Origin of the sequence: Paracoccus sp. P2, assembly GCF_046335115.1 — a bacterium.
Taxonomy (GTDB): domain Bacteria; phylum Pseudomonadota; class Alphaproteobacteria; order Rhodobacterales; family Rhodobacteraceae; genus Paracoccus; species Paracoccus pantotrophus.
The window spans coordinates 1-54,174 of record NZ_JBGOSN010000013.1; the positions used below are offsets into that span (position 1 = coordinate 1).

The window sequence follows — 54,174 nt, forward strand, 5'->3', positions numbered from 1 at the left end:
TCGGTGGACGAGCTGCTGGGCAAGCTGAAAGAAGCGGGGGTGATCTGATGGCTGTTCTGCTGCTTGGGGAAGTGACGAACGGGGTGCTGAACCGCGATGCGACCGCCAAGGCGGTGCAGGCGGTCAAGGCGCTTGGCGATGTGACGGTGCTCTGCGCCGGCGCCTCGGCCAAAGCGGCCGCCGAGGAGGCCGCGAAGATCGCCGGGGTCGCCAGGGTGCTGGTCGCGGAAGCCCCGCTTTACGGCCACCGCCTGGCCGAGCCGACCGCGGCGCTGATCCTGGGCCTGGCCGGCGATTACGACCACATCGCCGCGCCGGCGACCACGGACGCCAAGAACGTCATGCCGCGGGTTGCGGCGCTNGCCTGGCCGAGCCGACCGCGGCGCTGATCCTGGGCCTGGCCGGCGATTACGACCACATCGCCGCGCCGGCGACCACGGACGCCAAGAACGTCATGCCGCGGGTTGCGGCGCTCTTGGACGTGATGGTGCTGTCGGATGTCTCGGCCGTGATCGACGCCGAGACCTTCGAGCGGCCGATCTATGCCGGCAACGCCATCCAGGTGGTGAAGTCGCGGGACGCGAAGAAGGTCTTCACCATCCGCACGGCGAGCTTCGACGCGGCGGGGATCGGCGGCAACGCCCCGGTCACCGAGACCGCCGCTGCCGCCGATCCGGGCCTGTCGAGNGCCGCCGCCGCCGCCGATCCCGGCCTGTCCTCCTGGGTGGCCGACGAGGTGGCCGAGAGCGACCGCCCCGAGCTGACCTCGGCCAGGCGCGTGGTCTCGGGCGGACGCGGCCTCGGCTCGAAGGAGAGCTTCGCGATCATCGAAGAGCTGGCCGACAAGCTCGGCGCCGCGGTGGGCGCCTCCCGCGCGGCGGTGGACTCGGGCTATGCCCCGAACGACTGGCAGGTCGGGCAGACCGGCAAGGTGGTCGCCCCCGAGCTCTATGTCGCGGTGGGCATCTCGGGCGCGATCCAGCACCTGGCGGGGATGAAGGACAGCAAGGTGATCGTGGCGATNCCCCGAGCTGACCTCGGCGAAACGCGTGGTCTCGGGCGGCCGCGGCCTCGGCTCGAAGGAGAGCTTCGCGATCATCGAAGAGCTGGCCGACAAGCTCGGCGCCGCGGTGGGCGCCTCGCGCGCGGCGGTGGACAGCGGCTATGCCCCGAACGACTGGCAGGTCGGCCAGACCGGCAAGGTGGTCGCCCCCGAGCTCTATGTCGCGGTGGGCATCTCGGGCGCGATCCAGCACCTGGCGGGGATGAAGGACAGCAAGGTGATCGTGGCGATCAACAAGGACGAGGAGGCGCCGATCTTCCAGATCGCCGATTACGGCCTGGTGGGCGACCTGTTCACCGTGGTCCCGGAACTGACCGGCAAGCTCTGAGGGTTTTCACCGTTTCCGCAAATACCCCGGGGGGAGCGACCCCGCGGCCCCATCGAGGGGCCACGGGGCCGCGGGGGGCAGAGCCCCTCACCGCCCGGAACATATCCCGAAAACCGCCCGGCCGGCCGCCGGGCGGTTTTTGCATTGAACGTCCGGCCCGCTTGCGCCTATCGTCCCGCCTGACCGACGAAAGGATGAGGTTCATGGCGATTCAATCGGTGGGCGTGATCGGCGCCGGGCAGATGGGCAACGGCATCGCGCATGTCTTTGCGCTGGCGGGTTATGACGTGCTGATGACCGACATCTCGCGCGAGGCGCTGGACAGGGCGCTGGCGCAGATCGACCACAACCTGGACCGCCAGGTCAGCCGCGGCAAGATCACCCCCGAGGACAAGGATGCGGCGATGAAGCGCATCGCCACCACGATGACCCTGGCGGACCTGGGCAGGACCGACCTGATCATCGAGGCCGCGACCGAGCGCGAAACCGTCAAGCAGGCAATCTTCGAGGATCTCCTGCCGCATCTGAAGCCCGAGACCATCCTGACCTCGAACACCTCGTCGATCTCGATTACCCGGCTGGCCAGCCGCACCGACCGTCCCGAGCGCTTCATGGGCTTCCATTTCATGAACCCGGTTCCGGTCATGCAGCTGGTCGAGTTGATCCGCGGCATCGCCACCAACGAGGAGACCTACAAGGCCCTGGTCGAGGTGGTCGAGAAGATCGGCAAGACCTCGGCCAGCGCCGAGGATTTCCCGGCCTTCATCGTCAACCGCATCCTGATGCCGATGATCAACGAAGCGGTCTATACGCTTTACGAGGGTGTCGGCTCGGTCAAGTCCATCGACCAGTCGATGAAGCTGGGCGCCAACCATCCGATGGGGCCGCTGGAACTGGCGGATTTCATCGGCCTGGACACCTGCCTTGCGATCATGAACGTGCTGCACGAGGGGCTGGCGGATACGAAATACCGCCCCTGCCCGCTCTTGGTGAAATATGTCGAGGCGGGCTGGCTGGGCCGCAAGACCGGGCGCGGCTTCTACGACTATTCCGGCGAGGAGCCGGTACCGACGCGGTAGAAGAGGGCTCTGCCTCCATGTTTGACCGCCCCCTGGACGCATGATGGGGGACAAAGGATTTGGGACCGCGTGGCTATTTTTCTACGTGGACTCAATACATTACAATGGAGAGCGCCAGAAGCCTTGATGCTTTTGGCACAATGAGAGGGGTTGCGCGGGGAAACCGGAACAATACGGTCAATAAAAATCAAAGGTTGCGGCGCTACGGATCATTGCAATGGGGTCGGGAGTGTCCTGAACTCTGTGTATCTGTCCCGTTCCATGGGGTTTCAGACACTCAGGCGGCGAAGCGCCCGTTGCACATTTTGGCGAACTGATTGCGGGCCGCAAACCATTCCCGAACGTTGCGGCCATCTTTCTCGAAATTGCGGATCGCGAGATGGATCAGCTTGGCCGCAGCCTCATCCGTCGGAAACGAGCCGCGTGTCTTGATGGATTTCCGGATCATGAGCTACTCCCCTGAAATCGGACAGTGACGGAAGCTACGATCTGACGTTTGCTGGTCTCCACGGACAAGGAGATTAGGAATGCGGAAGCGCAGGAACCATGACGCGGGCTTCAAGGCGCGCGTGGCGCTTGAGGCCGTGAAGGGCGAGCGCACTGTGTCTGAGCTGGCCGCCGAATACGGCGTGCATCCGACGATGATCCACCAGTGGAAGAAGGCGCTGCTCGACGGGGCTGCGGATATCTTCGAGCGCGGCGGCAGAAAGCCCGTTGCGGAAGTGGATGAGGAGACGGTCCGGTCGCTGCACGCCAAGATCGGGGAGCTGGCCGTCGCCAACGATTTTTTGTCACGAAAGCTCAAGCCGTGGACCGGCAAGTGAGGCGTGGGATGATTGAGCGGGACCATCCCGCGCTGTCGATCGTGGCGCAGTGCCGCCTGCTGTCGATCTCGCGCTCGTCGTTCTATCATGAACCGGCCGGAGAGACGGAGCGGAACCTCGGGCTGATGCGGCTGATCGACCAGCAGTTCCTCGATACGCCCTTCTACGGCGTCCGGCAGATGACCTGGCATCTGCAGAATGAAGGCCATGGCGTGAACCAGAAGCGCATCCGGCGGCTGATGCGGCTCATGCGCCTGATGCCGATCTACCAGAAGCCCAACACCAGCAAGCCGAGGAAGGGTCGCAAGACCTGGCCCTATCTGCTGGGCGGGCTGCGGGTGGATCGTCCCGGCCAGGTCTGGTGCGCCGATATCACCTACCTGCCGATGCGGCGCGGCTTCCTGTATCTGGTGGCCATCATGGACTGGTTCACCCGCAAGGTTCTGGCCTGGCGCATCTCGAACATGCAAGGCGCAAGTTGAAGGAGATCTTCGAGCGCGACGGCTCCGAGATCGCGGCCGAGGGCCTGCGCCGGATCGCCGAGCTTTACCGGATCGAGGCTGAGACCCGTAGCATGGGCCACGGCCAACGACTGTCGGCTCGCCAGGCGCACAGTGCGCCGCTGGTCGCCGCCTTTGGCGACTGGCTGCAGCTGCAGTGCCGGCGCATATCGATAAAGTCCCGCCTCGGGGAGAAACTGGCCTATATCCATCGTCACTGGGACGGGCTGCAGACCTTCCTGCGCGATGGCCGGGTCGAGATCGACTCCAACAGCATCGAGAACCTGATCCGCCCGATCGCCCTGACCCGCAAGAACGCACTCTTCGCCGGCCATGACGAGGGCGGTCGATCATGGGCTCGCATCGCATCCCTAATCGCTACCGCTAAGGTCAACGGCGTCGAGCCCTTCGCCTACCTCAAGACAACCTTGGAAGCCGTGGCCGCCAGTCACCCGCAAGCGAGGATCGACGATCTGCTGCCCTGGAACTTCAAGCCGTCAAGCTGAAAGCAGGTGCGGTGCCGCTTACACTTGTCAATTATTCCACCGAAATAAGCAGTCGCGTCCGAATGGCGGCTTTGGCGGTCCGCAACGTGGTATTTTGACAGATTGGCAAGGACAGCTTCGGGCAGTTCGGAACCAGACTGCTCGAGCGCATGCTTCAGGCGTGCCAAATGCGCCGGTCCCTGCGGGGCAATCAGGCCGTATTCCGCCAGATGACCCCGCAGCACCGAGATCGCCTGCGTTCGCTGCCGCACGAGCAGATCGCGCGTCTTGAACGTCAGGCCCGCAACTTGCTTCGTCACGCGCTTCACCTCCACGAACCGCATGGTCGGGCGCGATGCCGCCTCCGCGATGGCCTCGGCATCGGCAGCGTCGTTCTTCTGCCGCTTTACGAACGGCTTCACATAGGCCGGCGCAATCAGTCTGACCGCGTGGCCCAACTCACCGACCTTTCGGCCCCAGCGATGCGCCGACGCACAGGCCTCCATCGCCACTATGCAGCGCGGCTGCTCCGCCAGGAAACGCAAAAGCTGCACACGCGAAAGTTTACGCCGGAAAATGACAGACCCATCGGCCCCCGCGCCGTGCAGCTGGAACACGTTCTTGGCCAAATCCAGCCCGATGATGCTAACCTCTCCCATGGACGCTCTCCTCTATAGCGGTGTTTCAACACCCGCTACCTTGGCACATCGATGCCGTCGGGGGGGCGTCCACCCCATCGGTTACGAAAGCACGAGGTTCGACCCATAGGTGTCGCGACCGCTGCGGCTACGCCAGGATCGCCACAATAACCCTCCCTGACTGCCAGTCGTCAGAAGCCGGTCGGAATCCACGCTGGGTCTTCGGTCCCAGGATCCACGACCAGCCGGTACGGCAGGTCATGCTGCATCTGCTCCACAACTGACGCTCAGAGCAAACCAAGAACCGTATCTGGATCAGGTAGACCCGAATCGGCCACTCCGGCGTGATCGAAGGGTGTCCGAACTTGATGTAGAGCGCCTCGCACTCGGCGTCCAGGCCGGCCTGGGCCTTGCTCATCACCCACCGGATCTTGCAAAGTGGCTGCCGCGCAGGGATACGCGCCTCGAGGTCGAAACAGCTGAACAACGCCCCGCGCGTCTTGTCCGCCCCGCCGGTCATGTCCCGCCCGCCGCCATCCGCAGGATGAATCATGCATCAAGGCCGGACCGAGGGCCGACTATTCTAGTGGCCGGCCAGGCTTCTGCCAGATCGCGCAGTGCGGCGGGTCGAAAAAGACATGACCCATCTAGAAAACCCTTGATTTCTATCCAGTATCATGCTGCAAATAAATTGCCCGTTATCGAATCGTGATGGCGTGGGCTGGTTATGGTATTTTTCATTAATGTTTTGTGACTTTGGCGCCGGTTCGATGGCGGACGAAAGTTAACTCCGCATGAAATAAACATTCGCTTAGTGAGGAATTACATGCCCTATTTCACAGAGCTTCCGGAAGGTCTGATCCAGATTGAAGGCGATACTATCATCATTGACACCAATGACCTGAACCTTCTTAATATCACCAATCAGCCTGATAATGAATTTTCCCTCTATGATGTCGAATCGCCCACGGGCACAACGCTTTCGAACGGGGACGAGCTGTCGCTTGTCGACTCCGACGAAAATACCCTCATTTCAGGGACATATGTCGGGGATATCACGGTTTCCACTGCTTCGGTGGAGGTCGGGCTGGGCGCGCTGTTCAGTCTCGGCGCCACATTGAACCCTCTCGAGGGCGAACTCTTCCAGGACGAGAGTGGAAATTTCTATGTCATCAGTGAAGACGGGCTGGATCCCAGCCATCTGGGCGTCGAGCTGACCATCACGCTGGCCGGAAACGAATATACGGCGGTCGGCGCGGACGTGAGCGAAGCATTGGAAAACCTGGCCAGTGCTGTGGAGGACGTTCCCTTGGTCGGCGGCACCGCTGCAGCACTTATCCGCGGGGCCGGTGATGCTGTCCAAGACGCCCTGGATACGGCCGCGATTACCGTGGAGGTCGACGAAACTGGAACCATGGACCTGACTGATGAAGAAGTACTGCCTTGCTTCCTTCATGGAACCCTGATCGCGACTCCGGATGGCGAAAAGCCGGTGGAAACCCTGGTTGCCGGCGATGAAATCCTGGCCCATACAGGAAAGGCGATCACCATAAAATGGGTGGGCCGCAGGACCGTTCGCAATAACCGGCTTGACAGCCGCCATCTTCCGGTTTGCATCAAAGCCGGATCGCTAGGTGACGGGCTTCCGCATAGCGATCTGTATGTCACTGCCGACCATGGCATGATTATCGACGATATGGTGATCAATGCGGGCGCGCTGGTTAATGGTAGTTCGATCTGCTTCGTCGACAGTACTGCGATGCCCAGCGAGTTCACCTATTATCATATCGAGACTGAGAACCACGACGAGATCTTGGCGAATGGTGCGCCGACCGAAACGTTTGTCGACTACATCGGCCGAAAGTCGTTCGACAACCATGACGAGTATCTGGCCCTCTATGGCGCAGAGCGGATCATCCCGGAGATGAAGCGCATTCGCATTTCCGCGCGCCGGCAGTTGCCCGCATATCTTTGCGAACGTCTCGGCGCCGGCTCGTTCTCTGATCAGGTGGACCGGGAATTCGACGTCTTGATGGCGAAACTGAAAGCCGCCTGACGATCAGTCCCAAACTCCCATGCCCGGACTTTGGCTATGTCGGCACGGATAATCGTTGCAGGCACGGCACAAGGCCGGGCATTTTTACCAGAAGCATCATAAGCAATAAAAATCATAGCGCCCGAGCCTATCCCAAAAGTGTATTAGAATAATGCTTAATGACCTGGATTTGATCGAGAACGAAACTCGAATAAAACCTCGTGAGGTTAGTTCATATGTAGAAAAAGCTGCCTTGCTGCGGCAGCAGAAAGGACCAGAAGAATCACTCAAGGTACTAATCCCCTTACTACCACGTCATCCAGACCAGATACCTCTGCGCTACGAGCTTTCCATTGCCTCTCGGGAGGCAGGCAATCTCCAGGCCAGCCTTGAGCATCTTGATGCGATTCTGGTCAAGCAGCCTCGCCACAAATGGGCTTTGCTCGGAAGGGTCAAAACCCTCATGCAAGCGGGTCGACAGGTGGAAGCGTTCGCGGCCATCGACAACGCCTTGAATATCCTGCCCGAGAACATCGACCTCTTGGTGCGTAAAGGTGCAATGCTGCGCCAGTTTAGGGGCGCCAGAGAAGCGCTTGATTTCTTGCTTCCCCTTCTGTCCCATTTTCCAGACAATATTTCTCTCCGTCGCGAAGTTTCTGTTGCTTTCCAAGAGACAGGAAATCTGCAGGCCAGCTTGGAGCATATTGACGCGATCCTGGCCAGGCAACCTCAGCACAAATGGGCCCTGCTCGGAAGGGCCAAAACCCTCATGCAAGTGGGTCGACAGGTAGAAGCAATCGAGGCCATCGACAATGCTTTGAATATCCTACCGGAAAACGCCAATCTTCTGGTGCGCAAGGGCGCCTTGCTGCGCCAGTTGAGAGACGCGGGCGAGGCGCTTGAGTTTTTGACCCCCCTTGTATCGCGTTATCCGGACATGATCCCTCTGCACCACGAAATTTCTGTTGCCTTAAGAGAGACAGGGGATTTCCAGGCCAGCCAGAAGCATCTGGATGCGATCCTTGCCAAGCAACCTGACCACAAATGGGCATTGCTTGGAAAGGTTAGAAATCTCATACAGGATGGCCGAGAAGACGAACTGATGTTGGTGGCTGAGGATCTCGCATCGCGCATCCGAAATTCCCTCCCAGATCAGGCGGGAAACATCACCGAGGCGGCTCTCGGCCCAATAAAGGAAATGCCGGACAAAATCGCTGAATACCTGCTGAAGGAATTTTCATCTGCCTCAGAGCGGTGCGCTAGGGCACTGCCGGTCATGCTGTTATGGAACGCATATGAAAAGGCAGAAACCCTGGGATTGGGATATCTTTATCGCGGCGCGATCGAAGGCATTCTTTCACGGAATGATTTGCGAGCTTTCAATCTTGTTCATATAATAAAATCGGTAACGAAAGGCGGTATTCGTGAGGCGGAACGCCTTGTTCAACGCCTCTCCGGCTTGCTTGGCGATTCAGAGCGCCCTCTGTTCGACATGGAAATGGGAGGAATGACCGGAAAGGCAAAGGACGCTCTGCATGGCCGGCCTAGAGATCCGCATGATAGATCCGTAGCGGAGGTGTTGAGCATTTCGCGACTTTTGCAGCAGTCGGGAAGATTGCATGTTGCGGCACGTTACCTTGGGATGGCCCGTCGAAAGCATCCATCGGATTTGACCTTGTTCCGGGAGCATATCGTGTCTCTCACCAAGAGCGGCCAGATGGATATTGCCAGAAGGGAGTTGGAGAAAGTCGACCAACCTTCTTTTTCCAGAAGTCGGGCGTGGACCATAGCCATGGCCGTATGTTGGTATGAGATGGGTTGTCCTGCTCGAACCATGGAGCTGCTGGAAACCCTTCAAGAGTCGGGAAAATTGAAAAGCCACTTCGAGATGCGACTGCGATCGCTGATCCGTCTTGGACGCCTGGACGCAGCAGTCGATCTGGTGAAGGATAACCAGTCGGGGCAAAGCGCAAACAGCAACCCGCATTTCTTTTCAACTTTGGCCGGCCTGGTTGCAGCAGATTGCCTGCTTTCGAGAAAGCACGAAAAGAATGTTTCATTAACCACGCCCCCCGCGATACTGACCATCGAAAGGTGGTTGTCTTCGACAAGCTCAAGGGTGATCCCTGCCGATAGCGGATCGGTGCGGCATGAGGGCGTCATGCAATATTGGAACAAGGGCACCCCACCGGCATATCTGCGGGAGATCATGCAAACTTGGCAGAAAGCCTTTTGTCAACATTATCAATTGTTCGACCAGAAGGCCGCCTTGAAGTTCCTGACACGGCATTTGGGGAAAGACTGGGCCGATGCATTGAGAAACGCCGCATCACCCGCGGAGGAAAGTGACTATTTTCGCCTTTGCTACCTCATGATCCAAGGTGGAATTTATGCAGATTGCGACGACTGGCTCGTGGGAGATCCATATCCGCTGACTCGCTTGGGGTCAAACCTTGTGGTGTATCAGGAGCCCGGCGGCGTCATGGGGAATAACGTCATTGCGGCACCGCCAGGGCACCCCGCCATTGTTTGGGCAGCAGTTGCAGCAAAAAAATCCCTGGAAGAGCGCCATAATGATAGCACATGGTCAAAAACCGGACCAGGGCTTCTGACGCGGGCCGTGGCCCAGCATATACGCCGCCGACGCCCCGGAACGAACTTGAACCTTGTCGTTGAGCCTCGCTGGAAGCTTGGCACATTCGTTCAATTTCATACTCCTCTGCCTTACAAGAGATCAAAGAGCTACTGGAATAGTGGCGGAGCCCGTCGGAATTTTCCGGTGTTTATGGAACTGGTTGGAAGGTAGCGTTATCAGGCCTATTACTCGCTGGTCGGACGCGATTACGAATGGGATTTTCCGAGCCACTTCGCGATCATTGGACGGGCTCTGGGGTGATTTAAGCCGCTCTCTGGCTCTGCCGGTCGGTTTCGCTCTGCTGTTGACGCAGACCGCGGTGGGCGGCTGTCCGCCATGGGCGGCGCGAGGCCGCTCTGGTGGTTGCAGAAGGCGATCCATCTGCCGGCGCCGGTCTTGGCCTGCGAGCCGGTCTCCCAGGCGTGCGGGCATTCCTTCGGACCGGTGGCAGTCATGCCCTCACTCCCCAACGACGACGCTATTGTCCGGCTGGTCGGTGCGCTGATGCTCGAGACCAACGACGAGTGGGCGGTTGCGCGGCGCTACATGAGCCTTGAAACGCTCGCCCGCGTCACCGACAATCCCAACATCAGGCTGCCAGCCGTGGCATCCTGATCAGCCCCTGACCTTTCCGAGGGTCGGCGCTCTTACACCATCCCGTGGGACACTATCGCACCAGCGGCAGGCATATTTGGGGCGCCGCGTGACCAGCAACCGGAACTGTGCCGGCATTATTATCCAGCCACTCCGACACATCCGCGCCGATCTTCGTCATCTCGCCGGAACCACAGGGGCAAAGCGTGCCGGCAGGCTCGATGACGCGCTCGACCCGGGGCAGATGCCCACGGTTACGCTTGGGCCTGCGCGGCTCCTCACCACGTGCCCTTTGCATCGCCGCTTCGGCCTTTTCCTGGGCCTCCTCGAGCACACCTTGCACAAATTCGGCATCTTCCAGAGGAAGGTTGAACTGCTCGGGCGACAATTTTCCGGAGCGGGGGCCAAACTTTTTGCGCCGCGCCGCGCGCAGGATATCCTGCAGCCGCCGATTGGCCTCTTGCGTTGCTGCCAGCATCGCCTCGACCTCGGCGAGGCGGGCTTTCAGCAGGCATTTTCATGTGCAAGATCCGCGGCATCCATGACAGGAAGTGAAGCACGGAACGCGCCTTTCCCGCAGTAAAAAAGGGGGTTCCGCTCGCTTTTCGACTATCCTGCCGCCAGCGGACACGGCACCCCCTCCGAGTGGACCAGCCGCCCACCGCTCGGGCCCTCGATCACCTCAAGCCGAAAGTTTCAACGCCTGTCGAGCCGTCCAAATGGACGCCCATTTTGCCGTCTCTCTTCAAATCCAGCATCTCCGCTGCGACCATGCGCGCATAATGCAGGCATCAGGCCAGAAATGGCACGACGCGATTGCCGCCGCGCTTACGCTGGTCGATGCAAATCAGGCAGACGACAGATGTCGTCCTGTAGGCCCTGCTCATGGCCGTCTGGCGGCGCAAGCCCAAGAACAAGGTGCTGATCCACTCGGACCAAGGAAGCCAGTTCACCAGCATGGATTGGGCTGCGTTCCTGCGTGCCCACAACCTGGAGCATTCGATGAGCCGCCGTGGCAACTGTCACGACAACGCCGTTGCCGAGAGCTTCTTCAACCTGCTCAAACGGGAACGGATCAGGCGCAAGACCTACCGGACCCGCGAAGAAGCCAGGCCGGACGTGTTCGATTACATCGAGATGTCCTACAACCCGAAGCGCAAGCATGCGCGGAACGGGATGCTGTCGCCCGCCCAGTTCGAACGGCGGCAGATGATGAAACGTGACGGCGTCTGAGAAACTCGGGGCTGTTCAGGTCGGCTCGGCATGTTCCCGACACTGCGGGAATGGATCGGCCAACGGCAGGGGAACAGCCTCAAGGCGCATGACGTGCGCGGCAGGCGCGGTCGCGCAACTGGCCGAACTGGACAGCATCGCGCGCGACCTCGCGCAGCGCAACCGGAACGCGCACTATGCGGAAGGCGGGCCCGACCCGGCCCGCTTCGTGCCGGCCGAGGCCCTGCAGGCAGCCCTGACCGAGCGGAACGCGAAGGCGCAGGCCGATGACGGGTTCGTGCGCGCCTCTTTGCGTGCAAGGCCGAGAACCCCGCAAGGCTGCGGGTCGACCCGGAACGCCGCGCCAAAAAAGAGGCCGTGAATCATGATTGAAGTCGAATTCAACGATTCCCAGATCGCCCCGCGCCTTCAGAATGCTTGAAATGCCCCTCGTTGATGCAGCGCCGGCCATGGGTGAAATCGGCAAGACCCTGCTGCACTCGACGCAGGATCACTTTCAGGCAGGCATGACGTCGGAAGGCCCGTTTGCACCACGCGCTCCTGTCACCCCGGCACGCTACAGGAAGCCGAAGCAGAAACACGGGGCCACCCCCGTTATGGCAGGGTGGCAACATGAACCGGACGATCCACATGTCCGATGATGATGATGGATCGGTTATTATCGGGCTCGGCCGCAATCCGGTCAGCCGTCACGCAGTTCACCGCCAAGAGGTCCGAACGGCCGAAGCTTTGCGGCGATCTCCCGGCCTGGACGCACATCGGCCTTTCCGATGAGGGTCGAGGAAACGTGGTCGAGATCGTCCAAGAGCGGTTGCCCCCCCTCTGATCCCCCGAAAAGCAGGCTCAAACCTTTTGACACCGCAGATCAGAGGCTTTGACACATGACAACGGGGCCGGCCAAACATTCCCTCGGGGCTATTTGCACATGGAAGAAATTCACGGCTTGCTGCCGATCCGGGGCTCGGTCCCGGAAAGGATGCGCGCTATATTGGCGTGGTGGCGGATGAAGATCAGCACCGCCATGAACGCCGCTACCGCCGCCATGCTCGGGCCGTCAAGCCAGAGGGCGAGAAAAGGCGTCAGCGCCGCCGCCACCAGCGCCGAGAGCGAGGAGATCCGGCCCACCGCCGCCGTCAGCAGCCAGATCCCGCAGGCGCTGAGGCCCAGCCGCCAGTCCAGCGCCAGCAGCGTGCCGAGGAAGGTGGCGACACCCTTGCCGCCGCGAAAGCCCAGCCAGACCGGGAACAGGTGGCCCAGGAAGGCCGCCGCCCCCGCGACCAGCGCAGCATCGGGACCGGCGAGCCAGCGCGCCAGCAGCACGGCGATGGCGCCCTTGCCGCTGTCCAGAAGCAGCGTGGCCAGCGCCGCTGGCTTGTTGCCGGTGCGCAGCACATTGGTCGCGCCGATATTGCCCGAGCCGATCCGGCGCAGGTCGCCCAGCCCCAGCGCCCGGGTGATGACGATGCCGAAGGGGATCGAGCCCAGAAGATAGCCGATGACGGCCCAGAGGATCAGGCTCATGCGTCCGCTCCGAAGACGCGGCGGCCGGCGACCCAAGTGCCCAGCACCCGGCCCTCCATCCGCGCGCCGTCGAAGGGAGTGTTCTTCGACTTCGACAGCAGGGTGAAGCGGTCCAGCACGAAGGGCGCGTCCGGGTCGAACAGCAGCAGGTCGGCCGGCGCCCCCGCCGCAAGCCGCCCGCCCGGCAGACCCAGCCGCCGCGCCGGATTGAGCGACATCGCCCGCCACAGCTGCGGCAGGCTCAGCCCGCCCTGGTGGTAAAGCCGCATCGCCGCCGGCAGCAGGGTCTGCAGCCCCACCGCGCCCGGCGCCGCCTCGGCAAAGGGCAGGCGCTTGCTTTCCTCGTCCTGCGGGGTGTGGAAGCTGGCGATCACGTCGATCAGCCCCTCGGCCACCGCCTCGACCATGGCCAGCCGGTCCTCCTCGGAGCGGAGCGGCGGGGTGAAGCGGAAGAAGGTGCGATAGCCGCCCACGTCATATTCGTTGAGCGTCAGGTGGTGGATCGAGATACCGGCACTCACGTCCAGCCCGGCATCGCGCGCCCGCTTCAAGGCCGGCAGGCTGGCCGCGACGGTGATCTGGTCGGCATGGTAGCGGGCGCCGGTCATCGCCACCAGCGCCAGGTCGCGGTCGAGCCCCATCACCTCGGCCATGGGCGAGACCGCGGGCAGGCCGTAGAGCGAGGCGAACTTGCCGCCGGTCGCCGCGGCACCCCTGGACAGGCCCGGCTCCTGCGGATGGCCGACGATCAGCGCGCCCAGGCCGCGGGCATAGGTCATGCAGCGCGACAGGAGCCGGGTGTCCGAAACCACCCGCACCCCGTCGGTGAAGGCCACGGCGCCGGCATCCTGCAGAAAGCCCATCTCGACCATCTCGCGCCCTTCGCGGGCGCGGGTCAGCGCCGCCATGTGGCGGATGTTCACCGGCGCGTCGGCCGCCCGGCGGGTGGCGAATTCCAGCGATTCCGGCGCATCGATCGGCGGCATCGTGTCGGGCCGCGCAATCACCGTGGTCACGCCCCCCGCCGCCGCCGCCAGCCCGGCGCTGCGGAAGCTTTCCTTGTGCCGCTCGCCCGGCTCGCCGATCTTGACGCCCCAGTCGATCAGCCCGGGCGCGAGGCATTTGCCGCCGCAGTCGATCAGCTCGGCGCCTTGCGGGGCGTCGGCACCCATGGCTTCGATCCGGCCGTCGCGGACGGTCAGCGAGCCTTCCTCGACCGATTGCGCCTCGGGGTCGACCAGCCGGGCATTGTGGAAGTGCAGGATCATGCCATCATCTCCGCCGCCTTGGCGCCGCGCTCGGCGCGCAGGTTGCGCGCCAGAAGGTCCATCGCCGCCATGCGCACCGCGACCCCCATTTCCACCTGGTCCTGGATCACCGAACGGTTGATGTCGTCGGCGATGGTGCCGTCGATCTCGACCCCGCGATTCATCGGCCCCGGATGCATGACGATGGCATCGGGCGCCGCCAGCGCCAGCTTCTCGGCGTCCAGCCCCCAGCGGTGGTAATATTCCCGCTCGGACGGGATGAAGCCGCCGTCCATGCGTTCCTTCTGCAGGCGCAGCATCATCACCACATCGGCGCCCTTCAGCCCCTCGCGCATGTCCTCGTAGACCTCGCAGCCCCAGTCGCGGGCGCCCGAGGGCATCAGCGTCGCCGGGCCGACCAGGCGCAGCCGGTTCTCCATCTTGCCCAGCAGGATCAGGTTCGAGCGCGCCACCCGGCTATGGGCGATATCGCCGCAGATCGCCACGGTCAGCCGGTGCAGCCGCCCCTTGGCGCGGCGGATGGTCAAGGCGTCCAGAAGCGCCTGGGTCGGATGCTCGTGCCGGCCGTCGCCCGCGTTCAACACCGCGCAATTCACCTTCTGCGCCAAGAGATCCACGGCGCCCGACTGCGGATGGCGCACCACCAGCAGGTCGGGATGCATGGCGTTCAACGTCAGCGCGGTGTCGATCAGCGTCTCGCCCTTCTTCACCGAACTGGTCTGCATCGCCATGTTCATCACATCGGCGCCCAGCCGCTTGCCGGCCAGCTCAAAGCTCGACTGCGTGCGGGTCGAGGCCTCGAAGAACATGTTGATCTGCGTCATCCCCGCCAAGGCATCGGAATGCTTCACCGTGCGGCGGTTCAGATCAACATAGGTCTCGGCCAGATCGAGAAGCGTGGTGATTTCGGGGGGGGCGAGCGGCTCGATCCCCAGAAGATGGCGGGCACGGAACATGGCTTGATCCCCAAGGTCGCGGTCGCGCCTTCTATGGCAAATGGCGGGGCGGGCGGCAAGCAGCCCCTTGCCTTGGCGCGGATTTTGCCGCATCGCGGAATCATGCGTGAACAGATCGGCCTTGTCAGTTTCGTCTCCTCGGGTCCGGGCGACCCCGAACTCCTGACCCTGCGCGCCGCACGGCTGTTGGCCCAGGCGGATGTGGTGCTTTACGACGACCTCGCCTCGGGCCCGGTGCTGGACCAGGCCGGCCCGCAGGCCGTGCGCATTTCGGTCGGCAAACGCGCCGGCCGGCCCTCGGCCAAACAGGAACATGTCAACGCCCTGCTGATCGAACATGCGCAGGCGGGCAAGCATGTGGTGCGGCTGAAATCCGGCGATTCGGGCATATTCGGCCGGCTGGAAGAGGAACTGGCGGCGCTGCGCAGCCACGGCATCCCGTTCCAGATCGTGCCGGGCGTGCCCTCGGCCATGGCCGCGGCCGCCGTCGCCGGCCTGCCGCTGACCCGACGCCAGACCGCGCGCCGGCTGCAATTCGTCACCGGCGCCGACGTGACCGGCGGCCTGCCCGAGGACCAGAACTGGGCCGCCCTGGCCGATCCGCGCGCCACCACCGTGGTCTTCATGGGCCAGCGCACCTTCCCGCGCATGGCGGCGCTGCTGGTCGAAAACGGCCTGCCCCCCGACACCCCCGCCCTGCTGGCCGAGGCGGTGGGCCATCCGCATCAGCGCCTGATCCGCACCACCGTCGCCGCCCTGGCCAGGCAGCTGGCCAGCGAAGGCCCCAGCCCGCATCCGGCGCTGATCCTCTACGGCCCGCTGGCCGAGGGGAACTGAACCCGGCCGCTTCTTCGTTCTTCAAATACCCAATATTGCACCCGCGCCGCCAAAAGCTATTCTGGCCGCCGAAAGAGGGATCGTCATGCTGGGTTTCGTCACCATCCAGGACCAGACGCCGGGCGCCGGCGACCGGCTGCTGACCGCCACGGCCGAGCGGCTGGCCGCCGCCGGGCTGCGGCTGGCCGGCGCGGTGCAGATCAATACCGAGATCAGCCCCGGCTGCGAATGCGACATGGACCTGCGCATCCTGGGCGACGCCGGCCCGCTGGTGCGCATCACCCAGTCGCTGGGCGCGGGCTCGCAGGCCTGCCGGCTGGATACCGGCGCGCTGGCCCAGGCCGTCGCCCGCACGGAAACGGTGCTGGACCGCGGCGCCGAATTGCTGATCGTCAACAAGTTCGGCAAGCAGGAATGCTTCGGCCGCGGCTTTCGCGACACCATCGCCCGCGCGCTGGCTGCCGGCATCCCGGTGCTGGTGCATGTGCCCGACGAACAACTGCCGGGCTTTCGCGACTTTGCCGGCGACCTGGCCGAAGAGTTGCGGCCGGAACAGATCGACGACTGGTGCCGCGCCCGCCTGGCGGATTCCGCCGCATGACCGTGCAGATCGACGCGCGCGGCCTGTTGTGCCCCCTGCCGGTGCTGCGGCTGCGCAAGCGGCTGATGGCGCTGCCCCGGGGCGCGCGGGTCACGCTGCTGGCCACCGACCCCGCCGCCGTGATCGACGTGCCGCATTTCTGCGCCGAATCCGGCCACCGGCTGATCGGCAGCCGCGAGGTGGCGCCGGGCGAGACCGAATATACCGTCGAGCGCGGCCCCGCCTGCGCGATCGCCGCGGACTGATGCTGGCGATCTTCCTGAAGACCCTGCCGTTCTTTCTCGTTATCGGCACGGGCTGGCTGGCCGGGCGCACGCGCTTCTTCCCGCCCGAGGCGACCGGCTGGCTGACGAAATTCGTCTTCTACTTCGCGCTTTCGGCCATGCTGTTCCGCTTTGCCGCGACGCTGGACGTGGCCAGCCTTTTCGACCCGGCCTTCGTCCTGGCCTATCTGTCGGGGTCTGCCGCGCTTTGGGCGCTGGGATTTGCGGTGGCGCGCTGGCGCCGCCAGCCGCTCGCCGCCGCGGCGATGGAGGCGCATACCGCGATGACCGGCAATACCGGCTTTCTGGGCGTGCCGATGCTGGTCGTGCTGCTGGGCGAGCGTGCCATCGGCCCGGTGCTGATGGTGCTGACCATCGACATGGTGGTGTTCTCGACCCTCATCACCCTGATCGTCACCGCGGCAAGGCAGGGGCGGGTGCGGCTTTCGACGCTGGTGCCCTTGCTGCGCGGCATCGTCTCGAACCCGATGATCGTCTCGATGCTGGCCGGCTTGGCTTGGGCCGGGCTGCAGCTGCCGATGCCGGGACCGCTGGACGAGTTCCTGGCGCTCTTGGGCGCCTCGGCCACGCCGGGGGCACTCTTCGCCATCGGTGCCAGCCTCGCCGGCCGCGCGGCCGAGCGCATGGGCCCGGCACTCTGGCTCAGCTTCGCCAAGCTGGTGCTGCATCCGCTGGCCGTGGGCATCGCCGCGCTGGCGGTCTTCGGGGTCGAGCCCTATGCGGCGGGGGTGATGATCGCCGCCGCCAGCCTGCCGGTCGCCGGCAATGTCTATATCCTTGCGCAATATTTCGGCACCGCCGTGCAGCGCGTCTCGGCGGCCATCCTGATCTCGACCGCGGCCAGCATCGCCACGGTTCCCGTCGTCATTCACTGGATCACGAAAGGCTAGACCATGCGCGACATCTCGGCCCTGACGCTCGACAACCTGCTGTTCCGGATGGACGAAGACGGCATCGCCACCGTCACCCTGAACCGCGCCGCCAAGCGCAACGCGCTGAACGCCGAGACCATCGAGGAACTGGTCGAGGTCTTTTCCGCCCTGCCCGCCTCGGGCGCCCGCGCCGTGGTGCTGCGCGCCGAGGGGCCGCATTTCTGCGCCGGGCTGGACCTGGTCGAGCACGGGCGCGAAGAGCGCAGCCCGGCCGAGTTCATGCGCATCTGCCTGCGCTGGCACGAAGCCTTCAACAAGATCGAATACGGCGGCGTGCCGGTCATCGCGGCGCTGAAGGGCGCGGTCGTGGGCGGCGGGCTGGAGTTGGCCTCCTCGGTCCATATCCGGGTCATGGACGAGACCACCTATTTCGGCCTGCCCGAGGGCCAGCGCGGGCTGTTCACCGGCGGCGGTGCCACCATCCGCGTGCCGCGGCTGATCGGCCAGGCGCGCATGGTGGACATGATGCTGACCGGCCGGCTCTATTCCGGGGACGAGGCAGTGCAGGTCGGGCTGGCGCAATACCGCGTGGCAGACAGCGAGGCCATGGCCTATGATCTTGCCCGTCGCGTGGCGCAGAACACGCCCTTGTCGAATTTCGCCGCCTGCTCGGCGATCTCGCATATGCAGAACATGTCGGGGCTGGACGCCGCCTATGCCGAATCCATGGTCGCCGGCATCGTCAACACCCAGGACGCCGCCAAGGGCCGGCTGGACAGCTTTGCCCAGGGCACGGCGCAAAAGATCAAGCCGGGCGAGGCAGGCTGATCCTGCCGGGTTTCGGCCGCAAGAAACGGATCGCGGCCGCGTGCCAAGGCGGCAACATGCCCTGCGCAACCGGCCCCGGGGGTCGAAGGAGGGAAGATCATGCCGGTACCGACCGCCACCAACCGCCCCATGACGCCGCTGGAATGGGCGATGCTGCTGGCCCTGTCGGCGGTCTGGGGCGGGTCGTTCTTTTTCAACGCCGTGGCGGTGCGGGAACTGCCGGTGTTCACCGTGGTCGTGTCGCGCGTGGCGCTGGCCGCGCTGATCCTTTTGGCCGTCCTGCGGCTGCGGGGCGAGCGGATGCCGCGCGGCCGCGCGGTCTGGGCGGCCTTCCTGGGCATGGGCATGCTGAACAATGCCGTCCCGTTTTCGCTGATCGTCTGGGGACAGCAGCATATCGCCTCGGGCGCGGCTTCGATCCTGAATGCCGCGACGCCGCTTTTCACCGTGATCCTCGCCCATGTCCTGACCAGCGACGAGCGCATGACCGGCGGCAAGCTGGCCGGGGTGCTGATCGGCTTTGCCGGCGTGGCCGTGATGATCGGCGCGGATGCGCTGCGCGACCTGGGCGCGCATGTCGTGGCGCAGCTTGCCTGCCTGGCCGGGGCGCTGTCCTATGGTTTCGCGGGCATCTACGGGCGCCGCTTCCGCGCGATGGGGGTCAGCCCGATGAGCACGGCGACCGGACAGGTGATCGCATCGAGCCTGATCCTGCTGCCGCTTGTCGCGGTCGTCGACCGGCCATGGACGCTGGCGGCGCCAAGCCCGGCGGCCATCTTTGCGCTGATCGGCCTGGCGGCGATTTCGACTGCGCTGGCCTATGTGCTGTATTTCCGCATCCTGGCCACGGCGGGCGCAACCAATCTCGTGCTGGTGACATTCCTGATCCCGGTCAGCGCCATCCTTCTGGGCCTCCTGTTCCTGGGCGAAACCCTTCAACCGCGCCATGGCGCCGGCATGGCGCTGATCGGCCTGGGGCTGGCGGCGATCGACGGGCGGCCCTGGCGGGCCGCGGGGCGGCGCAGCCGGGCCGGCTGAACGATGCCCCGATCACAGCCAGCCCAGGAGGCGCCACCACAACCAATCGAGCGGCATCAGCACCAGGAAGGTCAGCAGCGCCAGCGGCAGGGTGATGCGCAGCACATGGCCCAGCTTTTCGCCCGAAAGCTGCATGGCCAGCACGAAGGGTCCGACCTGATAGGGAAAGATCACCGTGGCAAAGCCGACCACCTGGGTCATCAGCACCGCCTTGAGCGACAGGCCCGTGGCGGCGGCCAGGTCCGGCGCCATGGGCGTCAGCACGGTGGGCACGCCGGGATTGGTCGTGACCAGCCCCATCAGCCCCGACATCGAGGTCAGCGACAGGAAATTGGCGAAGCGCGCGCCCTGCCGCAGCGGCAGCCAGTCCTGCAAGACCCCGCCCAGCACGCTGCCCAGCCCCGAGGCATTGACCACCGCCCCCAGCGCCAGCGCGCCGGCGACGAACAGCACCATGCCGAAATCCACCGAGGCGTTGAACTGCTTGGGCGGCACCGCGCCCAGCCCCGGCATCAGCAGCAGAACCGCCGTGGCGATCCCGATCCAGGCCGGGCCGATGCCGTGCAGGCGGTCGGTCATCCACAGGGCCAGCGTGGCGGCAAGGATCAGCGCCACCCGCCGCTCCTGCGGCGATAGCGGAGTCCGGGCGGCGGTTTCGGTGCAGCCGGGCTCGATCCGGTCGGGGAACAGCGCGACGACCAGCGCCACGGTCAGCGCCGATTTCAGGATCCCCAGCACCGGGTAATGCAGCAGCAGATAGGACATGTAGCCGAAGGTGACGCCGTGCTGACCCTCGGCCGCACCGGCCAGGATCATGTTGGGGATGTTCGAGGGCAGGATGGCAAAGCTCGGCATGTTGCAGGCCATGGTCAGCGCCACCGCCAGGCCGATGCGCCCGTTCGAACCCTTGTGCAGCCCCAGCCGCTCGGCCAGCGCCATGCCGACCGGCACCAGCACCACCGCCCGGCCGACCGACGAGGGCATGACGAAACCCAGCGCCATCGCCGCCAGCGTCATCACCAGGACCAGCCGCAGGTAGCTGCCGCCCGCCAGCGGCGCCAGCACCCCGGCGATCCGCCCGCCCAGCCCCGAGCCGGTGATCGCCGCCCCGATGACGAAGCCCGACACGATCAGCCAGACCGCGGCCGAGCCGAAGCCGGCAAAGACCAGCTCGGGCGGCGCAAGGCCGGGGATCAGCACCGCGGCGAAGAAGATCAGCGAGGTCAGGAAGGGCGGGACCAGCCCGGTGCTCCACAAGGCCAGCGTGACCAGCACAACCGCGGCATTGCGGCCCAGCGGCTGCGGCACCGGCCCGACGGCCAGCAGGACGGCCAGGACCAGGCCGGCAAGAAAGACGAGGGGACGGACGGAAAGCTTCATGGCGGCGCCTGCACAGGAGAACGGCGCAAGCTAGACAGAAGCCGGCCCCCTGCGTAAGTTCGCCATCATGACAAAAGATGTCGATGATCCGCCAAGCCTGCGCTTCGATCCCAGCGGCACCGCCTTTGTCCTCGATCCGGCGCGGCCGGTGCTGGCGCATGGGCGCGACCTGGCGGCGGGCGCGCATGTCGCCCCCCATGCCCATCCGCGCGGCCAGCTTCTGTGGGCGGCCGAGGGGCTGTTGCGGCTGGGCGCCGAGGACGGGGTCTGGCTGGTGCCGCCCGGCTTCGGCATCTGGATCCCCGGCGGCACGCGGCACGAGATGCGGGTGGTCTCGCGTCCCGGCACCGGGGCGCGGACGCGCAATCTTTACGTCGATCCCTCCTGCCCGGTGCGGCCCGCGGGGCGGGGATGCGAGGTGCTGCCGATCTCGGCCCTGCTGCGCGAGGTGGTCCTGCGCATGGCGGCCGAACGGGACGCCGGCCGCCTGGCCCGGCTAGGCGCGGTGGCGCTGGACGAGATCGCGGCGGCGCAGCCCGCGCCCCTCGACCTGCCCGGCGGGCAGGATCCGCGGCTGCGGCGGCTGACGGCGCATCTGGGCCGCCATCCCTCGGACCCGCGGCCGCTGCCGCTGCTGGCGGCCGAGGCCGGGGCCAGCCCCCGCACGCTCGAGCGGCTATTCCGGGCTGAGACGGGCCTGTCCTTTCGCGACTGGCGCAGCCGGGTGCGGCTGCTGGCCGCCATCGCGCGCCTTGAGCGGGGCGAAAGCAGCACCACCATCGCGCATTCGCTGGGCTATCGCAGCGCCAGCGCCTTCGTCGCGGCCTTTCGCAGCCATTTCGGCGCGCCGCCGCAAAGCTATCTGCGCAACCGCGCCAGCCGTCCGCCGGAGAGCCGGCAGCCCTGACGGGCCGCCGCCTAGTCCACCGGGCGGATCAGTTTTCTTTCCAGCACGCGCAACACGGTGGGCAGGTCGTGGCCGCGCTTGAGAATGCGCCCGTCCATGCCGATCACCGCGTATTGGCCCTGCGCATTGCGCAGCCTGGGACGCTTTTCGATGCGATAAAGCGGATGTTCGGCCGCGCGGCGAAAGATCGAGAAGACCGCCATGTCGCGCAGGAAGGACATGGCATAGTCGCGCCACTCGCCCGCCGCGACCATGCGGCCATAGAGGGACAGGATGACACCCAGTTCGGCCCGGTCGAAGGCCACGCGATCATGTTCGGACGGGAAACCGAAGGGCGCATTCATCATGAAGGAATGGTGACACCGCCCCGGCGCGCAGGCAACGAAAAAGGGCGGCCCCGCGCCGGGCCCCGCGCGATTCTGGCCTAAAGACCCGCCCGCCGGCGCCCGGCCATGCGCGCCAGCGTGCCGTCGCGCCACATGCCCTCGTGCACGCCGACCATGACGACATGGCCCGCGATCAGCGCCAGAAGCAGCCAGGCCAGTTCGCCATGCAGCGCCTCGCCCGCGCTGACCATCCAGACGATCGGCGGCTGCTGGGCCGGGAAGATCTCGAATCCGAAGGGGGCAAAGGCACGCTCGCCGCCATAGGCGCGCAGCAGGGCCGCGACCGGCATCACGACCATGACCAGGTACAGCGCCAGATGGCCCAGCCGCGCCGCCAGCCCCTGGAAGCCGGGCCCGTGATCCGGCCGACGGCCGTGGTTCGCCAGCGCCCAGCCCACCCGCAGGACGATCAACAGGAACAGCACCGTCCCCACCGGCTGATGCGAGCCGACGAAAAAGGACACCAGCGGCGTGCGCCCCAGCACCGCCCGCAGCCCCATGCCCAAGAACTGCCACAGCATCAGCGCGGCGATGCTCCAATGCAGCAGGCGCGTCACCTGCCCGTAAACCCGTTCGGTATCGCGCCAGGGCAGGGATCTGGAGGGCATGGTTCCGCGCACAAAGTTGACTAAATTCCTTAGCGACATTATGGCCATGGCCGCAGACGGGCAAGGCCCGCAATCCGGTGCCTGGGGTAACATGGTTGTCAGCGCGATCCTTTCCTTACGATTTCTCCCTTCCCGGCCGCGGCGGACCTGACATGGATACGCGTCACGACATCCCGGCCGAGACCGGCTGTCCCCTGACCGAGGCGCAGGAGGGGCTGTGGTATGTCCAGGCGCTTGACCCGCAGAACCCGATCCTGAACACCGGGCAATATCTGGAACTGACCGGCCCGCTGGACCCCGACGCGCTGGCCCAGGCCGTGCAGCGCACCATCGCCGAGACCCCGGCCCTGGCGCTGCGCTTCGCAGCCGGGCCCCAGGGGCCGCGGCAATGGGTCGGCCTGCCGCCGATGCTGGGCTTTGCCGATCTCTCGGCCCAGCCCGATGCCGAGGCGCAGGCCCTGGCACAGATGCGTGCCGACAGCCGGCGCCCGCTGGACCTTGGCTGCGAGCCGGCAGGGGCGCTGACCCTGTTCGCCCTGGGCCCCGAACGGCACCTGCTATACGAACGCATACACCACCTGGCCATCGACGGCTATGGCATGGTGCTGGTGACGAACCGCATCGCCGCGCATTACGCCGCGCTGGTGGCCGGGGCGCCCGTGCCCGAGCCCTTTGGCCCGCTGTCGCTGGCGGCCGAGGAGGACGCGGCCTGGCGCGCCTCGCCCCGCCGGCAGGCCGACCGCGACTGGTGGCATGCCGAACTGGCCGGCTTGCCCGAGGTCGCCGGACTGGCGCCGGGCCGCGCGGTCAGCGGGCCCGATTTCCTGCGCGACACCCGCATGCTGCCCCAGGCCCTGCTGGATCGGCTGGCGGGCTATGCCGCCCGGCACCGGCTGGGCTGGCCCGATGTGCTGAATGCGCTGACCGGCGCCTATCTGGCGCGCTGGACCGGGGGCGAGGCGGTGATCGGCCTGCCCTTCATGGCGCGGATGGGCCGCAAGATCGCGCAGGTGCCCTGCATGGCGATGAACGTGCTGCCGCACCGGCTGCGGCTGGACGAGGACGCGCCCCTGCCCGAATGGCTGGCCGCGCAGTCGAAACGCATGGCGCAGGGCCGCCGCCGCGGCCTTTACCGCAGCGAGCTTCTGCGCCGCGAGCTGGGACTGGTCGGCGGCACCAGGCGGCTTTATGGGCCGCTGGTGAACGTGCAGCCCTTTGACAAGCCGCCGGAATTTCCGGGGCTCGACTGCCGGCTGCATATCCTCGGCGCCGGCGCGGTCGACGACCTGACGCTGACCTTCCGCGGCGATCCGGCCGCGGGCATGATCTTCGAGGTGGACGCGAATCCCGCTCTCTATACGCCCGAGGAGGTGCGCGGCCATGGCGACCGGCTGGTCGCGTTTCTGGAGGCCGCGCTGGCCGCCGAAACCCTGGCCGAGGTGCCGACCGCAAGCCCGGCCGAGATCGCCGCGGCAAAGGCGCGGGCCGAGGCGACCCGCCATCCCCTGCCCGACACCACGCTCACCGCGCTGATCGCGGCGCAGCTTGCCGCCACGCCCGCGGCGCCGGCCGTCAGCTTTGGCGCCGAGAGCCTGAGCTTTGCCGATCTCGACCGCCGCAGCGCCGCCCTGGCCGCGCGGCTGCAAGACCTTGGCGCCGGCCCCGACCGCATCGTCGCCGTGGCGCTGGAGCGATCACTGGAACTGCCCCTCGCGCTGCTGGCGATCCTGCGCGCCGGCGCGGCCTATCTGCCCCTGGACCCTGCCCATCCGCCCGAGCGCATCGCCCGCATCCTGGCGCAGGCCCGGCCGGTGGCGGTGCTGGCCACGGCCGACCTTGCCGGGCTGTTCCCGGCCGGCACCGAGCTGCTGCTGCCCACCGACTGGCCCGCCGAGGGTCGGCCCACGGGGACGCCGCAGCCGGGCGACCTGGCCTATGTGATTTTCACCTCGGGCTCGACCGGCGAGCCCAAGGGCGTGGCCGTCGAGCATCGCGCCATCGTCAACCGGCTTTTGTGGATGCAGGCACATTACGGCATCGCTTCGGACGACCGCATCCTGCAAAAGACCCCGGCGACCTTCGATGTCTCGGTCTGGGAGTTCTTCCTGCCGATGATGGCCGGGGCCGAACTGGTCATGGCGCCGCCCGGCGCGCATCGCGATCCCGCCGCCATCGCCCGGCTGATCCGGGACCGCGCCATCACCACCTGTCATTTCGTGCCGTCGATGCTATCGGCCTTCCTGGCCTCGCCCGCCTCGCAGGGGCTGGCGATGCGCCGGGTGTTCTGCTCGGGCGAGGAGCTGACGGCGGATCAGCGCGACCGCTTCCACGCCCGCATCCGGGCCGAGCTGCACAACCTCTATGGCCCGACCGAGGCGGCGGTGGACGTGAGCTATTGGCCCGCCGGGCCCGAGGATCGCGCCAACCCCATCCCCATCGGCTGGCCGGTCTGGAACACGGCGCTGGAGGTGCTGGACGACCGCATGCGCCCGGTGCCGCCGGGCCTGGCCGGGCACCTGTATCTGGGCGGCGTGCAGCTGGCGCGCGGTTATCTGGGCCGGGCGGACCTGACGGCGGAACGCTTCATCGACGCGCCCCAGGGCCGGCTTTACGCGACCGGCGACCTGGCGCGGCTGCGGCTGGACGGGGCGGTGGTCTATCTTGGCCGCTCGGACCATCAGGTCAAGATCCGCGGGCTGCGGGTCGAGCTGGGCGAGATCGAGGCGGCGATCATGGCCACCGGCCTTGCCCGCGAATGCGTGGTGATCGCGCGCGAGGACCATGCCGGAGAAAAGCGCCTCGTCGCCTATCTGGTGCCGGCGGCGGACTGGCGACCGGGGCTGCTGGCCGAGCGGCTGGCGGCTGGCCTGCCCGCCTATATGCTGCCCGCGGCCGAAGTGGCGCTAGAGTCGCTGCCGGTCACGTCGAACGGCAAGCTGGACCGCAAGGCGCTGCCGGCGCCGGCATTCGCCGCCTCGGGCCGGGCGGCCGAAAGCGCGACCGAGCGCCTGCTGGCGCGGCTTTACGCCGAGATCCTGCACCTGGACGCCCCCGCCCCGGCCGAGGCGGATTTCTTCGCGCTGGGGGGAGATTCGCTGTCCGCCGTACGGCTGGCGCAGGCGCTGGAGGCCGAGACGGGCCGCGATCCCGGCCTGGGCACCATCTTCGAGCAGCCGGTGCTTGCCGCGCTGGCCGCGGCGCTGGACGCGCAGGCACCCCGCGACGACGGGCTGGGCCCCTTGATCCTGCTGGCCGAGGGCGATGCCCAGGCCGCGCCGCTGTTCCTGATTCACCCGGCCGGCGGGCTTGCCTGGGGTTATCGCGGCCTGGCACGGCGCATCGCGCCCAGCCGGCGGGTCTGGGGGCTGCAACATCCCGGCCTGGACCCGGCGGTGCCGATGCCGGAAAGCCTGGCCGCGCTGGCGCAGGACTATGCGCAGCGCATCGCCGCGCTGGCGCCGCGGGGCCAGGTGCATCTGGCCGGCTGGTCGGTCGGCGGCATCCTGGCGCAGGAAATCGCCGCGATCCTGGCGGAAGCCGGCCGCGAGTCCGGCCTGGTCGCCATGCTGGACAGCTATCCCTGCGACGCCTGGCGCGACGAGCCCGAGCCGGACCCGGTCGCCGCCCTGCGCGCGCTGCTGGCCATTGCCGGCTACGACCCCGAGGCGCATCGCGAGCTGGACACACGCGAGGCGGTGGTGGCCTTCCTGCGCCGCGGCGACAGCGCGCTGGGGGCGCTGCCGGCGCAGGTACTGGACGGGGTGGTGCGCACGGTGACCGGCACCAACCGGCTGATCCGCGGCCATCACCATCGCCGCCTTGCCGGCACGATCACGCATTTCCGCGCCGCCCGCGACCACAAGGACCGCACGCTGACGCCCGAAATGTGGGCGCTCTATGCCGAGGGGCTGGAGGTCATCGACTTGCCCTTCCTGCATGCCGAGATGACCTCGGCCGAGGCCACGGCCCTGATCGCGCCGGAGCTGGTCAAAAGGCTGGCCGAGGGCTGACCGGCCGGCGCCGTCCCGGCCCTGCCCCCGACCGGCGCGCGGGCCGGCGGCGGCTGCGGGCGGGCCAAGGCCAATGCGACGAGGCCGCAGACTAGCCCGCCGATCAGCCCGCCCAGGCCCAGCAGGACGTCATCCGCATCCGGTCCCGGCACGGCCATGGCCGGAGGCGAAGGCGGGACGAGGCCCGGCACCCCCGGCTGCACCTGCGCGACGCCCAGCCCGCACAGCACCAGGCCCAGCAGGACAAGCGCATATCTGGCGAACACCATCCCCGTCTCCGTTCTTGCCTGCGGCCACAGCAGCACAAGAAGATTGAGATCCGGTTAATCCGCCGTTGCAAAGGGCAGGACCAGCGGGAACGAGCCCGCCAGGGTCTGGATATGGATCAGCCCCGGCAGCACATGCAGCTGCGCGCGATGGCCCGGATGGCGGGCCAGATCGGCGACGAATTGCATCGTGGCGGGCGCCGGTCCGTCCGGCGGCGGGCCGTCGCTGCCCGAGCGCTTCTCGCGGTCGCCCAAGGCCACCAGCAGCGGCAGCGAGGCGGGCGCGGCCTCTTGCGCCACGCGGCGGATCAGCGCCTCGTCCCACCAGATCGAGGGGCTGATCGCGGCATGGCGGGCAAAGCCCTGCGGCCGCGCCAGCAGCGCGTAAAGCGTGAACAGCCCGCCGAAACTGTGCCCCCAGAGCGTGCGGCGGGCCGGATCGACGGGCAGGCCGGCCTCGGCCGCCTGCCGCAGCGGGCCGGTCAGCCGGTCGTGAAAGATCGCCGCGCCGCCGGCCATGCGGCCTTCGTGGACATGGTCGGGGCGCAACCCGTCGCCCGGCCCGTCCGGCGCGGTGAAGTCCAGCGTCCGCAATTCGCGGGCGAATTGGCGGTCGGTGTCATAGCCGATGCCGACAATCATCAGGCCGGGGGCCAGCGCCAGATGCTCGGGCGTCAGGAAGTCGAAGGCGGCATTGCCGTCCAGCATGTAAAGCACCGGCCAGCCCCTGGCCGGCGCCGGCGCCCTGGGCACCGCCAGGAACAGCCGGTAGCTGGACCCGACCGCCACCACCTTCTGCGACAGCGCATGGGTCGGCGCCCCGGTCTGAAAGATGCGCAGTTCGGCCTGTTTCCTGGCGTGATCCGGCCCGACCTGTCCAAGCTGCGACATGATGCGACAATTCCCCCTGTTCACAAAGCCCTGCATCCTTGCCGGCGTTAGTTGACAAGGACGGTCAGGAATATAGGTTGCCCGCTGACCGAAGCCAGCCCTGATCGGGGTCAGCCAAAGCGAGTCCTGGTCTGTTTTCAAGGAGTTTCTCATGGCATATCCATCGCGCCCCGCACTTCGCGCCCTGCTGGGGGCCTCGGCGCTTGCGCTTTCGGTGATCGCGGGCCCCGTCCTGGCCGAAACCGTCTTTACCAAGCCGCTGGTCGAGTTCGCCGGCCGGGTCAGCGCCGGCGGCGTCGATCGCGCCCCGGTCCACAAGGGCGGCAAGGCGGTGATCGAGGGCCAGAACCTGATCCCCGGCCAGACCGTCACGCTGATGCGCGGCACCACCACGCTGAACGCCGAGCCGATCACCGTCGATGCCGAGGGCGGGTTCAGCTTTGCGCTGGATGTCGACGCCGAGGCCGAGACCGGCTTGCAGCCCATCGTGGTCGTCACCGAGAACCCGGCCTCGGCCGAGGTGGTCGAGCTGAAGGTCTCGCCCGAGGTGGCGGTCGCGGGGACCGAGAAACTCGCCGTCGCCAGCGAGCCGGTGGTGCGCGGTCTTTACCAGGTGAAGTTCAGCGAGGCTGCGAATGCCGCATTCGTGACCAGCGCGGTCGGCCGGCCGCCAGTCAAGGAATCGAAGCTGGTCAAGATCAATGCCGAGACGCTGAAGATCGAGGCCGAGGCGACCCCCGGCGCCGCGCCCGCCCGTCCCGATGGCAGCGACGGCGGCGTCTTCGCGGTCTATGGCATCGATGTCGACGAGGCGAACGGCCATGTCTGGGTGACCAATACCCGCCAGGACACGGCGGCGGTCTACAAGCAGTCCGACCTGTCTCTGGTCAAGCAGTTCGAGCCGGGCGCCGTGCCCCATGCCCGCGACGTGGTGGTGGACGAGGCCAACGGCCGCGCCTATGCCAGCGCCACCGGCACGCCCGAGATCAAGGTCTTCGACACCAAGACGCTGGAACCGCTGGAGCCGATCACCATCCAGTCGCAGATCCGCGGCGAGGAGTTCTCGACCATGGCGCTGGACATCGACGAGGCGGGCGGCAAGCTGGTGACCGTCAGCCTGTCCACGCCGGAGGCGGCGGTGGTCGACCTGGCCTCGGGCGAGGTCAAGGTGATCCCGCTGCCCGGCACCAAGGCCGCCTCGGGCGTGGCCTACGACCCGCAGGAAGGGCTGATCTTCGTCGCCTCGCAGGCCACCGACAACCTGCTGATCGTCAAGGCCGAGACCGGCGAAGTCCTGCATGACGTGGCCGTGGGCGCCGGTCCGCTGAACGTGGCCTTCGAGCCGGTCGGCCGCCTGGCCTATGTCGCCAATCGCGGCGCCGGCACCATCGCCGTGGTCAGCCCCGAGGGCGAGATCGTCGCCAATCTCGACGCCGGCAGCTATCCGAACCAGCTGCGCGCCGACGGCAAGGGCAATGTCTGGGCGGTCAACAAGTCGCGGGGCGAGGACGACGAGGCGGGCGACCGCATCTGGCGCATCACCCCCGCCACGGAGTAAGAGGGCCTCGACCCTGCCGGGGCGTTCGCGCCCCGGCGCATGAGCCAACGGACCCGCCATGACCCTGACCCGCCCGCTGCTTGCCGCCTTTACCCTGATCGCCTCGCTTGGCGTTGCCGCAGCGGATGTGGTGGCCACCGACATCCTGGGGCGCGAGGTGCATCTGCCCGAGCCCGCCCGCCATATCGTGCTGGGCGAGGGGCGGCACCTGTCGGTGCTGGGCCTGATGCACGACGATCCGGTGGCGCTGGTTTCCGGCTGGCGGCTGGACAAGGCGCTGGACGAGCCGACCATGCAGGCTTACCGCGAGAAATTCCCCGACATCGACCAGATCCGCCCGGTCGGCTCGGGCAATCGCGACATCTCGGCCGAGGCGATCATCGCGCTGCATCCCGACCTGGTGGTGCTGACGCTGATCGACCAGAACGATCCCGGCATGGAGGTCGCCCGCCAGCAGATCGAGGCGGCGGGCATTCCGGTCGCCTATGTCGATTTCTTCTCGCACCCGCAGGAGAACTCGATCCCCAGCCTGCGCATCCTGGGCAAGCTGACCGGCGCCGAGGATCGAGCCGAGGAATTCGCCAGCTTCTACGACAGCCGGCTGGCCCGCATCCGCGACCGGCTGGCCGAGCCCGGCATCGCCCGGCCGCGCGTGTTCTTTCACGTCCATGCGGCGCCGCAGAACTGCTGCTCGACCGTCGGCAGCGGGGTGTTTCACGACTTCATCACCACGGCCGGCGGGCAGAATATCGGCCATGACACCGTCAAGGGCGTGCTGGGCAATGTCAGCCTGGAATACCTGATCGGCGCCGACCCGGATGTCTATATCGCCACCGGCGGTACGCATATGGCGGCGCGGGGCGGGCTGGTTCTGGGCTCGGGCGTGGATGCCGAAACCGCGCAGGCCAGCTTTCAGCGGCTGATCGCGGCATCAGGCTTTGCCTCGCTGCGCGCGGTGGAGCAGGGGCGCACGGCCGGCGTCTGGCACCTGTTCAACGATTCGCCCGTGCATATCGCGCTGATCGAATACCTGGCCAAGACCTTTCATCCCGAGCTGTTCCAGGACGTCGATCCCGCCGCCACGCTGGCCGAGATCAACGCCCGCTTCTCACCCGTCATCGTGCCGGGGACTTGGTGGGTGACGCCGGAACAATGAGCGACGCGACGCTGCAACGCTATCACCGGCAAGGCCGGCGCAACACCCTTCTGGTGGCGGCGCTGGGCCTTGCTGCGCTGGCGGCGCTGCTGCTGGACCTTGTAACCGGCCCCGCCGGCCTGCCGCTGGCCGAGACGCTGCGGGCGCTGGCCGGCGGCGAGGTGGCCCGCGGCACCCAGGTCATCGTCTGGGACGTGCGCCTGCCCGTGGCCTGCATGGCGCTGCTGGTCGGCGCGGCGCTGGCGCTGGCCGGGGCCGAGATGCAGACCGTGCTGGAGAACCCCTTGGCCGAGCCCTTCACGCTGGGCGTGTCGTCCTCGGCCGCGCTTGGCGCCGCGGTGGCGATCGTGCTGGGCCTGACCCTGCCCGGCCTGCCGGCGGTCTGGAGCGTCTCGGGCAACGCCTTCCTGTTCGCGCTGGGTGCGCTGGGGCTCTTGCAACTTCTGGGCCGCATCCGCGGCGGCGGCCCCGAGGTGCTGATCCTGTTCGGCGTGGCGCTGAACTTCACCGCCGCCGCGCTGCTGTCCTTGCTGCAATTCGTCGCCTCGGCCGATGCGCTGCAACAGCTGGTGTTCTGGACCATGGGCAGCCTGGCCTCGGCGCAATGGCCCGGCGTAGTGATGATCGGCCTGGTGCTGCTGGTCTCGGTGCCGTTTTCGTTCCGCGCGGCCTGGAAGCTGACCGCGCTGCGGCTGGGCGAGGACCAGGCGAAAAGCTTCGGCGTCGACGTGGCCGGGCTCAGGCGCTGGACGCTTTTGCGGGTCAGCCTGCTGGCCGCCGCGGCCGTGTCCATGGTCGGCGTGATCGGCTTTGTCGGCCTGGCCGGGCCGCATATCGCCCGCATGCTGGTCGGAGAGAACCACCGCGTCTTCCTGCCCGCCAGCATCCTGACCGGGGCGCTGGTCATGTCGCTGGCCTCGACACTTTCCAAAACATTGGTGCCGGGGGTGCTGCTGCCGGTCGGCCTCGTCACCTCGCTGATCGGGCTGCCGATCTTTTTCGCGCTGATCCTGCGCGGCAGGCGGCGCTGATGCAGGGGCTGCTGGCACAGGGCATCTCGGTGCGCTACGGCGCGCGCAGCGTGCTGACAGGCCTGGACCTGCCCTTGCTGCGGCCGGGCGAGGTCACGGTGCTGGCCGGGCCGAACGCCGCCGGGAAATCCACGCTGCTGCGCGCCATCGCCCAGTTGCAGCCGCATGGCGGGCAGGTGCTGCTGGATGGGCACGACCTGGCCCATGTGCCGATGCGCGACCGCGCCCGGCTGATCGGCTTCATGCCGCAAAGCCTGCCGTCAGGCTCGTCCCTGGTGGCGCTGGAAAGCGTGATCGCGGCGCTGCGCGCGGGCGAGACCCTGGGCGCGCGCCAGGCCGATGCCGCCGCCATGGCGGTGCTGGACAAGCTGGGGATCGGTTCGCTGGCGCTGGAACCGCTGTCGGCCTTGTCGGGCGGACAGCGGCAAATGGTCAGCCTGGCGCAGGCCATCGTGCGCGACCCGCGCCTGTTGCTGCTGGACGAGCCGACCAGCGCGCTGGATCTGGCGCGGCAGGTGCGGCTGCTTTCCGAACTGCGGCGCCTGGCGGGCGAGGGGCGCATCGTCGTCGCCGTGCTGCACGACCTGGCGCTGGCGGCGCAATGGGCCGACCGCATCGTGCTGATCCACGGCGGCCACACCCATGCCGAAGGCAGACCGGAACAGGTGCTGACCCCGCAGCTTCTGGCCCAGGTCTATGGCGTCGAGGCGCGGGTCGAGCGTTGCTCGCGCGGGCGCATCATGGTGCTGATCGACGGCGAACACGCGCCGGGCTGACCATCTCCCGGTGCAAGGCGCTTGCCGCAGAAAGCGCCGCGGCCTTCAATTCGCCCGTTGCCGCGAGCGAAAGGGCAAGGGCGCGACGGGAATGCCGTCCTCCAGCAGCTTGCGGGCCTCTTCCAGCCTCGCCTCGCCATGGATCGCGCGCTCGGGCGCCAGGCCCTCGTGCATGGCGCGCGCCTCGGCGGCAAAGGACATGCCGACGTAATCCGAGTTTTCCTCGACATGGCGGCGCAGCCTTTCCAGCGCCGCCTCATGGTCGTTGCGGGGGCTGTGCAGATCGGGGGCCTCGTCGCGGCTCTGCGCCACGCGCGGCGCCATCAGCGCCTTGTCCACCTGGGCCGAGCCGCAATGCGTGCACGTGACCTGCCCCGCCGCGCGCAGGCTTTCGAACCCGTCCGAGGACCGGAACCAGCCATCGAAGTCATGGCCTTTTTCACAACGCAGGGCATAGCGGATCATCTCGGCTCCTTTCCCTTTAAATATCGGGCCGCGCAGGGGCTTATGCAAGCCCGCGCCGGGCCAGGGCCGCGATCCGTCCGATCAACGTGGCGGGATTGCCAGCCCGCGCCAGAAGCAGCGCCCGCGCCGCCGCGCCCATGCGGCGCTGCCCCCCGGCATCCCGCGCCAGGGCGGCCAGCGCCTGCGGCAGGCCCGCCGCATCGCAGCCCTGCGCCGCGCCGGCCGCGGCCAGATCGGCATAGTCGCCGGCATGGTTGGCGACATGCGGCCCGTGCAGGACGGCGCAGCGCCAGGCGGCGGGCTCCCATGGCGTATGGCCGCCGTGATCGGCAAAGGAACCGCCGGTGATGCAGATGCCGGCGGCGTGATACCATTGCGCCATCTCGCCCAGCGTATCGGCCAGCAGCACCGGCGCGCCAGGCCCGCCGCCCCGGCTGCGACGCGCATATTCCAGCCCCCGCGCGGCGATCAGCGCCGCCACGGCATCGCCGCGCTCGGGATGGCGCGGCGCCAGGATCAGCCGCAGGCCCGGCACCGCCTCGCGCGCCGCCGCCCAGGCATCCAGCATCAGCGCATCCTCGCCCTCATGGGTCGAGGCCGCCAGCACGGTGCGCGCGCGCTCCGGCCCGTCCTCGCCCGGCTCGACCCGGGCAGGGGCCAGCAGCTTCAGGTTCAGCCGCGGCGTCAGCGCGCCCGCCCGCAGCCCCAGCGCCAGCAGCCGCGCCTCGCTGCCTGGATCCTGCGCCGACAGCGCGTCGATGCGGGCCAGCATCGGCCCGATCAGCCCCGGCAGCCGGCGCCAGCGCGCCGCCGAGCGTGCCGAGATGCGCGCGCCCACCACGACCTGCGCCACGCCCCGCGCCGCCGCCATGGCCGAGCGGTTGGGCCAAAGCTCGTTCTCGACCGTGACCAGCACGGCGGGCCGAACCCGGTCCAGAAAGCGGCCCACCGCCTGCGGCACGTCCAGCGGCGCCAGCGCGCAAGGATGGCCCAGCCGCCGGGCCAGGTCGCGCCCGGTCAGGCTGTTGGTCGTCACCACCAGGGGAAAGTCCGGCGCCAGCGCCTCGGCCAGCACGCGGGCCGAGTTCAGCTCGCCCACGCTGGCCGCATGCAGCCAGATCCCGCCCGGCGCGACCGCGGGGCCGGACAGCGCCAGCCGTTCGCGCCAATCCGCCCCGGCCAGCGGCGCGGCCAGGCCCAGCGCCCCGCCGGCCAGCGCCGTGGCGCCGCGCCAGATCAACGCAGCGCGGCCTCGGCAGCCTCGCGGATGGCGCGGATGTTCTCGCCGTAAGGGGCACTGTTCGACACCGAGCCGCCGCGGAACACGGCCGAGCCGGCGACCAGAACATCCGCCCCCGCCGCCGCGACCAGCGGCGCGGTGGTGGGATCGACCCCGCCGTCGATCTCGATATGCACCGGCCGGTCGCCGATCATGGCGCGCAATTCGCGCACCTTCTCGACCTGGCTGTGGATGAACTTCTGCCCGCCGAAGCCGGGGTTCACCGTCATCACGCAGATCAGGTCGACATCGTCCAGCAGCGGCCGCGCGGCTTCCGCCGGGGTGCCGGGGTTCAGCGCCAGCCCGGCCCTGGCGCCGGTGCCGCGAATGGCCTGAAGCGTGCGGTGGACATGCGCCCCGGCCTCGACATGGGCGGTGATGATGTCGCTGCCCGCCTCGGCGAAGGCCTCGATATAGGGATCCACCGGGGCGATCATCAGGTGCACGTCCATCACGCCGCGGATATGCGGCCGGATCGCCTTGCACATCGCGGGACCGAAGGTCAGGTTCGGCACGAAATGCCCGTCCATCACATCGACATGGACCCAGTCGGCGCCCTGGTCCTCGACCGCGCGGCATTCCTGGCCGAAATTGGCGAAATCCGCGGAAAGGATGGAAGGCGCGATCTTGATGCGGCGGTCGAACGTCATGTCTGGCTCCCTGCAATGCCCCTGGTCCCGGTTATCGTCCCGGCCGGGCGGCCGTCAACAGGCCTGAAGGTCGCATTTCACCGTTTCCCAAATACCCCGCGGGGGTCCGGGGGCGCGAAGCCCCCGGCTTCCCCCCTTGGGCTTTCCGCCGCAGGGCCTATATTGGGGCCAAGGCGCCAGGCCGCAGCCGGCCCCCGCGCATCCCTATTCCGAAGGACTTCCAATGACCGAAACGAAGGAAATTTCCTGGGACGACTGCATGCTGCCCTTCCAGCTGGAACGCTCGGACATGCGCGGCCGCGTCGCGCGTCTCGGGCCCCTGCTCGAACACATCCTGTCGCGCCACGACTACCCGGTCCCGGTCAGCGCCATGGTGGCGGAACTGACCACGCTCGCCGCGCTGATCGGCCAGACCATCAAGCTGCGCTGGAAGCTCTCGCTCCAGGTGCGCGGCAACGGCGCCATCCGCACCATCGCCACCGACTATTACGCCCCCGAGACCGAGGGCGGCCCCGCCCGCATGCGTGCCTGGGCCAGTTTCGACGCCGAGCGGTTGCAAGACGGTCTGCCCGGCTTCGACCAGCTCGGCCAGGGCTATTTCGCGGTGCTGATCGACCAGGGCGAGGGCACGACCCCCTACCAGGGCCTGACGCCGCTGGCCGGCGGTTCGCTTGCCACCTGCGCGCAGACCTATTTCGAACAGTCCGAACAGCTGCCGACCCGGTTCGAGCTGACGGTGGGCCGCGCGCGGCTGCCCGGCCAACACCAGGAACATTGGCGCGCCGGCGGCATCATGCTGCAGACCCTGCCGGCCGGCAGCCATGCCGGGCCCGAGGGCGGCGACCTGCAATCCGCCGACATCCTGCAGGGCGCGCAATCCGAGGACTGGAACCGCGCCACCACGCTGATGGCCACGGTCGAGGCGATGGAACTGGTCGATCAGGCCCTGCCCTTGCCGAACCTGGTCTTCCGCCTGTTCCACGAGGAGGAGCTCGCGGCCTTCGCCGCGCAGCCGCTGGTCTTCGGCTGCTCCTGCAATGCCGAGCGGGTGCGCAGCACGCTGTCGATCTATTCGGCCAAGGACATCGGCCACATGACCAACGAGGACGGCATCGTGACCGCCGATTGCCAGTTCTGCGGCGCACATTACGAATTCGACCCCAAGAGCCTGGGCTTCGAGGCAGAGATCGATGCCGAGGGCAATCCCCTGCCCAAGGGCGGGACCGGGGAAAGCCGGGCCGCGCTTTGATGGGAACGATCCGCGAGAGATTGGCGCGGGCCCTGTCGGAAAGGACGGGGCCCTCGTCGGATTTCGACTTCGGCGGCGCCCCGCCGGGCGAGGTTGCGCTGCGCCCGGCCGGCGTGCTGGCCGGTTTCGACGCGGTGGACGGCCGGCTGATTCTGACCAAGCGTGCCTCCAGCCTGCGCCACCATCCCGGCCAGATCGCGCTGCCCGGCGGCAAGGTCGATCCCGGCGATGCCGACGAGGTCGCCGCCGCCCTGCGCGAGGCGCATGAGGAGGTGGGCCTCGATCCCGCCCGGGTCGAGGTGCTGGGCACCATGCCGCCGCATCGCACCATCACCGGTTTCGCCATGACCCCGGTGCTGGCGCTGATCCACGGCCCCTTCACCCCGATCCCCGAGGCCGGAGAGGTCGAGGAAGTGTTCACCGTCCCCTTCGCCCATGTCGCCGATCCGGCCAGTTACCACATCGAGGGCCGGATCTGGCGCGGCGCGCGGCGGGACTATTATGTCGCCTCCTGGGGCCCCTATTATATCTGGGGCGCCACCGCCCGCGTGCTGCATTCCCTGGCGACAAGGCTTTCCGCATGACCCGGCTGACCGCGCCTTTCCTGGACGACCCGGCCCTGGAGCAGGTGCTGGCCGCGCTTTCCGCGGGCGGCGCCCAGGCATTGATCGTCGGCGGTGCGGTCCGAAACGCGCTTCTGGGCGAGCCGGTGGCGGATGTGGACATCTCGACCTCGGCCCGGCCCGAGGAGACCGTGCAACTGGCCGAGGCGGCCGGCCTGCGCTCGGTGCCCACCGGCATCGAGCATGGCACCGTCACCGTCATCGCCGATGGCCGCGGCTTCGAGGTCACCAGCTTTCGCCGCGACGTGGAAACCGATGGCCGCCGTGCCGTCGTGGCCTATTCCGACCGCATCGAGGACGATGCGCGGCGGCGCGACTTCACCATGAACGCGCTTTACGCCACCGCCTCGGGCGAGGTGCTGGACCCGGTGGGCGGCCTGCCCGACCTGGCGGCGCGCCGGTTGCGCTTCGTCGGCGACCCGCGCGCGCGCATCGCCGAGGACTATCTGCGCATCCTGCGCTTCTTTCGCCTGCTGGCCTGGTATGGGCGCGAGGCCGACCTGCACGCGCTGGCCGCCTGCCGCGAATTGCGCCAGGGGCTTGCCGGCATCTCGAAGGAACGCATCGGCCACGAGATGCGCAAGCTGCTCGACGCCCCCGACCCGTCCCACGCCGTGGCGCTGATGGCCGAGGCGGGGGTGCTGCCGCTGGTCCTGCCCGGCGCGGATGCCAGCGACCTGCCGGAACTGGTCGAGATCGAGCGGGAATACGGCACCGGCGCCCTGCCCTGCTGGCCGCGCCGGCTGGCGCTCTTGGGCGCGCCGAACCCGGCCGAGGCGCTGCGCCTGTCGCGGGACGAGGCCCGCACCCAGGACCGGATCGCGCAGGCGCTGACCATGCCCGCGCCCGCCGCCGCCTATCGCCTGGGCCGCGCCAGCGCCGCGCAAGCGGTGCTGATCCGCGCCGCCCGCGGCGACAGGCCCGCCTTCGGCTGGTGCCACGAGCTTGCCCGCGGCGCCGGGGCAAAATTCCCGCTGACTGCCCGCGACCTGATGCCGGACCTGTCCGGACCTGCCCTGGGCGAGGCGCTGCGCCGGGCCGAGGACGCCTTTGTCGAAAGCGATTTCACCCTGCCGCGCGAGGCGCTGCTGCGGATCGCCCTGCAACAGGAGGCCCGCGCCTGATGCATGATTTCTTCGCCCGCATGATCGACGCCTTCCGCCCGGCGGACGGCCCGCCGCCGCGCAGCCTGCTGGCCTTTTTCCGCTGGTGCCTGTCGGGCGCATGGCCGGGGCTGACGCTGGCCGCGGTGGCCTCGGCGCTGGGAGGCATCGCCGACGTGGTCTCGGCCGTGCTGCTGGGCTGGGTGGTGGATGCGGTGGTCTCGACCCCCGTGGACCGGATCTGGGCGGACCAGGGCGGGCTGATCCTGGGCTTTGCCGCCTTCTTCCTGCTGATCCGCCCGGCGATCTTCGGGCTTTCGACCGCCAGTTCCAGCGTCATCATCGGGCCGAACATCCTGCCCCTGGTGCTGTCGCGGCTGCATCGCTGGACCATGGGCCATGCGGTGACCTTCTTCGACAACGATTTCGCCGGCCGCATCGCGCAAAAGCAGATGCAGACCGCCCGCGCCGTGACCGATGTGGCGACCGAATTCGTCAACGTGGTGGCCTTTGCCCTGGCCTCGGTAATCGGCTCGGCCGCCTTCCTGGTCTCGGTCGACGGCTGGGGCGCGCTGGCGCTGATGGTCTGGCTGGGCTCCTACGTGCTGCTGATCCGCTTCTTCCTGCCGCGCATCCGCACGCGCTCGGCCAGCCGGGCCTCGGCGCGGGCCATGGTGACGGGTCAGGTCGTGGACACGATCACCAATATCAAGACCGTCAAGCTTTTCGCCCATGCCGAGCACGAGGACCGCGCCGCGCTTGGCGCCATGGCCGGCTTTCGCGAACGCGCGCTGGATTTCGGCCGGGTCAGCACCTGGTTCCGCCTGTCGCTGATGACCATTGCCGGCGCGCTGCCGGTGATCCTGGTCGGCGGCACCATCCTGCTGTGGCGGCAGGGCATGGCCACGGCGGGCGACATCGCCGCCGCCGGCGCCATCGCCATGCGGCTGGCGCAGATGACCGGCTGGGTCAGCATGGCGCTGATGGGGGTCTGGGGCTCGATCGGCGAGGTCGAGGACGGCATGAAGACCCTTGCCCCGCCCCATGCCCTGACCGATGCGCCCGATGCCGTCACCCTGGGCCGGGTCCAGGGCCGCATCGACTTCGACCACGTGGATTTCGCCTATGGCCGCGGCGAGGGGCAAAGCAATGGCGGCGGCATCATCGACCTGGACCTTCATGTCGCGGCGGGCGAAAAGCTGGGCATCGTCGGCGCCTCGGGGGCGGGGAAATCCACCATGGTCTCGCTGCTCTTGCGGCTTTACGACGTGGAGGGCGGCGCGGTCCGGGTGGACGGCCATGACGTGCGCGCCGTGACGCAGGAAAGCCTGCGCCGCAACATCGCCATGGTCACGCAGGAAACCGCCATGTTCAACCGCTCGGCGCGCGAGAACATCCTCTACGGTCGCCCCGACGCGACCGAGGACGAGATCGTCGCCGCAGCCAAGGCCGCCGAGGCGCATGAGTTCATCCTCAAGCTGCGCGACCACATGGGCCGCACCGGCTATGACGCGCATCTGGGCGAGCGCGGCGTCAAGCTGTCCGGTGGCCAGCGCCAGCGCATCGCGCTGGCCCGCGCGCTCTTGAAGGACGCGCCGATCCTGGTGCTGGACGAGGCGACCTCGGCACTGGACAGCGAGGTCGAGGCGCAGGTCCAGGACGCGCTGCACCGTGCCATGCGGGGCAAGACCGTGCTGGCCATCGCGCACCGGCTTTCGACCATCGCCGAACTGGATCGCATCGTCGTGCTGGAATCCGGCCGCATCGTCGAACAGGGCAGCCATGCCGAACTGCTGGCGCTCAATGGCACCTATGCGCGCTACTGGAACCGCCAGTCGGGCGGCTTCCTGGGCACCGAGGAAGACGAGGACACCACCGAGGCCGCCGAGTGACCACCTGGACCGTCGAGCGGCTGGGCCGCAAGGGCGATGGCGTGGCCATCGCGGGAGAGAGCCGCGCGCTGGCCGCGCTGACCCTGCCCGGCGAGGTGATCGAGGGCGAGGCCGAGGCCGGCCGCATCGCCAGCCCGCGCATCGTGACGCCTGCGCCCGAACGGGTGCGGCCGCCCTGCCCGCATTACCGCGCCTGCGGCGGCTGTTCGCTGATGCATGGCTCGGACGATTTCGTGAAGGCATGGAAGGTCGGCGTGGTGACCGAGGCGCTGCGCGCGCAGGGGCTTTGCGCGCCCATCGCCGGGGTGCATGTCTCGCCGCCGCGCTCGCGCCGGCGCGCGGTTCTGTCGGGGCGGCGCACGAAAAAGGGCGCGCTCGTGGGCTTTCACGCCCGCGCCTCGGAGGTGATCGTGGACATCGCCGACTGTCACGTGCTGCGCCCGCGGATCCAGTCCGCTCTGCCGCTGTTGCGGCGGCTGGTGGTCGCCGGCGCCTCGCGTTCGGGCGAGTTGTCGCTGACCGTGACCGAGACGCCGGCGGGCCTGGACCTGGCCGTCACCGGCGGCAAGCCGATGCAGCCGGCGCTGTTGCAGGCCCTTGCGGCATTGGCGGATGAAGGCGACCTGGCGCGGCTCAGCTGGGACGGGCAGCCGATCACTCGCCGCCCGCCGGCGCTGGCCATGGGCCGGGCGCGGGTGGTGCCGCCGCCAGGCAGCTTTTTGCAGGCCACCGCCGAGGGCGAGGCCGCGCTGCTGGCCGCCGTGCGCAGCATGGTCGGCGGCGCCGGGCGGGTGCTGGACCTGTTCGCGGGCTGCGGCACCTTTTCGCTGCCGCTGGCCGAGACGGCCGAGGTCCATGCCGTCGAGGGGCTGGCCGCGCCCTTGCAGGCGCTGGATGCCGCCGCCCGGCAGGCGCCGGGCCTGCGCCGAATCACGACCGAGGTCCGCGACCTGGCGCGCCGGCCGCTGCTGCCCGACGAGCTTGGCTATGACGCAATCGTGATCGACCCGCCCCGCGCCGGGGCCGAGGCGCAGGCGCACGAGATCGCCCGCGCGCAGGTGCCCATGCTGGCCTGGGTCAGCTGCGACCCGGTCACTTTTGCAAGGGATGCGCGGATTCTCGCCGAGGGCGGCTATGCGATCGAACGGCTTTTCGTGGTCGACCAGTTCCGCTGGTCACCGCATGTCGAGACCGTGGCGGAAATTCGCCGACGCTAGCGAAATTTTAATCTCTGTGGTATTTCATAACAAAACGAAGCGCATAGCGCACACAGAGGGCAGTGATGATTCGGGCAATACGCGCATTTTTCGCGGTTGTCGCAGTAGCCGTCTTGGCAAGCTGCGGCGGGGGCGACAGCCTGCAACCCAGCAAGACCTATCAGGGGCCGCCGATCACGCAGATCGTGGTCAAGAAGGCCGACCGCAAGATGTATCTGGTCAGCGGCAAGGAGGTCGTCAAAAGCTACAAGATCGACCTCGGCAACCAGCCTCTGGGCCACAAGCAATTCGAAGGCGACGGCCGCACGCCGGAGGGCCTGTATTTCATCGACCGCTTCAACCCGCGCAGCCGCTATCACCTGTCGGTCGGCATCTCCTATCCTTCGGCGCAGGACGTGGCCAATGCGGCGGCGCGTGGCCAGCGGCCGGGGGGCGACATCTTCATCCACGGCCTCGGTCCCGAAGGGCGGGCGCTGAACCGGCCGGACTGGACCGCCGGCTGCATCGCCGTCACCGACGAGGAGATCGAGGAGATCTTCACCATGCTGCGGCCGGGCGTGCCGATCTTCATCTATCCCTGACGCCATCCCTGACACCGCCGAACGATGACCCAGGCCCCGCGCATCGGCGCGGGGCCTTGCCATGTCGGAAGGCCGGGACGGCAGCAAGCCGGGCGACCAGCGCCGGCCGGCATCAGGCTGACGCATCCGCCATGGACAACGCCATGGGCCTTTCCGGCGGCTGCACCGCAGGGCGGTCCGGCAGGCAAGCGAACGAGCAGACGAGCAGACGAACAGACGAGCGCGCAGGGTGAACCGGCGCGTCGCGGCAAAGCAATGGGTTGCACCCGGACGATTCCTGCCTTTAGGTAAAAAATTGACTGAATCACTTGGTTATTATCAGTCGCGTCTTCACCCATTCCCGGAGATCATCCATGAGATCGCTACTCGCCCCCGCCCTGCTTGCCGCCACCTTCGTCGGCACCGGCGCACAGGCCCAGGACTTCGGCTATGAAGCATTCGAGCCTTCCGTGAACCATATCGACCTGGAGACCTGCCCGGCACGGGTGACGGCCGAGAAGGTCTTTTGCCGCGCCACGCTTCTGCATGACACCGTCTATGTCTATGTCTTCGAGGACCGCAACGAGATGAAGTTCGTCGAGATGCTGGCCTTCGAGGCGGGCGAATACGAGATCACCTTCAAATAGGATCCCGGCCGGCAGGGTCCGGGGAACCGCGGCGGCTGCGGCGCGGCACCCGGCGGGATCGGGCCCGCGACAGCATTTGCAGGCCCGTCTCGGCCGGCCATGGCAGCGCCCGGCATCGGGCGCCGCATGATCGCATCGTTCCTGTTCGCGAACCGGCATGCGCCGCTGTTGCGGCGCGCGGCGGCAACGGCCTTGACCAAGTGCCGCCTGTCGGCCGGACATGCAGCACCCGGCATCCTTGCTTCGGCCCTCTCGGCGAACCGGCATGCGCCGCCGACGGCCCTGATCGGGCTTCGTCGGCTGGCCGAGCGGCCGGAAAAGCGCGGCCCGCAAAAGGCCGCGCCGCGTTGTCAGATGCCGGCGCCCGAGGCAAAGCCCCCGGCCATGGCCATCGGCGCACCGGCCGCGCCGGTGATCAACACCCACCAGATCTTGCCCGAGGGTTCCTGGTACCAGCCGATGCCGAACTCCGTGGCGCGCGGATCCATGATGACGTCGCGGGTGTCGCGGGTCTGCATCCAGGCGTTCAGGGTGGTGATCTCGTTTTCGTAGGTCTCGGAGATGTTCTCGCCGATCAGATGGCCCATATAGCCCTGGCGCCGCACCCGCTCCAGCGGCGATGAGCCGTCCGAGCCGAAATGCCAGGCCCGGTTCTGCGCCGCCATGTCGCGGGCATGGACCTTGGCGGCCGCATCCAGCGCGGGGCTCTGCATCATGGCGGGCGCCGCGACATTGGCGCGCAGCGCGTTGATCTGGCCCAGGACGCGGCCGGGGATCTGCGCCTCTTCGCGCGGGGTGATGCGATAGGCCGTGGGCAGCGGCTGGCCGTCGGGGCCCAGTTGCGGCTGAGGCTGCTGGCAGGCCGCAAGGGCCAGCACCGACACAAGCGCCAGGGTGGAAAGTTTCAGCATGATGTCCTGTCCCCAAGGATGTTTGCGCCAGCCATACAAAAGCGCAACCGCCGCTTCAAACCCAAGATTGCGTGAGCGCAACAGCCTGCGACTGTGTTGCGACAATGACGCTTGTTTGAATTGCAAGGCGTCCGCGGCAGGCGTAAATCCCCGTTCCAGCAAGACCTCTTTCGCACATTCGGGCAGAGAAGGCCGCAGGAAGCGGTCCGTCACATATCAGGAGCGACACATGATCACGCCGAAGAAACCGGTCTCGCGCCGGACATTTCTGACCGCCTCGGTGGCGATGGGCGCGGCAGGGCTGGCGGCCCCGGCCATCGCGCAATCCTTCGACCCCTATACCGGCCAGCCCTTGCAGGGCACGGCGGGCGGCGCCACCCCGGATGCGGGTATGGTGCAATACGATGCCGGACAGGATTCGCGGCGCAACATCTCCAGCTTCCGCATGCAGGACTGGCAGCCCTATTTCAGCAGCCTGACCAATGGCGCCATCCTGGTCGACCTGACCTCGCGCGCGCTGCATTACTGGTCCGAGGACCAGTCGGTCTACAAGCTGTTCCCGACCTCGGTCCCGGTCAGCGCCGACCTGACCCGCACCGGCCGCACCGAGATCATCAAGAAGGTCGAGGGCCCCAGCTGGGCGCCCACCCCCGAGATGAAGAAGCGCAACCCCGAATGGCCGGATTTCGTGCCGCCGGGGCCGGACAACCCCTTGGGCACCCATGCGCTGTGGCTGAGCTGGCAGTATTACCGCATCCACGGCACGCATGACACGCGCAAGATCGGCCGCAAGTCCTCGAACGGCTGCATCGGCCTTTACAACGAGCATATCAAGCAGCTCTACGACCTGACCAAGATCGGCACCCAGGTGCTGCTGATCTGACCCGGCCGGGACAGGAACGACCGCTACGGTGAAGGTTTTCCGATGCGGGCCGCGGCATGAGGGTGCCCCTGGTGCGGGGTCGGGCCGCGTTGGAAAACCTCCCAAGGCGGAAGCCGCGGGGGTCTTGGATCAGGCTAGGGGTAAAGCGCGCAAAGGGACGGGACGACGGATTTATCCGGAGTGCGGCTGATGGCGTTCCAGGCACCTGATACGATCGCAAACCCGGCCGATGATCTCGACAAGGGCTGTGCGGTTTGGAGTTTCTGCCGCCTCGTGCCGTGCTGGCAATGAACAAGCACGCGCTGTTGGGACCGGGCCTGCGGTCTGTGGCCGGTGCTGTTTCGTGACGGACGACGGGCGATATGTCATGCGGCCTGTTCCCTCGGTGGCGCGCACGACATCGGTGTCTGTCCCCGCCTGAAGATCTCGATGATGCGCATGACACCGCCGCAGGAGGGGCATGGTGAGCGGGGCGATCTCGGGCTTTGGCTCTGGAACGGCGACCTGTTCAGACTGCTGGACGCAGAGCAAGGCGCGGATCTTGGTGATATTGGCCTTGCGAGCCGAACTGGCCAGCAGGCCGGAATGCCGGATGCGGTGGAAGCCATCGGGCAGGACATGGATCAGGACGCGACGGATGAACTCGGGCGTGGCCAGCCGCATGACTTTTTGCCGGTCGCCGGATTCGATGCGGTAATCCTTCCAGCGAAAGGCGACGGCATGGGCATCGGCGCTGACCAGACGCGCGTTGGAAATGGCGACGCGGTGCGTGTAGCGGCTGAGATAGGCCAGCACGGCCTCGGGTTCTCCGAAGGGCGGCTTGGCATAGATCACCCATTCGGATTGTCGGAACGGGGCACGTCAGGCGGTGAAGGTGCGCGCGTCGGCCAACTCGGCAAGATCGCTTAAGAAGACCAACTGACCGGCCCGGTGCAGATCCCTCAGCCCGTCCAGAAACAGGCGTCGGAACAGCCGCGACAGAACCCGCACATGCAGCAAGAACCCGCGCTTGCAGGTGACCCACCTCGTGCCCTCGGGCAACAGGCCGCCGGTCGGAACGATCATGGGGATGTGGGGATGAGTCAGCGCCGATCCCCAGGTGTGCAGCACACTGGTCATGCCGACACGGGCGCCAAGGCGCTTGGGGCCGGCGGCGATGGTCATGACCGTTTCCGCGTTCGGGCATTCCTTCGGACCGATGGCAGTCATGCCCACACCCTTGAACAGCAGCCCGTAGACCGCCCTCTTGTTGCAAGAAGCGATCCGCGCGATCTCGGCCGGAAGGGTGAAGACGGCGTGACCGGGAGCAGATCCTCGGCACGCGCTGCCATCCAGTCGCGCGCCGCCGGTCCCTGGCACCTGGGGCAATGCCGGTTCTTGCAGGAGTTGTAGGCGATAGGGTGATGGCCGCACCTGGCACAACCCGCCACATGCCTGGCCCAAGTGCCTCGGTCCGGCAGGCCTCTATGGCCCCGACGTGACCTTCAGTTGGGTCAGGCTGACATGCCCGGCATTGGCCCGCCGCCACGTGGGACCATGGGCGCGAAAGATGTCAGCGATCTCCAGCGTCAATCGGGACACCCCGTCGTCCGATCACTCCAGGCTTCGCTTAACGGTCTGGTCCTGTAACCTGGCCAGCATCTCGTAGGGGGCTGACGGTGTGAACCGCTCCGGGTTCTCCGGAGGCTGATTTCGGTTAGTTACGCGGCCATGTCTTCAGTATCCAGAGCGGCGTGGAAGCTTGCCTCCGCTTCCGCTGGCGGGATGTTTCCGATCGGCTCGAGAAGGCGGCGGTTGTCGAGCCAGTCGACCCATTCGAGGGTGGCATACTCGACAGCTTCGAAACTGCGCCACGGCCCGCGTCGATGGATCACCCCGGCCTTGAAGGGACCGTCGATCGTCTCCGCCAAAGCGTTGTCGCAGCTGTCGCTGACGCTGCCCCAGATGGTTCGATGCCGGCCTCGCCCAGCCTCTCGGTGTATTTGATCGACAGGTATGGCGACACGCGGTCGGAATGGTAAACGAGCCCCGCGCCCGTGACCGGTCGCCGATCATGCACGGCCTGTTCCAAGGCTTCGAGCACGAAGCCTGCGTGAGCTGTTTGGCTCGCCCGCCAGCCGACGATCCGGCGTGCGTGGGCGTCGATGACGAAAGCCACATACACGCAACCCCTCCAGGTAGCGACCTAGGTGAAATCGTCGTCCATTGGGCTCCCCGCCGTCGCCACGCACAGGGTGAACCATGGTCCGCAAACCAGGTCGAGGGCCGACTTCTTCAGCAACCTGATAGGGCGGGCAGAATGCAGGATATGCGACTACGCCGCGCTGGTCGCCGTTGCATCCGAGTGGATCGATGCGGTGAACAGGGCACGCGGTGATGTTCACTAATGCCACGACCGTCCGCTTCGTTCCGCAAAGCGGACATCCGCATATCCGACCCTCAGATCCAGCCCGCCAGATTCTCGGCGATCACGGTCGCCAGCACGTCGATATGCGCGGGCTCGGCGTTCAGGCAGGGGATATAGGTGAACTCCTTGCCGCCGGCATGTTCGAAGGCCTCGCGGATCTCGCCCTGGATCTCTTCCAGCGTCTCGATGCAATCGGCCGAGAAGGCGGGCGAGATCACCGCGATCTCGGTGATGCCCTGCTTGGCCAGTTCGGCCACATGCTCGACCGTATAGGGGCGCAGCCATTCCTCGGTGCCAAAGACCGACTGGAAGGTGGTGTCGATCACACCCTCGTCCCAGCCCAGCCGTTCCCGCAGCAGGCGCGAGGTCTTCTGGCACTGGCAATGATAGGGGTCGCCCTCCATCAGGTAGCGTTTCGGCATGCCGTGATAGCTGGCGACCAGCTTTCTCGGCTGGCGGCCGCCAAGCGCGCGTTCGACCGAGGCGGCCAGCGCCGCGATATAGTCCGGCCGGTCGAAATAGGGCGGCACGGTGCGCGAGGCCGGCTGCCATTTCTGCGTCATCAGCGCCCGGAAGAACTGGTCGTTCGCCGTCGCCGTCGTCGCCCCGGCATATTGCGGATAGAGCGGGAAGAACAGGATGCGGTCGCAGCCCGCCTTGACCATGCGCTCGACCACGTCCGGCGTCGAGGGATTGCCGTAGCGCATGCAGAAATCGACCATGACCCGGTCGCCCCACAGCGCCGAGGCCCGCTCGCGCAGCGCCGCCACCTGCTGCTTGGTGATGGTCATCAGCGGGCTTTCGTTCGCCTCGTTGTTCCAGATCAGCCGGTAGTTCGCTCCCGAGGTGAAGGGCCGCTTGGACAGGATGACAGTCTGCAGCAGCGGCTGCCATTTCCAGGCGGGATAATCGATCACCCGCTTGTCCGACAGGAACTCGCTCAGATAGCGCCGCATCGGCCAGTAGTCGGGCGAATCGGGCGTGCCCAGGTTGGCGACCAGCACGCCAATCTTGCGGGCTGGGATGTTCGGATGGTCGGCTGGGGCGTACTCGGTAAAGGTCATTCGGGCTTTCTCGTGCTGGCAAGAGCTTCGGCAAGCGGCATCCGGGCCGAGCCGGGCCGAAGCGGTTTCTGCTGACTGGCATCGGGCGCCCATCCGGTCAGGAAGACCAGATCGAAGGTGGCCCGGATGCGCGTTTCATCCTGCGGGTCGGGATGGTTTTCGGCATAAAGCGCGGCGGCGCGCAACAAGACATCTCGTCGCGTCGGGCGCCGCAGCCGCTGGGCCAGCGCATTGCCCTCGCCCATGGCGCGCAGGTCGCGCGCCAGATGGAACAGGCTGCGATAGCTGGCGATCTGGGTGATCTGGTCGGCGACCGGCAGCGCCAGGCCCGCGCGCGGCAAAAGCCCGCCCAGGTCGCGGATCTCGCCCATGGGCAGGACGCGGGGCGACAGGCCGCCCGTCACCTCGGCCTCGGCGCGGGTCAGCGCGTCGCGCAGCTCGTGCAGGCTGCGCCCGCCGGGACAGGCGGCGATGAACAGCCCGTCGGGGCGCAGCGCGCGCGCCGCCTGGGCGATCTGGCCCACCGGATCCTCGGCCCAGTGCAGCGCCAGGGCATGGATCACCAGGTCATGCGCCCCCGGTTCCAGCGCCAGAACGGGCGTATCGGCGACGATCGCCGCGCTGGGCATGGCATCGCGCCAGAACTGCGGCTGGCCGGTGACGACGGCGACGGCGCTAAACCGTCTGTTAACCTCTGCCAGCCTATCCTCGATCTCGTCGGCGACGATTCGATGCAGGAAATCGACCGGCCCCAGGCGCAGGGCGCGGGCGCGGTTGCGCTCCAGCGCGCGGCGATCGGTCAGGCCGGGAACGGAAGAGGTGGGATCGGGCATCATGGGGGCTGAACATAGGGGGCTTCGCGGCCTGATGAAAGGCGCATTGCGGCTGGTCTATCCGCCGCAATGCCTGTGCTGCGGCGCGCCCGTCGCCGACGAGGGCGGGCTGTGCCCGCCTGCTGGCGCGAGGCCGATTTCATCACCGGCACCTGCTGCGCGCGCTGCGGCGCGCCCTTGCCTGGCGACGGGGCGGGCGATGCGGCGGACGCGGCGGCGGGGTTGCTGGTCTGCGACGACTGCCTGAGGGTCCGGCGGCCCTGGCAACAGGGCCGGGCGGCGCTGGTCTATCGCGGCAGCGGCCGCAGGCTGGCCCTGATGCTGAAGCATGGCGACCGGCTGGACCTGGCACCCGCGCTTGGCGGCTGGGTGGCGCGGGCGGCCCTGCCGCTGCTGCGGCCGGAGACGGTGGTGGTGCCGGTGCCGGTGCATCTGCGCCGGCTGCTGAAGCGCAAGTACAACCAGGCCGAGATGCTGTCGCGGCATGTCGCCCGCGCGCATGGGCTGGCGCATCTGCCCGGCGCCCTGCGGCGGCTGCGGCATACGCCGATGCAGGACCATGGCAGCGTCGGCGACCGTTTCGCGAATGTGGACGGGGCGATCGGCGTGCCGGCGCGCATGGCGGCGCAGGTGCAGGGTCGGGCGGTGCTGCTGGTCGATGACGTGATGGCCTCGGGGGCAACGCTGGCCGCCTCGGCCGATGCGCTGGCGGCAGCGGGCGCGGGGCCGATCTCGGTCGTGGTTCTGGCGCGGGCGGTCAAGGATGCCTAGATAGGAACCGAACCATGAATCCGGGACGCGCATATCTATGGCCAAGGTCGAACTCTATACCACCCCCACCTGCCCCTATTGCATTGCCGCGAAATCGCTGCTGCGCAAGAAGGGCATCGCCTATCACGACACCGATGTCAGCCGCGATCCGCAGCTGCGCGCGGCAATGACCCAGCGCGCCGGCGGCCGCCGGACCGTGCCGCAGATCTTCATCGACGGCCGCCATGTCGGCGGCTGCGACGATCTGCATGCGCTGGACCGCCAGGGCCAGCTGGATGCCATGCTGGGCCTGACCGCATGAGCCAGGCGCTGACCGCGGGGCTGGTGCAGCTGAGCGTCTCGGACGATCCCGAGCGCAACCTGCCGGTCACGCAGGCGCTGGTGCGCGAGGCGGCGCGGGGCGGGGCCGGCTGGGTGCTGACGCCCGAGGCGACCAACCTGCTGGGTGCCGGCCGCGAGCGGCAGGAGCAGATTCTGCACATCGAGGCCGAGGATCCGACGCTCGCGGCATTGCGCGAGGATGCGCGCGAGCTGGGCATCTGGCTGCTGATCGGTTCGCTGTCGCTGAAGACCGGCGATCCGGGCGAGAGCCGCTTTGCCAATCGCAGCTTCCTGATCGCACCGGACGGCAGCATCCGGGCGCGCTATGACAAGCTGCACATGTTCGACGTGACCGTGTCAGAAAGCGAATCCTATCGCGAATCGGCGGCCTTCCGGCCGGGCGGGCGGGCGGTGCTGGCCCAGGGGCCCCTGCCCGTCGGCATGACCGTCTGCTACGACCTGCGCTTTCCCGCGCTTTACCGCGCGCTGGCCCAGGCGGGGGCCCAGGTGCTGACCGTGCCCGCCGCCTTCAACGACACCACCGGCGCCGCGCATTGGGAGGTGCTGTTGCGCGCCCGCGCCATCGAGACCGGCTGCTTCGTCCTGGCGCCCGCGCAATGCGGCAGCCATGCAAGCCATGCCGAGCCGGACCGCCGCCCGCGCCGCAGCCATGGCCACTCCCTGGCCGTCGGGCCCTGGGGAGAGGTGCTGGCCGATGGCGGCACCGAGCCGGGGGTGAGCTTCGTGACGCTTGACCCGGCGGCGGTTCTCGGGGCACGGTCCCGCATCCCTTCCCTGACGCATGACCGGAACTTCGCGGGCCCATGATCCACAAGACGCAAGACAGCCCGCATGGCCATGCCGAAGCCTCGGCCGATGCCCTGGCGGCCAGCCTGTTTTCCGAGGTGTTCATCGCCGATCAGCTGGCGCGCGACCTGATCGGCAAGGCGCTGCCCAAGGGCATGCAGATCTCGCATTTCTCGGTTCTGAACCTGCTGGCGCATCTGAATGTCGAGCGCACGCCGGCGGAACTGGCCGAGGCGTTCCACGTCACCCGCGGCGCCATGACCAACACGCTGTCGCGGCTGGAATGGGCGGGGCATATCCATATCCGCCCGGACTGGGACGACGCGCGGCGCAAGTTCATCGCCATCAGCCCGGCCGGGCGGGCGGCGCGGGACGCGGCCCTGGCCGCCTTCATGCCGCGAATCGCCGATGTGGTGCGCGATGTCGGCGCCGACCGGGTGCGCGCGGCGCTGCCGGTCCTGCGCATGCTGCGCAAGCAGCTGGAAGAGACGTTGCGTCACGAATCGCGCGGCGGGCGCTGAGCCCGCCGGTCGCCCGGTCGCAGGAGTATCTGGAAAACGGTGAAGACCGGCGCGGGCCCGCCCGGCCGCGCCGCTGCTGCCGGGTATTTGCGGAACGAAGAAGTCAGCCGTCGCGCAGGGCGGTCATCGCATAGTTCACCGACAGGTCGCGATGCGACAGCGACCAGCTCCAGCCCAGCGGGTTGAAGACCATGCCGCAGCGGTCAACGACGCGCAGCCCCGCCGCCTCGGTCATCCGCGCCAGCTCGTCGGGGGTGATGAAGCGGCGCCAGTCATGCGTGCCCCTGGGCAGCCAGCGCATGATCCATTCCGCCCCGAGAATGGCGGCGCCGAAACTGCGCGCGGTGCGGTTCAGCGTGGACTGGATCAGCATGCCGCCAGGCGCCACCAGTTCGCGGCAGGTGGCGATGAACTGCGCCGGGTCGGCGACATGCTCGACGATCTCCAGCGCCATCACCACGTCGAAGCGATGTCCCTCGGCTGCCAGCGCCTCGGCCGTGGTGGCGCGGTAGTCGATGGCGAGATCCTGTTCCCCGGCATGCAGGCGGGCGATGGCGATATTGCCCTCGGCCGCGTCGGCGCCGGTGACGGTGGCGCCCAGCCGGGCCATCGGCTCGGCCATCAGCCCGCCGCCGCAGCCGATGTCGAGCAGACGCAGCCCCTCGAATGGCGCGGGGGCGGAAAGGTCGCGGCCGAACTGCGCGGCGATCTGCGCGGTGACATAGTCCAGCCGCGTCGGGTTCAGCATGTGCAGCGGCTTGAACTTGCCGCTCGGATCCCACCATTCCCGCGCCATGGCCTGGAACTTGGCGACCTCGGCCGGGTCGATGCTGCTGGGGGCCGGGTTGCTGGGGGCCGGGTTGCTTGGGGCTGGTCTTTCGGTCATCTGGCCGTCCTTCATGTGGCGGGCGCATGCGAGGCGCTATATAGTGGTGCCATGGACAGATTGGCAGGGCAAATCGGCGGCACACCGTCGCATGGCAGGCTGCACCCGATGGTCGAACCCTTCGACCGCCGGGTGATCGGGGTCGGCGAAGGCCACCAGCTGCATGTCGAGCAAAGCGGCAATCCCGACGGCGTGCCGGTGATCGTGCTGCATGGCGGGCCCGGCGGCGGGTGCAGCCCCTATATGCGGCGCTTCTTCGACCCGGCGCATTACCGGGCGGTGCTGTTCGACCAGCGCGGCTGCGGCCGTTCGCAGCCCCATGCCGCGGTCGCGGCCAACACCACCCAGCACCTGATCGCCGATATCGAGACGATCCGCCGCAGCCTGGGGATCGAGCGGGCGATCCTGTTCGGCGGCAGCTGGGGCGCGACCCTGGCCTTGGCCTATGCCCAGGCCCATCCCGAGCCGGTCGAGGCGCTGGTGCTGCGCGGGGTCTTCCTGGGCCGGCGCGCCGAGCTGGACTGGTTCTATGGCGGCGGTGTCGCGCGCTTCTTCCCCGACCGCTGGGCCGAGTTCCAGGCCCCGATCCCCGAGGCCGAGCGCGGCGACATGATCGCCGCCTATCACCGGCGCCTGTTCAGCGGCGACCGCGGGCAGGAGACGCGCTTCGCCCTGCCCTGGCTGGTCTGGGAAAACGCCCTGGCGGGGCTGGAGATCAATGGGCCGGGCCATGCGCCGCCCGATTATGCCCGCACCTTCGCCCGGCTGGAGAATCACTATTTCGCCCATGACTGCTTCCTGACCGAGGGCCAGCTTCTGCGCGACCGCCACCGCATCGAGCATATTCCCGCGGTGATCGTGCAGGGCCGCTATGACATGGTCTGCCCGCCGGCGACCGCCTGGGAACTGGCCCAGGGCTGGGACAGGGCCGAGTTGCGGCTGGTCCCCGCCTCGGGCCATGCGCTGAGCGAGCCGCGAATCGCCGCCGAGCTGGTGCGGGTCATGGACGGTTTCCGGGATGTGGCAAGGCGGCGCTGACCCTGTCGCCAAGGGCCGCGGGGCCGCCGGTTTCCGGCCCCCGCGGGGCGGGCGGCCGGCGCCGCGCCGGTTTTCCTTGCAATCCCCGGCACGGGGCCCTATATGCGGCTCAACAGCGGCGCAGGCGTCCACAACCTGCCCACCGGTAAGACGCACGGGCCGCCTAGGCCCGTTTTTTGTATTTGGGGGATCAGCATGAGCGACCTCATCGCCAAGACCGCCATCGACCGGCGCCTGGCCGAGATCATCGCCCCGGTCATCGAGGATCTGGGTTTCGAACTGGTGCGCATCCGCCTGCAAGGCGGCAAGACCGCCACGCTTCAGATCATGGCCGACCGTCCCGAAGGCGGCATCAATGTCGACGACTGCGCCGACATTTCCACCGCCGTCAGCGCGATGCTGGATGTCGAGGATCCGCTGGAGGACGCCTATCACCTGGAGGTTTCCAGCCCCGGCATCGACCGGCCGCTGACCCGGCTGAAGGATTTCGAGACCTTCGAGGGCTACGAGGCGCGGCTGGAGACCAACCAGCCCATCGACGGGCGCAAGCGTTTCAAGGGCGTGCTGGCTGGGGTCGAAAAGGGCGAGGGCGGCGACGAGGTGCTGCTGAACATCGAGGAAGGCGGCGAGACCCAGACCATCGGGCTGAACTTCGACTGGCTTTCCGATGCGAAGCTGGTGCTGACCGACGAGCTGATCGCCGAGATGCTGCGACAGAAAAAGGACGCGGGCGTGCAGATCGAGAATCTGGACGAGACCGCCTTTGACGAGATCGAAACGGAAGCCGGCGAAGACAACGCCGCCGCGAAGGAGTGAGGAATGGCCATCACCTCTGCCAACCAGCTTGAACTGCTGCAAACCGCCGAGGCCGTTGCACGGGAAAAGATGATCGACCCCGATCTGGTGATCGAGGCGATGGAGGACAGCCTGGCCCGCGCGGCGAAGTCGCGCTACGGCTCGGAAATGGACATCCGCGTCCATATCGACCGCAAGACCGGCAATGCCACCTTCACCCGCGCCCGCACCGTGGTCGAGGATGATGCGGTCGAGAACTACCAGGCGCAATTCACCGCCGACCAGGCCCGCGCCTATTTCGAGCCCTCGAAGGACGGTCGCGCCCATTGGCTGCGCGACGGCCAGGTGCTGACCGATTTCTCGGGCAAGCCGCAGCCGGGCGACGTGTTCGAGGAGCAGGTGCCGCCGGTCGACCTGGGCCGCATCGCCGCGCAATCGGCCAAGCAGGTGATCCTGCAGCGCGTCCGCGAGGCCGAGCGCGACCGGCAATACGAAGAGTTCAAGGACCGCGCCGGCACCATCATCAACGGCGTCGTCAAGCGCGAGGAATACGGCAACATCATCGTCGACGTCGGCCGCGGCGAGGCGATCCTGCGCCGCAACGAGAAGATCGGCCGCGAGAGCTATCGCCCGAACGACCGCATCCGCGCCTATGTCAAGGATG

The 54,174-nt window shown here is 67.6% G+C and carries 52 protein-coding genes and 7 pseudogenes (1 of these 59 only partly in view); 38 read left to right on the forward strand and 21 right to left on the reverse strand.

From position 1 onward, the window contains the following. Positions 1-47: 47 nt before the first annotated feature. The 3 genes and pseudogenes from ACDP63_RS10190 to ACDP63_RS10200 all read left to right on the forward strand — a co-directional run. A pseudogene (locus ACDP63_RS10190) lies at positions 48-1,021 on the forward strand (electron transfer flavoprotein subunit alpha/FixB family protein); the annotation flags it as partial. Positions 1,022-1,025: 4 nt separating this feature from the next. Next, positions 1,026-1,391: pseudogene (locus tag ACDP63_RS10195) on the forward strand (electron transfer flavoprotein subunit alpha/FixB family protein); the annotation flags it as partial. Between the two features lie 203 nt (positions 1,392-1,594). Next, a complete protein-coding gene (locus ACDP63_RS10200) occupies positions 1,595-2,470 on the forward strand; it encodes a 3-hydroxybutyryl-CoA dehydrogenase (protein WP_024846208.1) in 876 nt (291 codons plus the stop codon). A gap of 277 nt (positions 2,471-2,747) precedes the next feature. On the opposite strand, the gene ACDP63_RS10205 is transcribed toward ACDP63_RS10200, so the two are convergent. After that, the gene (locus tag ACDP63_RS10205; protein WP_407672824.1) at positions 2,748-2,918 is read right to left on the reverse strand and encodes a hypothetical protein; all 171 of its coding nucleotides are present in this window, start codon (positions 2,916-2,918) and stop codon (positions 2,748-2,750) included. Between the two features lie 79 nt (positions 2,919-2,997). On the opposite strand from ACDP63_RS10205, the gene ACDP63_RS10210 reads away from it, so the two are divergent. From ACDP63_RS10210 to ACDP63_RS10220, 3 genes are read left to right on the forward strand one after another with little or no spacing between them, the layout of a single operon-like run. Beyond that, the gene (locus ACDP63_RS10210) at positions 2,998-3,294 is read left to right on the forward strand and encodes a transposase (RefSeq protein WP_024846207.1); all 297 of its coding nucleotides are present in this window, start codon (positions 2,998-3,000) and stop codon (positions 3,292-3,294) included. An 8-nt stretch (positions 3,295-3,302) separates the two neighbouring features. Further along, a complete protein-coding gene (locus tag ACDP63_RS10215) occupies positions 3,303-3,776 on the forward strand; it encodes an IS3 family transposase (protein ID WP_147428231.1) in 474 nt (157 codons plus the stop codon). Continuing rightward, positions 3,773-4,300 (forward strand): transposase, encoded by a 528-nt coding sequence (locus ACDP63_RS10220; RefSeq protein WP_407672823.1) that lies wholly within the window; start codon positions 3,773-3,775, stop codon positions 4,298-4,300. The genes ACDP63_RS10215 and ACDP63_RS10220 overlap by 4 nt, the downstream gene beginning before the upstream one ends. On the opposite strand, the gene ACDP63_RS10225 is transcribed toward ACDP63_RS10220, so the two are convergent. Both ACDP63_RS10225 and ACDP63_RS10230 read right to left on the reverse strand, forming a co-directional pair. After that, positions 4,243-4,938 (reverse strand): IS110 family transposase, encoded by a 696-nt coding sequence (locus ACDP63_RS10225; protein ID WP_024846124.1) that lies wholly within the window; start codon positions 4,936-4,938, stop codon positions 4,243-4,245. The two genes, ACDP63_RS10220 and ACDP63_RS10225, sit on opposite strands and share 58 nt — an antisense overlap. 127 nt (positions 4,939-5,065) lie before the next feature. Further along, a complete protein-coding gene (locus ACDP63_RS10230) occupies positions 5,066-5,470 on the reverse strand; it encodes a hypothetical protein (RefSeq protein ID WP_147277984.1) in 405 nt (134 codons plus the stop codon). Positions 5,471-5,743: 273 nt separating this feature from the next. Here ACDP63_RS10230 and ACDP63_RS10235 point away from each other — a divergent pair, with 273 nt between their 5' ends. From ACDP63_RS10235 to ACDP63_RS10245, 3 genes and pseudogenes are all read left to right on the forward strand, one after another. Further along, positions 5,744-6,973, forward strand: a complete 1,230-nt coding sequence (locus ACDP63_RS10235) for a Hint domain-containing protein (RefSeq protein WP_024846122.1) — start codon at positions 5,744-5,746, stop codon at positions 6,971-6,973. A 169-nt stretch (positions 6,974-7,142) separates the two neighbouring features. Beyond that, a complete protein-coding gene (locus ACDP63_RS10240; RefSeq protein WP_167521759.1) occupies positions 7,143-9,758 on the forward strand; it encodes a tetratricopeptide repeat protein in 2,616 nt (871 codons plus the stop codon). A gap of 279 nt (positions 9,759-10,037) precedes the next feature. Continuing rightward, a pseudogene (locus tag ACDP63_RS10245) lies at positions 10,038-10,202 on the forward strand (IS256 family transposase); the annotation flags it as partial. 52 nt (positions 10,203-10,254) lie between these two features. Here the strand turns inward: ACDP63_RS10245 and ACDP63_RS10250 are convergent. Then, positions 10,255-10,659, reverse strand: a complete 405-nt coding sequence (locus tag ACDP63_RS10250; RefSeq protein ID WP_051419408.1) for a hypothetical protein — start codon at positions 10,657-10,659, stop codon at positions 10,255-10,257. A 356-nt stretch (positions 10,660-11,015) separates the two neighbouring features. On the opposite strand from ACDP63_RS10250, the pseudogene ACDP63_RS10255 reads away from it, so the two are divergent. Both ACDP63_RS10255 and ACDP63_RS10260 read left to right on the forward strand, forming a co-directional pair. Further along, a pseudogene (locus tag ACDP63_RS10255) lies at positions 11,016-11,414 on the forward strand (IS3 family transposase); the annotation flags it as partial. An 88-nt stretch (positions 11,415-11,502) separates the two neighbouring features. Beyond that, on the forward strand, positions 11,503-11,775 hold the full coding sequence (locus ACDP63_RS10260) for a hypothetical protein (RefSeq protein ID WP_024843954.1): 273 nt from the start codon (positions 11,503-11,505) through the stop codon (positions 11,773-11,775). Between the two features lie 575 nt (positions 11,776-12,350). Here ACDP63_RS10260 and plsY read toward each other — a convergent pair. Genes plsY through ACDP63_RS10275 form a run of 3 tightly spaced genes read right to left on the reverse strand, consistent with a single transcriptional unit; the run spans position 12,351 to position 15,159 of the window. After that, a complete protein-coding gene (gene plsY, locus ACDP63_RS10265; RefSeq protein WP_024843956.1) occupies positions 12,351-12,935 on the reverse strand; it encodes a glycerol-3-phosphate 1-O-acyltransferase PlsY in 585 nt (194 codons plus the stop codon). Then, entirely contained in the window at positions 12,932-14,203 is a 1,272-nt protein-coding gene (gene pyrC / locus ACDP63_RS10270; protein ID WP_024843957.1) for a dihydroorotase, read from the reverse strand. Before pyrC ends, plsY begins: the two co-directional genes overlap by 4 nt. Next, the gene (locus ACDP63_RS10275) at positions 14,200-15,159 is read right to left on the reverse strand and encodes an aspartate carbamoyltransferase catalytic subunit (RefSeq protein ID WP_024843958.1); all 960 of its coding nucleotides are present in this window, start codon (positions 15,157-15,159) and stop codon (positions 14,200-14,202) included. Before ACDP63_RS10275 ends, pyrC begins: the two co-directional genes overlap by 4 nt. Before the next feature lie 102 nt (positions 15,160-15,261). On the opposite strand from ACDP63_RS10275, the gene cobA reads away from it, so the two are divergent. From cobA to ACDP63_RS10305, 6 genes are all read left to right on the forward strand, one after another. Next, positions 15,262-15,996, forward strand: a complete 735-nt coding sequence (cobA, locus tag ACDP63_RS10280; RefSeq protein ID WP_028709759.1) for a uroporphyrinogen-III C-methyltransferase — start codon at positions 15,262-15,264, stop codon at positions 15,994-15,996. 85 nt (positions 15,997-16,081) lie between these two features. Beyond that, positions 16,082-16,597, forward strand: a complete 516-nt coding sequence (locus ACDP63_RS10285; protein ID WP_024843960.1) for a DUF2478 domain-containing protein — start codon at positions 16,082-16,084, stop codon at positions 16,595-16,597. Continuing rightward, a complete protein-coding gene (locus ACDP63_RS10290) occupies positions 16,594-16,842 on the forward strand; it encodes a sulfurtransferase TusA family protein (protein ID WP_024843961.1) in 249 nt (82 codons plus the stop codon). Before ACDP63_RS10285 ends, ACDP63_RS10290 begins: the two co-directional genes overlap by 4 nt. Then, positions 16,842-17,771: an AEC family transporter gene (locus ACDP63_RS10295; protein ID WP_028709760.1), complete on the forward strand. Its 930-nt coding sequence runs from the start codon at positions 16,842-16,844 to the stop codon at positions 17,769-17,771. The genes ACDP63_RS10290 and ACDP63_RS10295 overlap by 1 nt, the downstream gene beginning before the upstream one ends. A 3-nt stretch (positions 17,772-17,774) precedes the next feature. Continuing rightward, positions 17,775-18,581 carry a crotonase/enoyl-CoA hydratase family protein gene (locus tag ACDP63_RS10300; RefSeq protein ID WP_028709761.1) on the forward strand — a complete coding sequence of 269 codons (807 nt, stop codon included), beginning with the start codon at positions 17,775-17,777 and terminating at the stop codon, positions 18,579-18,581. Positions 18,582-18,680: 99 nt separating this feature from the next. Then, positions 18,681-19,619 (forward strand): DMT family transporter, encoded by a 939-nt coding sequence (locus tag ACDP63_RS10305; protein ID WP_024843964.1) that lies wholly within the window; start codon positions 18,681-18,683, stop codon positions 19,617-19,619. A gap of 12 nt (positions 19,620-19,631) precedes the next feature. Here ACDP63_RS10305 and ACDP63_RS10310 read toward each other — a convergent pair whose 3' ends face one another. Then, positions 19,632-20,999, reverse strand: coding sequence for an SLC13 family permease (locus tag ACDP63_RS10310; RefSeq protein WP_409928018.1), 1,368 nt, complete (start codon positions 20,997-20,999; stop codon positions 19,632-19,634). A 67-nt stretch (positions 21,000-21,066) separates the two neighbouring features. Here ACDP63_RS10310 and ACDP63_RS10315 point away from each other — a divergent pair, with 67 nt between their 5' ends. Further along, positions 21,067-21,906 (forward strand): AraC family transcriptional regulator, encoded by an 840-nt coding sequence (locus ACDP63_RS10315; RefSeq protein ID WP_024843966.1) that lies wholly within the window; start codon positions 21,067-21,069, stop codon positions 21,904-21,906. A gap of 11 nt (positions 21,907-21,917) precedes the next feature. Here the strand turns inward: ACDP63_RS10315 and ACDP63_RS10320 are convergent, their stop codons facing one another. Together ACDP63_RS10320 and ACDP63_RS10325 are read right to left on the reverse strand one after the other, a co-directional pair. Continuing rightward, the gene (locus ACDP63_RS10320; protein ID WP_028709762.1) at positions 21,918-22,250 is read right to left on the reverse strand and encodes a DUF2794 domain-containing protein; all 333 of its coding nucleotides are present in this window, start codon (positions 22,248-22,250) and stop codon (positions 21,918-21,920) included. 80 nt (positions 22,251-22,330) lie between these two features. After that, complete coding sequence (locus ACDP63_RS10325) at positions 22,331-22,900, reverse strand: cytochrome b (RefSeq protein ID WP_024843968.1); 570 nt, start codon at positions 22,898-22,900, stop codon at positions 22,331-22,333. A 152-nt stretch (positions 22,901-23,052) separates the two neighbouring features. On the opposite strand from ACDP63_RS10325, the gene ACDP63_RS10330 reads away from it, so the two are divergent. Next, entirely contained in the window at positions 23,053-26,910 is a 3,858-nt protein-coding gene (locus ACDP63_RS10330) for an amino acid adenylation domain-containing protein (protein ID WP_409928019.1), read from the forward strand. Here ACDP63_RS10330 and ACDP63_RS10335 read toward each other — a convergent pair. Both ACDP63_RS10335 and ACDP63_RS10340 read right to left on the reverse strand, forming a co-directional pair. Further along, on the reverse strand, positions 26,796-27,179 hold the full coding sequence (locus tag ACDP63_RS10335) for a hypothetical protein (protein WP_123130200.1): 384 nt from the start codon (positions 27,177-27,179) through the stop codon (positions 26,796-26,798). The two genes, ACDP63_RS10330 and ACDP63_RS10335, sit on opposite strands and share 115 nt — an antisense overlap. A gap of 54 nt (positions 27,180-27,233) precedes the next feature. Further along, positions 27,234-28,067, reverse strand: coding sequence for an alpha/beta hydrolase (locus ACDP63_RS10340; protein WP_024843970.1), 834 nt, complete (start codon positions 28,065-28,067; stop codon positions 27,234-27,236). A 151-nt stretch (positions 28,068-28,218) separates the two neighbouring features. On the opposite strand from ACDP63_RS10340, the gene ACDP63_RS10345 reads away from it, so the two are divergent. Genes ACDP63_RS10345 through ACDP63_RS10360 form a run of 4 tightly spaced genes read left to right on the forward strand, consistent with a single transcriptional unit; the run spans position 28,219 to position 32,588 of the window. Beyond that, positions 28,219-29,625, forward strand: coding sequence for a YncE family protein (locus ACDP63_RS10345; RefSeq protein WP_024843971.1), 1,407 nt, complete (start codon positions 28,219-28,221; stop codon positions 29,623-29,625). Between the two features lie 58 nt (positions 29,626-29,683). Continuing rightward, positions 29,684-30,781, forward strand: coding sequence for an ABC transporter substrate-binding protein (locus ACDP63_RS10350; protein WP_024843972.1), 1,098 nt, complete (start codon positions 29,684-29,686; stop codon positions 30,779-30,781). Further along, a complete protein-coding gene (locus ACDP63_RS10355; protein WP_024843973.1) occupies positions 30,778-31,812 on the forward strand; it encodes a FecCD family ABC transporter permease in 1,035 nt (344 codons plus the stop codon). The genes ACDP63_RS10350 and ACDP63_RS10355 overlap by 4 nt, the downstream gene beginning before the upstream one ends. Further along, positions 31,812-32,588, forward strand: coding sequence for an ABC transporter ATP-binding protein (locus tag ACDP63_RS10360; RefSeq protein ID WP_024843974.1), 777 nt, complete (start codon positions 31,812-31,814; stop codon positions 32,586-32,588). Before ACDP63_RS10355 ends, ACDP63_RS10360 begins: the two co-directional genes overlap by 1 nt. Positions 32,589-32,633: 45 nt before the next feature. On the opposite strand, the gene ACDP63_RS10365 is transcribed toward ACDP63_RS10360, so the two are convergent. The 3 genes from ACDP63_RS10365 to rpe are packed head-to-tail and all read right to left on the reverse strand — an operon-like array spanning position 32,634 to position 34,982. Continuing rightward, positions 32,634-33,053: a DUF1178 family protein gene (locus tag ACDP63_RS10365; protein WP_024843975.1), complete on the reverse strand. Its 420-nt coding sequence runs from the start codon at positions 33,051-33,053 to the stop codon at positions 32,634-32,636. Positions 33,054-33,093: 40 nt separating this feature from the next. After that, on the reverse strand, positions 33,094-34,293 hold the full coding sequence (locus tag ACDP63_RS10370) for a 3-deoxy-D-manno-octulosonic acid transferase (RefSeq protein WP_024843976.1): 1,200 nt from the start codon (positions 34,291-34,293) through the stop codon (positions 33,094-33,096). Next, positions 34,290-34,982 carry a ribulose-phosphate 3-epimerase gene (gene rpe / locus ACDP63_RS10375; RefSeq protein ID WP_024843977.1) on the reverse strand — a complete coding sequence of 231 codons (693 nt, stop codon included), beginning with the start codon at positions 34,980-34,982 and terminating at the stop codon, positions 34,290-34,292. Before rpe ends, ACDP63_RS10370 begins: the two co-directional genes overlap by 4 nt. Positions 34,983-35,205: 223 nt before the next feature. Between rpe and ACDP63_RS10380 the strand changes: the two genes are divergently transcribed. The 7 genes from ACDP63_RS10380 to ACDP63_RS10410 all read left to right on the forward strand — a co-directional run bounded on the left by ACDP63_RS10380 (position 35,206) and on the right by ACDP63_RS10410 (position 42,273). Beyond that, a complete protein-coding gene (locus tag ACDP63_RS10380; protein WP_409928020.1) occupies positions 35,206-36,231 on the forward strand; it encodes an Hsp33 family molecular chaperone HslO in 1,026 nt (341 codons plus the stop codon). Next, the gene (locus ACDP63_RS10385; RefSeq protein WP_024843979.1) at positions 36,231-36,815 is read left to right on the forward strand and encodes an NUDIX hydrolase; all 585 of its coding nucleotides are present in this window, start codon (positions 36,231-36,233) and stop codon (positions 36,813-36,815) included. The genes ACDP63_RS10380 and ACDP63_RS10385 overlap by 1 nt, the downstream gene beginning before the upstream one ends. Then, entirely contained in the window at positions 36,812-37,978 is a 1,167-nt protein-coding gene (locus ACDP63_RS10390) for a CCA tRNA nucleotidyltransferase (protein ID WP_024843980.1), read from the forward strand. Before ACDP63_RS10385 ends, ACDP63_RS10390 begins: the two co-directional genes overlap by 4 nt. After that, the gene (locus tag ACDP63_RS10395) at positions 37,978-39,849 is read left to right on the forward strand and encodes an ABC transporter ATP-binding protein (RefSeq protein ID WP_024843981.1); all 1,872 of its coding nucleotides are present in this window, start codon (positions 37,978-37,980) and stop codon (positions 39,847-39,849) included. The genes ACDP63_RS10390 and ACDP63_RS10395 overlap by 1 nt, the downstream gene beginning before the upstream one ends. After that, complete coding sequence (locus ACDP63_RS10400) at positions 39,846-41,066, forward strand: class I SAM-dependent RNA methyltransferase (protein ID WP_024843982.1); 1,221 nt, start codon at positions 39,846-39,848, stop codon at positions 41,064-41,066. Before ACDP63_RS10395 ends, ACDP63_RS10400 begins: the two co-directional genes overlap by 4 nt. Positions 41,067-41,131: 65 nt before the next feature. Then, the gene (locus ACDP63_RS10405; protein ID WP_024843983.1) at positions 41,132-41,647 is read left to right on the forward strand and encodes a murein L,D-transpeptidase family protein; all 516 of its coding nucleotides are present in this window, start codon (positions 41,132-41,134) and stop codon (positions 41,645-41,647) included. 353 nt (positions 41,648-42,000) lie between these two features. Continuing rightward, positions 42,001-42,273, forward strand: coding sequence for a hypothetical protein (locus ACDP63_RS10410; RefSeq protein ID WP_024843984.1), 273 nt, complete (start codon positions 42,001-42,003; stop codon positions 42,271-42,273). Positions 42,274-42,623: 350 nt separating this feature from the next. Here the strand turns inward: ACDP63_RS10410 and ACDP63_RS10415 are convergent, their stop codons facing one another. Continuing rightward, positions 42,624-43,184 carry a CAP domain-containing protein gene (locus ACDP63_RS10415; protein ID WP_024843985.1) on the reverse strand — a complete coding sequence of 187 codons (561 nt, stop codon included), beginning with the start codon at positions 43,182-43,184 and terminating at the stop codon, positions 42,624-42,626. Between the two features lie 229 nt (positions 43,185-43,413). Here ACDP63_RS10415 and ACDP63_RS10420 point away from each other — a divergent pair, with 229 nt between their 5' ends. Beyond that, positions 43,414-44,067 (forward strand): L,D-transpeptidase, encoded by a 654-nt coding sequence (locus ACDP63_RS10420; protein ID WP_024843986.1) that lies wholly within the window; start codon positions 43,414-43,416, stop codon positions 44,065-44,067. Positions 44,068-44,432: 365 nt separating this feature from the next. Here the strand turns inward: ACDP63_RS10420 and ACDP63_RS10425 are convergent. From ACDP63_RS10425 to ACDP63_RS10440, 4 genes and pseudogenes are all read right to left on the reverse strand, one after another. Further along, positions 44,433-45,648 (reverse strand): annotated as a pseudogene (locus tag ACDP63_RS10425) (IS91 family transposase). Between the two features lie 119 nt (positions 45,649-45,767). Then, a pseudogene (locus ACDP63_RS10430) lies at positions 45,768-46,252 on the reverse strand (DDE-type integrase/transposase/recombinase); the annotation flags it as partial. Positions 46,253-46,506: 254 nt separating this feature from the next. Then, positions 46,507-47,538, reverse strand: a complete 1,032-nt coding sequence (gene hemH / locus ACDP63_RS10435; protein ID WP_024843987.1) for a ferrochelatase — start codon at positions 47,536-47,538, stop codon at positions 46,507-46,509. Continuing rightward, entirely contained in the window at positions 47,535-48,374 is an 840-nt protein-coding gene (locus ACDP63_RS10440; RefSeq protein ID WP_024843988.1) for a methyltransferase domain-containing protein, read from the reverse strand. The genes hemH and ACDP63_RS10440 overlap by 4 nt, the downstream gene beginning before the upstream one ends. A gap of 31 nt (positions 48,375-48,405) precedes the next feature. Between ACDP63_RS10440 and ACDP63_RS10445 the strand changes: the two are divergent. From ACDP63_RS10445 to ACDP63_RS10460, 4 genes and pseudogenes are all read left to right on the forward strand, one after another. Next, positions 48,406-49,142: pseudogene (locus tag ACDP63_RS10445) on the forward strand (double zinc ribbon domain-containing protein). A 37-nt stretch (positions 49,143-49,179) separates the two neighbouring features. Then, the gene (grxC, locus tag ACDP63_RS10450) at positions 49,180-49,443 is read left to right on the forward strand and encodes a glutaredoxin 3 (RefSeq protein ID WP_024843990.1); all 264 of its coding nucleotides are present in this window, start codon (positions 49,180-49,182) and stop codon (positions 49,441-49,443) included. Continuing rightward, complete coding sequence (locus tag ACDP63_RS10455) at positions 49,440-50,291, forward strand: carbon-nitrogen hydrolase family protein (protein WP_177209304.1); 852 nt, start codon at positions 49,440-49,442, stop codon at positions 50,289-50,291. Before grxC ends, ACDP63_RS10455 begins: the two co-directional genes overlap by 4 nt. After that, complete coding sequence (locus tag ACDP63_RS10460; protein ID WP_024843992.1) at positions 50,288-50,791, forward strand: MarR family winged helix-turn-helix transcriptional regulator; 504 nt, start codon at positions 50,288-50,290, stop codon at positions 50,789-50,791. The genes ACDP63_RS10455 and ACDP63_RS10460 overlap by 4 nt, the downstream gene beginning before the upstream one ends. Positions 50,792-50,894: 103 nt before the next feature. Here the strand turns inward: ACDP63_RS10460 and ubiG are convergent, their stop codons facing one another. Then, a complete protein-coding gene (ubiG, locus tag ACDP63_RS10465) occupies positions 50,895-51,677 on the reverse strand; it encodes a bifunctional 2-polyprenyl-6-hydroxyphenol methylase/3-demethylubiquinol 3-O-methyltransferase UbiG (RefSeq protein WP_051419417.1) in 783 nt (260 codons plus the stop codon). 51 nt (positions 51,678-51,728) lie between these two features. On the opposite strand from ubiG, the gene pip reads away from it, so the two are divergent. The 3 genes from pip to nusA form a co-directional block, all read left to right on the forward strand. Further along, entirely contained in the window at positions 51,729-52,715 is a 987-nt protein-coding gene (pip, locus tag ACDP63_RS10470; RefSeq protein WP_024843994.1) for a prolyl aminopeptidase, read from the forward strand. Positions 52,716-52,910: 195 nt separating this feature from the next. Continuing rightward, the gene (gene rimP, locus ACDP63_RS10475) at positions 52,911-53,531 is read left to right on the forward strand and encodes a ribosome maturation factor RimP (RefSeq protein ID WP_024843995.1); all 621 of its coding nucleotides are present in this window, start codon (positions 52,911-52,913) and stop codon (positions 53,529-53,531) included. 3 nt (positions 53,532-53,534) lie between these two features. Then, positions 53,535-54,174, forward strand: partial view of a transcription termination factor NusA gene (gene nusA, locus ACDP63_RS10480; protein ID WP_024843996.1) — the beginning only. 1,040 nt of this gene lie beyond the right edge of the window; the window shows 640 of its 1,680 coding nt (coding positions 1-640); its start codon is at positions 53,535-53,537; the stop codon falls past the right edge of the window.

What these genes read in the sequence shown, in the direction of transcription:
- ubiG (WP_051419417.1), bottom strand. Translation starts at nt 51,677, where the DNA reads ATGACCGAAAGACCAGCCCCAAGCAACCCGGCCCCCAGCAACCCGGCC.
- grxC (WP_024843990.1), top strand. Translation starts at nt 49,180, where the DNA reads ATGGCCAAGGTCGAACTCTATACCACCCCCACCTGCCCCTATTGCATT.
- ACDP63_RS10455 (WP_177209304.1), top strand. Translation starts at nt 49,440, where the DNA reads ATGAGCCAGGCGCTGACCGCGGGGCTGGTGCAGCTGAGCGTCTCGGAC.
- pip (WP_024843994.1), top strand. Translation starts at nt 51,729, where the DNA reads ATGGACAGATTGGCAGGGCAAATCGGCGGCACACCGTCGCATGGCAGG.
- ACDP63_RS10230 (WP_147277984.1), bottom strand. Translation starts at nt 5,470, where the DNA reads ATGATTCATCCTGCGGATGGCGGCGGGCGGGACATGACCGGCGGGGCG.
- ACDP63_RS10235 (WP_024846122.1), top strand. Translation starts at nt 5,744, where the DNA reads ATGCCCTATTTCACAGAGCTTCCGGAAGGTCTGATCCAGATTGAAGGC.
- ACDP63_RS10440 (WP_024843988.1), bottom strand. Translation starts at nt 48,374, where the DNA reads ATGATGCCCGATCCCACCTCTTCCGTTCCCGGCCTGACCGATCGCCGC.
- ACDP63_RS10390 (WP_024843980.1), top strand. Translation starts at nt 36,812, where the DNA reads ATGACCCGGCTGACCGCGCCTTTCCTGGACGACCCGGCCCTGGAGCAG.
- ACDP63_RS10360 (WP_024843974.1), top strand. Translation starts at nt 31,812, where the DNA reads ATGCAGGGGCTGCTGGCACAGGGCATCTCGGTGCGCTACGGCGCGCGC.
- ACDP63_RS10340 (WP_024843970.1), bottom strand. Translation starts at nt 28,067, where the DNA reads ATGTCGCAGCTTGGACAGGTCGGGCCGGATCACGCCAGGAAACAGGCC.
- ACDP63_RS10330 (WP_409928019.1), top strand. Translation starts at nt 23,053, where the DNA reads ATGGATACGCGTCACGACATCCCGGCCGAGACCGGCTGTCCCCTGACC.
- ACDP63_RS10250 (WP_051419408.1), bottom strand. Translation starts at nt 10,659, where the DNA reads ATGCTGGCAGCAACGCAAGAGGCCAATCGGCGGCTGCAGGATATCCTG.
- ACDP63_RS10285 (WP_024843960.1), top strand. Translation starts at nt 16,082, where the DNA reads ATGCTGGGTTTCGTCACCATCCAGGACCAGACGCCGGGCGCCGGCGAC.
- ACDP63_RS10420 (WP_024843986.1), top strand. Translation starts at nt 43,414, where the DNA reads ATGATCACGCCGAAGAAACCGGTCTCGCGCCGGACATTTCTGACCGCC.
- ACDP63_RS10395 (WP_024843981.1), top strand. Translation starts at nt 37,978, where the DNA reads ATGCATGATTTCTTCGCCCGCATGATCGACGCCTTCCGCCCGGCGGAC.
- pyrC (WP_024843957.1), bottom strand. Translation starts at nt 14,203, where the DNA reads ATGATCCTGCACTTCCACAATGCCCGGCTGGTCGACCCCGAGGCGCAA.
- ACDP63_RS10345 (WP_024843971.1), top strand. Translation starts at nt 28,219, where the DNA reads ATGGCATATCCATCGCGCCCCGCACTTCGCGCCCTGCTGGGGGCCTCG.
- ACDP63_RS10300 (WP_028709761.1), top strand. Translation starts at nt 17,775, where the DNA reads ATGCGCGACATCTCGGCCCTGACGCTCGACAACCTGCTGTTCCGGATG.
- ACDP63_RS10210 (WP_024846207.1), top strand. Translation starts at nt 2,998, where the DNA reads ATGCGGAAGCGCAGGAACCATGACGCGGGCTTCAAGGCGCGCGTGGCG.
- ACDP63_RS10320 (WP_028709762.1), bottom strand. Translation starts at nt 22,250, where the DNA reads ATGAATGCGCCCTTCGGTTTCCCGTCCGAACATGATCGCGTGGCCTTC.
- ACDP63_RS10410 (WP_024843984.1), top strand. Translation starts at nt 42,001, where the DNA reads ATGAGATCGCTACTCGCCCCCGCCCTGCTTGCCGCCACCTTCGTCGGC.
- ACDP63_RS10350 (WP_024843972.1), top strand. Translation starts at nt 29,684, where the DNA reads ATGACCCTGACCCGCCCGCTGCTTGCCGCCTTTACCCTGATCGCCTCG.
- ACDP63_RS10460 (WP_024843992.1), top strand. Translation starts at nt 50,288, where the DNA reads ATGATCCACAAGACGCAAGACAGCCCGCATGGCCATGCCGAAGCCTCG.
- rpe (WP_024843977.1), bottom strand. Translation starts at nt 34,982, where the DNA reads ATGACGTTCGACCGCCGCATCAAGATCGCGCCTTCCATCCTTTCCGCG.
- ACDP63_RS10385 (WP_024843979.1), top strand. Translation starts at nt 36,231, where the DNA reads ATGGGAACGATCCGCGAGAGATTGGCGCGGGCCCTGTCGGAAAGGACG.
- cobA (WP_028709759.1), top strand. Translation starts at nt 15,262, where the DNA reads ATGCGTGAACAGATCGGCCTTGTCAGTTTCGTCTCCTCGGGTCCGGGC.
- ACDP63_RS10405 (WP_024843983.1), top strand. Translation starts at nt 41,132, where the DNA reads ATGATTCGGGCAATACGCGCATTTTTCGCGGTTGTCGCAGTAGCCGTC.
- ACDP63_RS10315 (WP_024843966.1), top strand. Translation starts at nt 21,067, where the DNA reads ATGACAAAAGATGTCGATGATCCGCCAAGCCTGCGCTTCGATCCCAGC.
- ACDP63_RS10335 (WP_123130200.1), bottom strand. Translation starts at nt 27,179, where the DNA reads ATGGTGTTCGCCAGATATGCGCTTGTCCTGCTGGGCCTGGTGCTGTGC.
- ACDP63_RS10260 (WP_024843954.1), top strand. Translation starts at nt 11,503, where the DNA reads ATGACGTGCGCGGCAGGCGCGGTCGCGCAACTGGCCGAACTGGACAGC.
- ACDP63_RS10225 (WP_024846124.1), bottom strand. Translation starts at nt 4,938, where the DNA reads ATGGGAGAGGTTAGCATCATCGGGCTGGATTTGGCCAAGAACGTGTTC.
- plsY (WP_024843956.1), bottom strand. Translation starts at nt 12,935, where the DNA reads ATGAGCCTGATCCTCTGGGCCGTCATCGGCTATCTTCTGGGCTCGATC.
- ACDP63_RS10415 (WP_024843985.1), bottom strand. Translation starts at nt 43,184, where the DNA reads ATGCTGAAACTTTCCACCCTGGCGCTTGTGTCGGTGCTGGCCCTTGCG.
- hemH (WP_024843987.1), bottom strand. Translation starts at nt 47,538, where the DNA reads ATGACCTTTACCGAGTACGCCCCAGCCGACCATCCGAACATCCCAGCC.
- ACDP63_RS10290 (WP_024843961.1), top strand. Translation starts at nt 16,594, where the DNA reads ATGACCGTGCAGATCGACGCGCGCGGCCTGTTGTGCCCCCTGCCGGTG.
- ACDP63_RS10275 (WP_024843958.1), bottom strand. Translation starts at nt 15,159, where the DNA reads ATGTTCCGTGCCCGCCATCTTCTGGGGATCGAGCCGCTCGCCCCCCCC.
- ACDP63_RS10325 (WP_024843968.1), bottom strand. Translation starts at nt 22,900, where the DNA reads ATGCCCTCCAGATCCCTGCCCTGGCGCGATACCGAACGGGTTTACGGG.
- ACDP63_RS10305 (WP_024843964.1), top strand. Translation starts at nt 18,681, where the DNA reads ATGCCGGTACCGACCGCCACCAACCGCCCCATGACGCCGCTGGAATGG.
- ACDP63_RS10205 (WP_407672824.1), bottom strand. Translation starts at nt 2,918, where the DNA reads ATGATCCGGAAATCCATCAAGACACGCGGCTCGTTTCCGACGGATGAG.
- rimP (WP_024843995.1), top strand. Translation starts at nt 52,911, where the DNA reads ATGAGCGACCTCATCGCCAAGACCGCCATCGACCGGCGCCTGGCCGAG.
- ACDP63_RS10365 (WP_024843975.1), bottom strand. Translation starts at nt 33,053, where the DNA reads ATGATCCGCTATGCCCTGCGTTGTGAAAAAGGCCATGACTTCGATGGC.
- ACDP63_RS10215 (WP_147428231.1), top strand. Translation starts at nt 3,303, where the DNA reads ATGATTGAGCGGGACCATCCCGCGCTGTCGATCGTGGCGCAGTGCCGC.
- ACDP63_RS10355 (WP_024843973.1), top strand. Translation starts at nt 30,778, where the DNA reads ATGAGCGACGCGACGCTGCAACGCTATCACCGGCAAGGCCGGCGCAAC.
- ACDP63_RS10310 (WP_409928018.1), bottom strand. Translation starts at nt 20,999, where the DNA reads ATGAAGCTTTCCGTCCGTCCCCTCGTCTTTCTTGCCGGCCTGGTCCTG.
- ACDP63_RS10380 (WP_409928020.1), top strand. Translation starts at nt 35,206, where the DNA reads ATGACCGAAACGAAGGAAATTTCCTGGGACGACTGCATGCTGCCCTTC.
- ACDP63_RS10200 (WP_024846208.1), top strand. Translation starts at nt 1,595, where the DNA reads ATGGCGATTCAATCGGTGGGCGTGATCGGCGCCGGGCAGATGGGCAAC.
- ACDP63_RS10295 (WP_028709760.1), top strand. Translation starts at nt 16,842, where the DNA reads ATGCTGGCGATCTTCCTGAAGACCCTGCCGTTCTTTCTCGTTATCGGC.